The sequence below is a fragment of the Pseudomonas sp. 29 genome (assembly GCF_002754355.1).
GTDB lineage: Bacteria > Pseudomonadota > Gammaproteobacteria > Pseudomonadales > Pseudomonadaceae > Aquipseudomonas > Aquipseudomonas neuropathica.
In genome coordinates this window covers 2,146,552-2,197,500 of sequence record NZ_PEEY01000001.1, presented here as the reverse complement: position 1 = coordinate 2,197,500, position 50,949 = coordinate 2,146,552, and the positions used below count along the sequence as shown (strand labels likewise).

Here is a 50,949-nt window from a genome sequence, read left to right as displayed (position 1 = left end):
AGTGCGGCCATAGTGGGTGATAGCCCTGTACGCGAAAATCTCTTAGTCATGAAATCGAGTAGGACGGAGCACGAGAAACTTTGTCTGAATATGGGGGGACCATCCTCCAAGGCTAAATACTACTGACTGACCGATAGTGAACTAGTACCGTGAGGGAAAGGCGAAAAGAACCCCGGAGAGGGGAGTGAAATAGATCCTGAAACCGTATGCGTACAAGCAGTGGGAGCAGACTTTGTTCTGTGACTGCGTACCTTTTGTATAATGGGTCAGCGACTTATTTTCAGTGGCGAGCTTAACCGAATAGGGGAGGCGTAGCGAAAGCGAGTCTTAATAGGGCGTCTAGTCGCTGGGAATAGACCCGAAACCGGGCGATCTATCCATGGGCAGGTTGAAGGTTGGGTAACACTAACTGGAGGACCGAACCGACTACCGTTGAAAAGTTAGCGGATGACCTGTGGATCGGAGTGAAAGGCTAATCAAGCTCGGAGATAGCTGGTTCTCCTCGAAAGCTATTTAGGTAGCGCCTCATGTATCACTGTAGGGGGTAGAGCACTGTTTCGGCTAGGGGGTCATCCCGACTTACCAAACCGATGCAAACTCCGAATACCTACAAGTGCCGAGCATGGGAGACACACGGCGGGTGCTAACGTCCGTCGTGAAAAGGGAAACAACCCAGACCGTCAGCTAAGGTCCCAAAGTTATGGTTAAGTGGGAAACGATGTGGGAAGGCTTAGACAGCTAGGAGGTTGGCTTAGAAGCAGCCACCCTTTAAAGAAAGCGTAATAGCTCACTAGTCGAGTCGGCCTGCGCGGAAGATGTAACGGGGCTCAAACCATACACCGAAGCTACGGGTATCATCTTCGGATGATGCGGTAGAGGAGCGTTCTGTAAGCCTGTGAAGGTGAGTTGAGAAGCTTGCTGGAGGTATCAGAAGTGCGAATGCTGACATGAGTAACGACAATGGGTGTGAAAAACACCCACGCCGAAAGACCAAGGTTTCCTGCGCAACGTTAATCGACGCAGGGTTAGTCGGTCCCTAAGGCGAGGCTGAAAAGCGTAGTCGATGGAAAACAGGTTAATATTCCTGTACTTCTGGTTATTGCGATGGAGGGACGGAGAAGGCTAGGCCAGCTTGGCGTTGGTTGTCCAAGTTTAAGGTGGTAGGCTGAGATCTTAGGTAAATCCGGGATCTTAAGGCCGAGAGCTGATGACGAGTGTTCTTTTAGAACACGAAGTGGTTGATGCCATGCTTCCAAGAAAAGCTTCTAAGCTTCAGGTAACCAGGAACCGTACCCCAAACCGACACAGGTGGTTGGGTAGAGAATACCAAGGCGCTTGAGAGAACTCGGGTGAAGGAACTAGGCAAAATGGCACCGTAACTTCGGGAGAAGGTGCGCCGGTGAGGGTGAAGGACTTGCTCCGTAAGCTCATGCCGGTCGAAGATACCAGGCCGCTGCGACTGTTTATTAAAAACACAGCACTCTGCAAACACGAAAGTGGACGTATAGGGTGTGACGCCTGCCCGGTGCCGGAAGGTTAATTGATGGGGTTAGCTAACGCGAAGCTCTTGATCGAAGCCCCGGTAAACGGCGGCCGTAACTATAACGGTCCTAAGGTAGCGAAATTCCTTGTCGGGTAAGTTCCGACCTGCACGAATGGCGTAACGATGGCGGCGCTGTCTCCACCCGAGACTCAGTGAAATTGAAATCGCTGTGAAGATGCAGTGTATCCGCGGCTAGACGGAAAGACCCCGTGAACCTTTACTATAGCTTTGCACTGGACTTTGAATTTGCTTGTGTAGGATAGGTGGGAGGCTTTGAAGCGTGGACGCCAGTTCGCGTGGAGCCATCCTTGAAATACCACCCTGGCAACTTTGAGGTTCTAACTCAGGTCCGTTATCCGGATCGAGGACAGTGTATGGTGGGTAGTTTGACTGGGGCGGTCTCCTCCTAAAGAGTAACGGAGGAGTACGAAGGTGCGCTCAGACCGGTCGGAAATCGGTCGTAGAGTATAAAGGCAAAAGCGCGCTTGACTGCGAGACAGACACGTCGAGCAGGTACGAAAGTAGGTCTTAGTGATCCGGTGGTTCTGTATGGAAGGGCCATCGCTCAACGGATAAAAGGTACTCCGGGGATAACAGGCTGATACCGCCCAAGAGTTCATATCGACGGCGGTGTTTGGCACCTCGATGTCGGCTCATCACATCCTGGGGCTGAAGCCGGTCCCAAGGGTATGGCTGTTCGCCATTTAAAGTGGTACGCGAGCTGGGTTTAGAACGTCGTGAGACAGTTCGGTCCCTATCTGCCGTGGACGTTTGAGATTTGAGAGGGGCTGCTCCTAGTACGAGAGGACCGGAGTGGACGAACCTCTGGTGTTCCGGTTGTCACGCCAGTGGCATTGCCGGGTAGCTATGTTCGGGAAAGATAACCGCTGAAAGCATCTAAGCGGGAAACTTGCCTCAAGATGAGATCTCACTGGAACCTTGAGTTCCCTGAAGGGCCGTCGAAGACTACGACGTTGATAGGTTGGGTGTGTAAGCGCTGTGAGGCGTTGAGCTAACCAATACTAATTGCCCGTGAGGCTTGACCATATAACACCCAAGCAATTTGCGTCGAAGAGACCAGATTGCGGTGTGTGAAGACGAAACGAACCGAAAGTTCGATGTTCACAAAACACCGAAAGCTGTCACATACCCAATTTGCTGAAGCGAGACCACAAGGTCACGAGTCAGTACCCGAATTTCTTGACGACCATAGAGCGTTGGAACCACCTGATCCCATCCCGAACTCAGCAGTGAAACGATGCATCGCCGATGGTAGTGTGGGGTTTCCCCATGTGAGAGTAGGTCATCGTCAAGATTAAATTCCGAAACCCCAATTGCGAAAGCAGTTGGGGTTTTGTTTTGCCCGCAGGAAAAGCATCTGCTTGATTTCTATGCAACAGCCCGGGTCATGGATATTATTCGGGCCTCATTGTGAGGGCGAGACCTGCATGTTGACGTTGTTGAACCTCCTGAAAGATGGCCGATTCCATTCTGGTCAGGATCTTGGCGCCGCCTTGGGAATAAGTCGAAGTGCGGTATGGAAACAGCTTCAGCATCTTGAGGCTGAGCTTGGCTTGTCCATTCATAAAGTGCGAGGACGAGGCTATCAATTGGCTGTTCCATTGACGCTACTCGACTCTCGGGCAATATCAGCAATGGCGCCAGATTGGCCGGTGATGGTCTTGGATTCGGTCGACTCGACAAACGCTGAGGCCTTGCGGGCGATTGGCCAAGGTAGTTTGGCGCCCTTTTTGGTGCTCGCGGAACGCCAAGTCTCTGGTCGTGGGCGAAGAGGTCGCAAGTGGGTAAGTCCCTTTGCAGAGAATCTTTATTACAGCCTTGTCCTGCGTATTGATGGTGGAATGCGCCAGCTCGAGGGCTTAAGTCTTGTTGTTGGGTTGGCTGTCTTGCAGGCTCTGAGAAATTTTGGAGTGCCAGGTGCGGGATTGAAGTGGCCCAACGATGTCTTGGTGGGTAACAAGAAGATTGCCGGCATTCTCCTTGAACTCGTTGGTGATCCGGCAGATGTTTGCCATGTGGTGCTGGGTATTGGTGTAAATGTGAACATGCAAGTGGCTGATGAAGTTGGCCAGCAATGGACTTCGATTCGGCTTGAGTCAGGTAGGAGTACTGACCGTAACTCCCTGGTGGCAGAACTTAGTAAGCAGTTAAGTGTTTATATCCGGCGCCATCAAGTGGATGGTTTTTCGGCTCTCCAGGCGGAATGGGAGGCGAACCATTTGTGGCAGGATCGCTCTGTGTCATTGATTGCGGGTTCCAGTCAGATAGATGGTGTTGTGCTCGGAATCGATAGTCAGGGTGCGCTGCGCCTGAAGGTGGATGGTGTGGAAAAAGTCTTTAGTGGTGGTGAGCTCAGCCTGAGGTTGCGTGATGATTCTTGAGCTCGACTGTGGGAACAGCTTCATTAAGTGGCGAGTACTGAAGGCTGCACTTGGCGCTGTCTTTTCCGAAGGGGTTGTCGACTCTGATCTCGCATTGCTAGACAGTTTGAAAGCTCTCAATGGGCTTGAGCTTCGTAAGTGCCGCGTGGTCAGTGTCAGGACTGCGGAGGAGACTGATGCCTTGATCGCTATTATCGAGCGTGAGTTTGGTATTTCGGTGGTGTGCGCGAAGCCCGCACGTGAAATGTCCGGTGTCAAAAACGGTTATGAAGAGTACGAGCGTCTAGGGCTGGATCGATGGCTGGCCATGCTTGGCGGGTTTCATCTCGCATTAGGCGGCGCTTGCCTGGTGCTTGATTTCGGTACGGCAGTGACTGCAGATTTTATTGCTGCGGGTGGTGAGCATCTTGGTGGTTTTATTTGCCCCGGAATGCCTTTGATGCGAAATCAGTTGCGTACGCATACCCGTAAGATTCGCTATGGAGATCTGGCGGCTGAGCGCGCGCTGTCAAGCAATGCGCCTGGGCGGACCACTGCTGAGGCGGTGGAGCGCGGGTGTTCATTGATGTTGCGAGGTTTCGTATTGACACAGTTGGAACTGGCGCGCTCTTACTGGAGAGAAGACTTCGCAGTCTTTATAACTGGGGGGGATGCTGAATTGGTTGCAGCTGTCGCCCCTGAGGCCCGAGTCGTTCCTGACCTGGTGTTTGTGGGGCTGGCTATGGCGTGTCCTTTTTCCTGAGGTTTATATGCGTTGGTTGTTCCTCCTGCTTCTTGTTCTTAATGTTTTCTATTATGTCTGGCATCAGCAGGAGGCGCCCTTGCGGGCGAAGGATGTAACGCCTCTTAGTTTGTATCGAGGTTCCCAGCAAGACATTCGCTTGCTCAGTGAAACGACGAGCAATGTTCGAGAGGGGCAGGGAGGGCGTCGGCAAGAGTGTCTGTTCCTTGGTGGTTTTTCTCGACAGGAGTCGATTACGGCGCTCCAGCAGCGTTTGGCTGAAATGGGAGTCGATGTAAAATCTTCGTCGAGGGATTCTTCTGGGGCTGGTTATTGGTTGTCTGTTTCGCCTCAGGGCCAGCGTTTGCTGGGGGATGCCCAGCTCCAAAACCTTTCCAACGAATTCAATGAGTTAAAACATAAAATAATGCTGTGTGAGGGGGTTGCACCTACTGAATAGTTTGCATAGAATGGCGCCCGCTCCACAGCGAAGACCTAAGTAGGGATTCAAAATGAAGCGATGTCAACGCAGCTAACCTCAGGTTTTTAAATGAGAAAATGCTTGACAGGGGTTTGGCATAGTATAGAATGCCGGCCTGATTAGGAGGGGTTCCCGAGCGGCCAAAGGGATCAGACTGTAAATCTGACGTCTACGACTTCGAAGGTTCGAATCCTTCTCCCTCCACCAGATTTAAGCGTGAGCTGCAGGCTCCGCGGGTATAGTTTAGTGGTAGAACCTCAGCCTTCCAAGCTGATGATGCGGGTTCGATTCCCGCTACCCGCTCCAAGTTTGCAGGTTGTGCAAAGTGTTTTGCTCTTGTAGCTCAGTTGGTAGAGCACACCCTTGGTAAGGGTGAGGTCAGCGGTTCAAATCCGCTCAAGAGCTCCATATAACAAGGCAGATATGAAAATATCTGCCTTTGTTTTAATGGCTGATATTGTTTGTCTAATTTCTTCTGTTGAGGGTGATATCGATGGCTAAGGAAAAATTTGATCGTTCCCTGCCCCACGTCAACGTTGGGACCATTGGTCACGTTGACCACGGTAAAACCACTCTGACTGCTGCTCTGACTCGCGTTTGCTCGGAAGTTTTCGGTTCCGCAATCGTTGACTTCGACAAGATCGACAGCGCACCAGAAGAAAAAGCTCGCGGTATCACCATCAACACCGCACACGTTGAGTACAACTCGAAGATCCGTCACTACGCTCACGTTGACTGCCCAGGTCACGCTGACTATGTGAAGAACATGATCACCGGTGCTGCTCAAATGGACGGCGCTATTCTGGTTTGCTCGGCCGCTGATGGTCCGATGCCGCAAACCCGTGAGCACATCCTGCTGTCCCGTCAGGTAGGCGTTCCGTACATCGTGGTTTTCCTGAACAAGGCTGACCTGGTAGACGACGCAGAGCTGCTGGAACTGGTTGAGATGGAAGTTCGTGACCTGCTGTCCACCTACGACTTCCCGGGCGATGACACTCCAATCATCATCGGTTCGGCTCGTATGGCTCTGGAAGGCAAAGACGACAACGAGATGGGCACCACTGCCGTCAAGAAACTGGTTGAGACTCTGGATGCTTACATCCCAGAACCAGTTCGTATGATCGACAAGCCATTCCTGATGCCAATCGAAGACGTATTCTCGATCTCGGGTCGCGGTACTGTTGTGACTGGTCGTATCGAGCGCGGTATCGTTCGCGTTCAGGATCCGCTGGAAATCGTTGGTCTGCGTGACACCACTGTTACTACTTGCACCGGTGTTGAAATGTTCCGCAAGCTGCTCGACGAAGGTCGTGCTGGCGAGAACTGCGGCGTTCTGCTGCGTGGTACCAAGCGTGACGACGTTGAACGTGGTCAGGTTCTGGTTAAGCCGGGTTCGGTTAAGCCGCACACCAAGTTCACTGCAGAAGTTTACGTTCTGAGCAAGGAGGAAGGCGGTCGTCACACTCCGTTCTTCAAGGGCTACCGTCCACAGTTCTACTTCCGTACTACTGACGTGACTGGTAACTGCGAGCTGCCAGAAGGCGTTGAAATGGTAATGCCAGGTGACAACATTCAGATGACTGTTACCCTGATCAAAACCATCGCGATGGAAGACGGTCTGCGTTTCGCTATCCGTGAAGGCGGTCGTACCGTCGGCGCTGGCGTCGTGGCTAAAATCATCGAGTAAGTAGTTGTAATGTATTTTTCGGGCCGGCATAATGGTCGGCCTGATTTTGTTTTAGGTCAGTAGCTCAATTGGCAGAGCGACGGTCTCCAAAACCGTAGGTTGGGGGTTCGATTCCCTCCTGACCTGCCAGATTCACTTGGTGTGTCTGGCTTTCTTTTCACAGGATCTTCATAGATGACTCCTAAAGCTGAAGCTCAAGGCTCTCGCTTCGATCTGCTCAAGTGGCTTGTAGTTGTCGCTTTGGTGGTTGTTGGCGTTGTTGGCAATCAGTATTACTCTGCTTCGCCGATCCTGTACCGTGTACTCGCTTTGCTTGCCATTGCTGCTGTAGCTGCCTTTGTAGGCCTGCAGACTGCTAAGGGCAAGTCTTTCTTTGTACTCGTTAAGGAAGCTCGCACCGAGATTCGTAAAGTCGTGTGGCCAACTCGCCAAGAAACTACGCAGACCACCCTAATTGTGGTGGCTGTTGTTCTGGTTATGGCGTTGCTGTTGTGGGGGCTTGATTCCCTGCTCGGCTGGCTTGTTTCCTTGATTGTCGGCTAAGGGTGTCCCGTGGCTAAGCGTTGGTATGTTGTGCATGCTTACTCGGGTTACGAGAAGCATGTGATGCGCTCGCTGATCGAGCGCGTAAAGCTGGCTGGCATGGAAGATGGCTTCGGCGAGATTCTGGTTCCCACTGAAGAAGTGGTTGAAATGCGCAATGGCCAGAAGCGCAAAAGCGAACGTAAGTTCTTTCCAGGCTATGTGCTGGTTCAGATGGATATGAACGAGGGTACTTGGCACTTGGTCAAGGATACTCCTCGGGTGATGGGTTTCATCGGCGGTACCGCTGATAAGCCTGCGCCGATCACCGATAAAGAGGCGGAAGCAATTCTGCGTCGCGTCGCTGATGGTAGCGACAAGCCTAAGCCGAAGACTCTCTTCGAGCCAGGTGAAACGGTGCGAGTCAATGACGGTCCATTTGCTGATTTCAATGGCGTTGTTGAAGAAGTTAACTACGAAAAGAGCCGGATCCAAGTGGCAGTGCTCATTTTCGGTCGCTCTACCCCGGTAGAGTTGGAGTTCAGTCAGGTCGAAAAGGTCTAACTGGACAAGCATCCCAACCCCGCAGCCCTAGGCTGTGGGGTTTTGTCGTCACTGGGATAAACGCGCAAGTAACCGGGGAGCCTTCCGAGGCGTTCGAACCCGTAATTGGAGTGCCTCATGGCCAAGAAAATTACCGCTTACATCAAGCTGCAAGTGAAGGCCGCTCAGGCTAACCCAAGCCCACCTGTTGGTCCTGCTCTGGGTCAGCACGGCGTGAACATCATGGAATTCTGCAAGGCTTTCAACGCCCGTACTCAGGGTATTGAAGCAGGTCTGCCGACTCCAGTGATCATCACTGTCTACAGCGACCGTAGTTTCACTTTTGAAACCAAATCCACCCCTGCTTCGGTTCTGCTGAAGAAGGCGGCCGGTCTGACCAGCGGTTCCGCTCGTCCGAACACCGTTAAGGTTGGCACTGTTACCCGTGCTCAGCTGGAAGAAATCGCGAAAACCAAAAACGCGGATCTGACTGCAGCTGATATGGATGCAGCCGTGCGTACTATCGCCGGTTCTGCTCGTAGCATGGGCCTTAACGTGGAGGGTGTGTAATGGCTAAGCTGACCAAGCGTCAAAAGGCTATCGCCGGCAAAATCGAAGCAGGCAAGGCCTACAACATTGTAGACGCCGCTGCTCTGCTGGCTGAGCTGTCGACTGTCAAGTTCAGCGAGTCGTTCGACGTTGCTGTAAACCTGGGTGTAGACCCGCGTAAATCCGACCAGGTTGTTCGTAGCGCTACTGTGCTGCCACACGGCACTGGCAAGACCGTTCGCGTTGCTGTGTTCACCCAGGGTCCAGCTGCTGAGGCCGCTCTGGCTGCCGGCGCTGACCGTGTAGGTATGGACGACCTGGCTGCCGAAATGAAAGGCGGCGACCTGAACTATGACGTAGTGATCGCATCCCCGGATGCAATGCGCGTTGTAGGTCAACTGGGTCAGATCCTCGGTCCACGTGGTCTGATGCCTAACCCTAAGGTTGGTACCGTAACTCCAGACGTAGCTACCGCGGTTAAAAACGCTAAAGCTGGTCAGGTTCGTTATCGCACCGACAAAAACGGCATCATTCACACCTCCGTTGGCAAGATGGGCTTCGACGCCGTCAAGCTGAAGGAAAACGTTGAAGCCCTGATCGCTGATCTGAAGCGTATCAAGCCAGCTTCTTCGAAAGGTATTTACGTCAAGCGCGTTACCCTGAGCACCACTATGGGCCCAGGTCTGGTTATCGACCAGAGCTCGCTCGACGCGTAAGACAAAGGTTGGCGCGATGGTTCGTGCCAATTGAAAGATTGGGGTCCCTGCCTGGCGGGGGCTATCCAAGACCGTAGGCGACGCAAGTCTTAAACCATAAGCCTACGCAGATGGTGCTCCCGGTTCCTTACCGAATCAGACACCAAAACGACATTCGGTTTCGATCGAATGAAACGGTAACAAGCAGGAGTTAAACCCGTGGCAATTAATCTCGAAGACAAGAAGGCCATCGTCGCTGAAGTCAACGAGGCTGCCAAAGTCGCTCTGTCCGCTGTCGTGGTTGATGCACGTGGCGTAACAGTAGGCGCAATGACCGGACTCCGTAAAGAGGCTCGTGAAGCTGGCGTTTACGTACGTGTTGTACGTAACACCCTGCTCAAGCGCGCTGTTGCTGACACTCAATACAGTGTCCTCAACGACGTGTTCACCGGCCCGACCCTGATTGCATTCTCGAACGAACATCCGGGCGCTGCTGCCCGTATCTTCAAAGAGTTTGCCAAGGGTCAGGACAAGTTCGAGATCAAGGCAGCTGCGTTCGAGGGCAAGTTCCTCGCAGCTAATCAGATCGACGTACTGGCAACCTTGCCGACCCGTGACGAAGCAATTTCTCAGCTGATGAGCGTGATTCAAGGCGCTACCAGCAAATTGGCTCGTACTCTGGCGGCAATTCGCGACCAGAAAGAAGCTGCCGCAGCCTAAGGCTCGTCAACTTCTCGCGTTTTTTGTTTATTTCGATGGTCGCGTAGGCCGTCCCCCAATTCAGGAATTGAGTCATGTCTCTGACTAACGAACAAATCATCGAAGCAATCGGCCAGAAATCCGTAGTGGAAATCGTTGAGCTGATCAAAGCGATGGAAGAAACCTTCGGTGTTACCGCTGCTGCTGCTTCGGCTGGTCCAGCTGCTGCTGCCGCTGTTGTTGAAGAGCAAACCGAGTTCAACGTTGTTCTGCTGGAAGCTGGCGAGAAGAAGGTTAACGTGATCAAGGCAGTTCGTGAACTGACTGGTCTGGGCCTGAAAGAAGCCAAAGAGAAAGTAGACGGCGCTCCTCAGGTTGTAGCTGAAGGCGTTTCGAAAGAAGCTGCTGAAGACGCCAAGAAGAAGTTGGAAGAAGCAGGCGCTAAAGTCGAGCTGAAATAAGTATCGACTTTGCTCCTCCAGCCCGAGCGTCAAGCGACAGGCTGATGGCTGGTGGCTCTTGCCACCGGCCTTTTTCCGTTATTGGCAGCCGACTGGGTCGGTGCTGATAAGGGCGCTGTAACCACCCGATGCGGTGGAGCAAACCATGGGGTTTGCACGATTTTCTGGCTGCTCCCGTCGGGAGGGGCCAAACAAGCAGGTGACCAAGCTGGGGAACGCTGATGGCTTACTCATATACTGAGAAAAAACGTATCCGCAAGGACTTTAGCAAGTTGCCGGACGTCATGGATGTGCCTTACCTCCTGGCCATCCAGCTGGATTCGTATCGTGAATTCTTGCAAGCGGGAGCGACTAAAGATCAGTTCCGCGACGTGGGCCTGCATGCGGCCTTCAAATCCGTTTTCCCGATCATCAGCTACTCCGGCAATGCTGCGCTGGAGTACGTCGGTTATCGCCTGGGCGAACCGGCATTTGATGTCAAAGAATGCGTATTGCGCGGTGTAACTTTCGCCGTACCTTTGCGGGTAAAAGTGCGCCTGATCATTTTCGACAAAGAATCGTCGAACAAAGCGATCAAGGACATCAAAGAGCAAGAAGTCTACATGGGTGAAATCCCCCTGATGACTGAGAACGGTACCTTCGTAATCAATGGTACCGAGCGTGTAATCGTTTCCCAGCTGCACCGTTCCCCGGGCGTGTTCTTCGACCACGACCGCGGCAAGACGCATAGCTCCGGCAAACTGCTGTACTCCGCGCGCATCATTCCTTACCGCGGTTCGTGGCTGGACTTCGAGTTCGATCCGAAAGACTGCGTGTTCGTGCGTATCGACCGTCGTCGCAAGCTGCCGGCATCGGTACTGCTGCGCGCGCTCGGCTATACCACTGAAGAAGTGCTGGACGCTTTCTACACCACCAACGTTTTCCACCTGAGCGGCGAAACCCTCAGCCTGGAGCTGATTGCTTCGCGTCTGCGTGGTGAAATTGCGGTTCTGGACATTCAGGACGAGAAGGGCAAGGTCATTGTTGAAGCGGGCCGCCGTATTACCGCGCGCCACATCAACCAGATCGAAAAAGCCGGCATCAAGACTCTGGAAGTACCTCTGGACTATGTCCTGGGCCGTACTACCGCCAAGGTCATCGTGCACCCGGCTACCGGCGAAATCCTGGCAGAGTGCAACACCGAGCTGAACACTGAAGTCCTGGCAAAAATTGCCAAGGCTGGTGTTGTTCGCATCGAAACGCTGTACACCAACGATATCGACTGCGGTCCGTTCGTCTCCGACACGCTGAAGATCGACTCCACCAGCAACCAATTGGAAGCGCTGGTCGAGATCTATCGCATGATGCGTCCAGGCGAGCCGCCAACCAAAGACGCTGCCGAAACCCTGTTCAACAACCTGTTCTTCAGCCCTGAGCGTTATGACCTGTCTGCGGTCGGCCGGATGAAGTTCAACCGTCGTATCGGTCGTACCGAGATCGAAGGTTCGGGCGTGCTGTGCAAGGAAGACATCGTCGCGGTATTGAAGACTCTGGTCGACATCCGTAACGGTAAAGGCATCGTCGATGACATCGACCACCTGGGTAACCGTCGTGTTCGCTGCGTAGGCGAAATGGCCGAGAACCAGTTCCGCGTTGGCCTGGTACGTGTTGAGCGTGCGGTCAAAGAGCGTCTGTCGATGGCTGAAAGCGAAGGCCTGATGCCGCAGGACCTGATCAACGCCAAGCCAGTGGCTGCAGCGGTGAAAGAGTTCTTCGGCTCCAGCCAGCTCTCGCAGTTCATGGACCAGAACAACCCGCTGTCCGAGATCACCCACAAGCGTCGTGTCTCTGCACTCGGCCCTGGCGGTCTGACTCGTGAGCGCGCAGGCTTTGAAGTCCGTGACGTACACCCGACTCACTACGGTCGTGTATGCCCGATTGAAACGCCGGAAGGTCCGAACATCGGTCTGATCAACTCCTTGGCTGCTTACGCTCGCACCAACCAGTACGGCTTCCTGGAAAGCCCGTACCGCGTGGTGAAAGAGGGTGTGGTCACCGACGAGATCGTGTTCCTGTCCGCTATTGAAGAAGCCGATCACGTGATCGCGCAGGCTTCGGCGACCATGAACGACCAGAAAGTCCTGATCGACGAACTGGTAGCCGTACGTCACCTGAACGAATTCACCGTTAAGGCGCCTGAAGAAGTCACCTTGATGGACGTTTCGCCGAAGCAAGTAGTTTCGGTTGCAGCGTCGCTGATCCCGTTCCTCGAGCACGACGACGCCAACCGTGCGTTGATGGGTTCGAACATGCAGCGTCAAGCTGTACCAACCCTGCGCGCTGACAAGCCGCTGGTAGGTACCGGCATGGAGCGTAACGTAGCCCGTGACTCCGGCGTTTGCGTCGTGGCTCGTCGTGGCGGCGTAATCGATTCCGTCGATGCCAGCCGTATCGTGGTTCGTGTTGCTGATGATGAAGTTGAAACCGGCGAAGCTGGTGTCGACATCTACAACCTGACCAAATACACCCGCTCGAACCAGAACACCTGCATCAACCAGCGTCCGCTGGTGAGCAAGGGTGATCGCGTTCAGCGTAGCGACATCATGGCCGACGGCCCGTCCACCGACATGGGTGAACTGGCACTGGGTCAGAACATGCGCATCGCGTTCATGGCATGGAACGGCTTCAACTTCGAAGACTCCATCTGCCTGTCCGAGCGTGTTGTTCAGGAAGACCGTTTCACCACGATCCACATTCAGGAACTGACCTGTGTGGCCCGTGACACCAAGCTTGGCCCAGAGGAAATCACTGCGGACATCCCGAACGTGGGTGAAGCTGCACTGAACAAGCTGGACGAAGCCGGTATCGTTTACGTAGGTGCTGAAGTAGGCGCAGGCGACATCCTGGTGGGCAAGGTCACTCCGAAAGGCGAGACCCAGCTGACTCCGGAAGAAAAACTGCTGCGTGCGATCTTCGGTGAAAAAGCCAGCGACGTTAAAGACACCTCCCTGCGCGTGCCAACCGGTACCAAAGGTACTGTCATCGACGTACAGGTCTTCACCCGTGACGGCGTTGAGCGTGATGCTCGTGCACTGTCGATCGAGAAGTCCCAGCTGGACGAGATCCGCAAGGATCTGAACGAAGAGTTCCGTATCGTTGAAGGCGCGACCTTCGAACGTCTGCGCTCCGCTCTGGTGGGCCACAAGGCTGAAGGCGGCGCCGGTCTGAAGAAGGGTCAGGACATCACCGACGAAGTACTCGACGGTCTTGAGCATGGTCAGTGGTTCAAACTGCGCATGGCTGAAGATGCTCTGAACGAGCAGCTCGAGAAGGCTCAGGCCTACATCGTTGATCGCCGCCGTCTGCTCGACGACAAGTTCGAAGACAAGAAGCGCAAACTGCAGCAGGGCGATGACCTGGCTCCAGGCGTGCTGAAAATCGTCAAGGTTTACCTGGCAATCCGTCGTCGCATCCAGCCGGGCGACAAGATGGCCGGTCGTCACGGTAACAAAGGTGTGGTCTCCGTGATCATGCCGGTTGAAGATATGCCGCACGATGCCAATGGCACCCCGGTCGACGTCGTCCTCAACCCGCTGGGCGTACCTTCGCGTATGAACGTTGGTCAGATCCTTGAAACCCACCTGGGCCTCGCGGCCAAAGGTCTGGGCGAGAAGATCAACCGGATGGTCGAAGAGCAGCGTAAAGTCGCTGAACTGCGCACCTTCCTGGACGAGATCTACAACCAGATCGGCGGTCGTAACGAAGATCTGGACAGCTTCTCCGATCAGGAAATCCTGGATCTGGCGAAGAACCTGCGTGGCGGTGTTCCAATGGCCACTCCAGTGTTCGACGGCGCCAAGGAAAGCGAAATCAAGGCCATGCTGAAACTGGCAGACCTGCCGGAAAGCGGCCAGATGCAGCTGACTGATGGCCGTACCGGCAACAAGTTCGAGCGTCCAGTTACCGTTGGCTACATGTACATGCTGAAGCTGAACCACTTGGTAGACGACAAGATGCACGCGCGTTCTACCGGTTCGTACAGCCTGGTTACCCAGCAGCCGCTGGGTGGTAAGGCGCAGTTCGGTGGTCAGCGTTTCGGGGAGATGGAGGTCTGGGCACTGGAAGCATACGGTGCTGCTTACACTCTGCAAGAAATGCTCACAGTGAAGTCGGACGATGTGAACGGCCGTACCAAGATGTACAAAAACATCGTGGATGGCGATCACCGTATGGAGCCGGGCATGCCCGAGTCCTTCAACGTGTTGATCAAGGAAATTCGTTCCCTCGGCATCGATATCGATCTGGAAACCGAATAACACGTGACGCGAATCGAGAGCGGGGCAGGATTGCCCGCTCTCTGCTCCGCCAGGAGGAAAGGCCTTGAAAGACCTACTGAATTTGCTGAAAAACCAGGGTCAAGTCGAAGAGTTCGACGCCATCCGTATCGGATTGGCCTCGCCTGAGATGATCCGCTCATGGTCGTTCGGTGAAGTTAAAAAGCCGGAAACCATCAACTACCGTACGTTCAAACCTGAGCGTGACGGCCTGTTCTGCGCCAAGATCTTTGGCCCGGTAAAGGATTACGAGTGCCTGTGCGGTAAGTACAAGCGCTTGAAGCACCGTGGTGTGATCTGCGAGAAGTGCGGCGTTGAAGTTGCGCTGGCCAAGGTTCGTCGTGAGCGCATGGCGCACATCGAACTGGCTTCGCCGGTTGCCCACATCTGGTTCCTGAAATCGCTGCCGTCCCGTATCGGCCTGCTGATGGACATGACCCTGCGTGATATCGAACGCGTTCTCTACTTCGAGAGCTATGTCGTTATCGATCCAGGCATGACCACTCTTGAAAAAGGTCAGCTGCTGAACGACGAGCAGTACTTCGAAGCGCTGGAAGAGTTCGGTGATGACTTCGACGCCCGCATGGGTGCTGAAGCTGTCCGTGAACTGTTGCACGCTATCGACCTGGAACACGAGATTGGCCGTCTGCGTGAAGAAATTCCGCAAACCAACTCCGAAACCAAGATCAAGAAGCTGTCCAAGCGTCTGAAGTTGATGGAAGCCTTCCAGGGTTCCGGCAACCTGCCAGAGTGGATGGTGCTGACCGTTCTGCCGGTTCTGCCGCCAGATCTGCGTCCACTGGTCCCACTGGATGGCGGTCGCTTCGCGACTTCCGACCTCAACGATCTGTATCGTCGAGTGATCAACCGTAACAACCGTTTGAAGCGCCTGCTGGATCTGTCCGCTCCGGACATCATCGTGCGCAACGAAAAGCGTATGTTGCAGGAAGCTGTCGATGCTCTGCTCGACAACGGTCGTCGTGGCCGCGCTATCACCGGTTCGAACAAGCGTCCTCTGAAATCCCTGGCTGACATGATCAAGGGTAAGCAAGGTCGTTTCCGTCAGAACTTGCTCGGTAAGCGTGTTGACTACTCCGGTCGTTCGGTAATTACCGTAGGCCCGACCCTGCGTCTGCACCAGTGCGGTCTGCCGAAGAAGATGGCTCTCGAGCTGTTCAAGCCGTTCATTTTCGGCAAGCTGGAAATGCGTGGTCTCGCGACCACCATCAAAGCGGCCAAGAAAATGGTCGAGCGCGAACTGCCAGAGGTTTGGGACGTTCTCGCTGAAGTGATTCGCGAACACCCGGTTCTTCTCAACCGTGCACCGACCCTTCACCGTCTGGGTATCCAGGCGTTTGAACCGGTACTGATCGAAGGTAAGGCTATCCAGCTGCACCCTCTGGTCTGCGCCGCGTACAACGCCGACTTCGACGGCGACCAAATGGCCGTGCACGTACCGCTGACGCTGGAAGCCCAGCTCGAAGCGCGTGCGTTGATGATGTCGACCAACAACATTCTGTCGCCAGCCAACGGTGAGCCAATCATCGTTCCGTCGCAGGACGTTGTATTGGGTCTGTACTACATGACTCGTGAAGCGATCAACGCCAAGGGCGAAGGTCGTGTATTTGCGGATTTGCAGGAAGTTGACCGTGTGTTCCGTGCCGGCGAAGCCGCACTGCACGCCAAGGTTAAGGTTCGTATCAACGAAACCGTCAACGACCGTGACGGCAACAGCGTAAGCGGCACCCGTATCGTCGACACCACTGTCGGCCGTGCACTGCTGTTCCAGGTTGTGCCAAAAGGTCTGTCGTACGACGTCGTCAACCTGCCGATGAAGAAAAAGGCGATCTCCAAGCTGATCAACCAGTGCTACCGCGTGGTTGGTCTGAAAGAGACCGTGATCTTCGCTGACCAGTTGATGTACACCGGTTTCGCTTACTCGACCATCTCCGGCGTTTCCATCGGTGTTAACGACTTCGTTATCCCTGACGAGAAAGCCCGCATCATCGGTGCTGCCACCGACGAAGTGAAAGAGATCGAGAGCCAGTACGCCTCCGGCCTGGTAACCCAGGGCGAGAAGTACAACAAAGTGATCGACCTTTGGTCGAAGGCGAACGACGAAGTTTCCAAGGCAATGATGGCCAACCTCTCGAAAGAGAAGGTTATCGACCGTCACGGCGTTGAAGTCGATCAAGAGTCTTTCAACTCGATGTACATGATGGCCGACTCGGGTGCGCGGGGTTCCGCAGCACAGATTCGTCAGCTGGCCGGTATGCGTGGTCTGATGGCCAAGCCGGACGGTTCCATCATCGAAACGCCGATTACTGCGAACTTCCGTGAAGGTTTGAGCGTACTTCAGTACTTCATCTCCACTCACGGTGCTCGTAAAGGTCTGGCGGATACCGCGTTGAAAACTGCGAACTCCGGTTACCTGACTCGTCGTCTGGTAGACGTGGCGCAGGATCTGGTTGTAACCGAGATCGATTGCGGCACCGAACACGGTCTGCTGATGACTCCGCACATTGAAGGCGGTGACGTTGTAGAGCCGTTGGGTGAGCGCGTATTGGGTCGTGTTATTGCCCGTGACGTATTCAAGCCAGGTACCGAGGACGTTATCGTTCCGGCCGGTACTCTGGTAGACGAGAAGTGGGTCGAGTTCATCGAGCTGAACAGCATCGACGAAGTGATCGTGCGTTCGCCGATCAGCTGCGAAACCCGCTATGGCATTTGCGCCAAGTGCTACGGCCGTGATCTGGCTCGTGGTCACCAGGTGAACATCGGTGAAGCGGTCGGCGTTATCGCTGCCCAGTCCATCGGTGAGCCGGGTACCCAGCTGACGATGCGTACGTTCCACATCGGTGGTGCGGCTAGCCGTACTTCCGCAGCTGACAGCGTTCAGGTGAAGAATGGCGGTACCGTCCGTCTGCACAACCTGAAGCATGTTGAGCGAGTGGATGGTCACCTGGTTGCTGTGTCCCGTTCCGGTGAGCTGGCGATCGCTGATGACTTCGGTCGTGAGCGTGAGCGTTACAAGCTGCCGTACGGTGCTGTGATTTCGGTTAAAGAAGGTGACAAGGTCGACGCTGGCGCAATCGTGGCCAAGTGGGATCCGCACACTCACCCGATCGTTACCGAAATGAAAGGTACCGTGACCTACGTGGGCATGGAAGAAGGCATCACGATCAAGCGTCAAACTGACGAATTGACCGGTATGACCAACATTGAAGTACTCGACGCGAAAGATCGTCCAGCTGCCGGTAAGGAAATCCGTCCAGCAGTGAAGATGGTCGACGACAACGGCAAGGATCTGTTGCTGCCAGGCACTGACGTTATCGCTCAGTACTTCCTGCCAGCCAACGCCCTGGTCGGTGTGGCTGACGGTGCGAAGATTGCGATCGGTGATGTTATCGCTCGTATCCCGCAAGAAACTTCGAAGACCCGTGACATCACCGGTGGTCTGCCGCGTGTTGCCGACTTGTTCGAAGCTCGTCGTCCGAAAGAAGCGTCGATTCTGGCTGAGGTCAGCGGCACCATCGCGTTCGGTAAAGAGACCAAAGGCAAGCGCCGTCTGGTTATTACCCCGAACGACGGTAGCGATCCGTACGAAGAGCTGATTCCGAAGTGGCGTCACCTGAACGTGTTCGAAGGCGAACAGGTAAACCGCGGCGAAGTTATCTCCGACGGCCCAAGCGATCCGCACGACATCCTGCGTCTGTTGGGTGTGAGCGCGCTGGCCAAGTACATCGTTAACGAGATTCAGGACGTTTACCGTCTGCAAGGCGTGAAGATCAACGATAAGCACATCGAGACCATCCTGCGTCAGATGCTGCGTAAAGTTGAAATCGCTGAATCCGGCGATTCGAGTTTCATCAAGGGCGACCAGATGGAACTGACTCACGTACTGGTAGAAAACGAGCGTTTGGGCGGCGAAGACAAGTTCGTCTCCAAGTACACTCGCGTTCTGTTGGGTATCACCAAGGCGTCGTTGTCCACCGAATCGTTCATCTCGGCAGCTTCCTTCCAGGAAACTACCCGCGTACTGACCGAAGCGGCAGTCACCGGCAAGCGCGATTACCTGCGTGGCCTGAAAGAAAACGTAGTCGTGGGTCGTCTGATCCCGGCCGGTACCGGTCTGGCATATCACAGCGAGCGCAAGCGTCGCCGTGATGCTGACAAGCCGTTGCGCGTAAGCGCCAGTGAAGTGGAAGCTGCACTGACCGAAGCGCTGAACTCGAGCGGTAACTGAGTTCTGCGGTAAATGAGCGTAAGGCCCTGATCGCTCCGTTCATCGAATCGAGACATTTTGTCGAGGTTCGAAGGGCGGGGAGGTCGGGGCCTTGCCTTGACTGGGGGCAAGATCCTCTTTAGACTCTTGATCCCCTAAATTTGGCGGGAATTCGTTCCTGCCATTTTGCTTTTCTTGCAAGACAATAGCGTCGCAAGACAACAGTGGAGCTAGTAGATGGCAACTATCAACCAGCTGGTACGTCAGCCGCGTAAGCGTATCGTCGAGAAATCCGACGTACCTGCGCTGCAGAACTGCCCGCAACGTCGTGGCGTGTGCACCCGTGTGTACACCACTACGCCGAAAAAACCTAACTCGGCACTGCGTAAAGTATGCCGTGTGCGCCTGACCAACGGTTTCGAGGTTTCCTCGTACATCGGTGGTGAAGGTCACAACCTGCAAGAGCACAGCGTGGTACTGATCCGCGGCGGTCGTGTAAAAGACTTGCCAGGTGTTCGTTACCACACCGTTCGCGGCTCCTTGGATACTTCCGGCGTTAAAGGCCGTAACCAGGGTCGTTCGAAGTACGGTACCAAGCGTCCGAAGTAATCGGGCGTTTTGCAGATTTTCATTTTATTGAGTCGATAAGAGTAAGGTCGGGCACGCATCCATTGGATCTGTCCCGAGCTAACCTGAAGACCGCTTGAGGGCTTATCATGCCAAGACGTCGCGTAGCAGCAAAGCGTGAGATTCTGGACGATCCGAAATACGGAAGCCAGATCCTCGCCAAATTCATGAACCACGTTATGGAAAGCGGCAAGAAAGCCGTTGCCGAGCGTATCGTTTATGGTGCCCTGGAAACCGTTGCGACCCGTAAGGCTGGCACCGATCCCCTGGAACTCTTCGAAAAAGCACTCGACGCCATCGCTCCGCTGGTCGAAGTGAAGTCGCGCCGCGTTGGTGGTGCTACTTACCAGGTTCCGGTCGAGGTTCGTCCTTCCCGTCGTAACGCTCTGGCAATGCGCTGGTTGGTAGACTTCGCCCGTAAGCGTGGCGAGAAGTCTATGGCTCTGCGTTTGGCTGGCGAACTGCTGGATGCTGCTGAAGGTAAAGGTGCTGCTGTTAAGAAGCGTGAAGACGTGCACCGTATGGCTGAAGCCAACAAAGCTTTCTCGCACTACCGCTTCTAATTTTAGCTTCACTAATTTTGCGAGGGCTTTATGGCTCGTACTACTCCGATTAGCCGCTACCGTAACATCGGTATCGTCGCTCACGTGGATGCTGGTAAAACCACCACCACCGAGCGCGTCCTTTTTTACACCGGCAAAAGTCACAAAATGGGCGAGGTGCATGATGGCGCCGCGACCACAGACTGGATGGTGCAGGAGCAGGAGCGTGGTATTACCATTACTTCTGCTGCCATCACCGCTTTCTGGAAAGGTTCCGAGAAGCAGTACAAGGACGAGCACCGCTTCAACGTAATCGATACCCCGGGCCACGTTGACTTCACTATTGAAGTTGAGCGTTCCCTGCGCGTACTCGACGGCGCTGTCGTTGTGTTCTGCGGTACTTCGGGTGTTGAGCCTCAGTCGGAAACCGTATGGCGTCAAGCCAACAAATACGGCGTTCCACGTCTTGTTTACGTAAACAAGATGGACCGTGCTGGTGCCAACTTCCTGCGCGTGATCGGTCAGATCAAGCAGCGTCTGGGTCACACTCCGGTGCCGATCCAGTTGGCCATCGGTTCCGAAGACAACTTCCAGGGTCAGATCGATCTGATCAACATGCAAGCTGTCTACTGGAATGACTCTGACAAAGGTATGGTTCCTGTTCGCAAGGACATTCCTGCTGAGCTCCAAGAGCTGGCTGAAGAGTGGCGCAACAACATGGTTGAAGCTGCTGCTGAAGCCAACGAAGAGCTGATGAACAAGTACCTGGAAGGCGAAGAGCTGTCGATCGAAGAGATCAAAGCTGCTTTGCGTCAGCGTACTATCGCCGGCGAAATCGTTTTGGCCGTTTGCGGTTCTTCCTTCAAGAACAAGGGTGTTCCCCTGGTTCTCGACGCCGTTATCGACTTCCTGCCTGCACCGACCGACATTCCTGCGATCAAGGGTACTGACCCTGATAACGAGGAAATCGAGCTGGAGCGTCATGCAGACGATGCGGAGCCGTTCTCGGCTCTGGCGTTCAAGATCGCTACCGACCCATTCGTGGGTACCTTGACCTTCGTCCGTGTTTACTCGGGCGTGTTGAACTCCGGCGACGGCGTGATCAACTCGGTTAAAGGTAAAAAAGAGCGCGTGGGTCGTATGGTGCAAATGCACGCAAACGCCCGTGAAGAGATCAAGGAAGTACGCGCTGGTGACATCGCGGCCCTGATCGGCATGAAGGACGTCACCACTGGTGAGACCCTCTGCAACGCTGACAAGCCAATCATCCTGGTTCGCATGGACTTCCCGGAGCCGGTTATTTCGGTTGCCGTAGAGCCTAAGACCAAGGATGACCAGGAAAAAATGGGCATCGCTCTGGGCAAGCTTGCTCAGGAAGACCCGTCTTTCCGCGTTAAAACTGATGAAGAGACTGGTCAAACGATCATCTCCGGCATGGGCGAGCTGCACCTGGACATCCTGGTTGACCGGATGCGCCGTGAGTTCAACGTCGAAGCCAACATCGGCAAGCCTCAGGTTTCGTATCGTGAGCGCATCACGAAGAACTGTGAAATCGAAGGCAAGTTCGTTCGCCAGTCCGGCGGTCGTGGTCAGTTCGGCCACTGCTGGATCCGTTTTGCTCCTGCTGACGAAGGTCAGGAAGGTCTGCAATTCGTGAACGAAGTTGTAGGTGGTGTGGTTCCTAAGGAATACATCCCGGCTATCCAGAAGGGTATCGAAGAGCAGATGAAGAACGGCGTTGTTGCCGGCTATCCGCTGATCGGCCTGAAGGCTACCGTGTTCGATGGTTCTTACCACGACGTCGACTCCAACGAGATGGCGTTTAAAGTGGCTGCCTCCATGGCGACCAAGCAACTGGCCCAGAAGGGCGGTGGTGAGTTGCTTGAGCCGATCATGGCTGTAGAGGTTGTTACGCCTGAAGACTATATGGGTGATGTAATGGGCGACCTTAACCGTCGTCGCGGCATGATCCAGGGTATGGAAGACACAGTGTCCGGCAAGGTTATCCGTGCCGAAGTTCCACTGGGTGAGATGTTCGGTTATGCGACCGACGTTCGTTCCATGTCCCAGGGTCGCGCAAGCTACTCTATGGAATTCAAAAAATACGATACGGCTCCGTCGCACATCGTCGAATCCGTAACCAAAAAACAAGGCTGATTCAGCCCCTTTAGGCTAGGAGTTAATTGTCGTGGCTAAAGAAAAATTTGATCGTTCCCTACCGCACGTCAACGTTGGCACCATCGGTCACGTTGACCACGGTAAAACCACTCTGACTGCTGCTCTGACTCGCGTTTGCTCGGAAGTTTTCGGTTCCGCAATCGTTGACTTCGACAAGATCGACAGCGCACCAGAAGAAAAAGCTCGCGGTATCACCATCAACACCGCACACGTTGAGTACAACTCGAAGATCCGTCACTACGCTCACGTTGACTGCCCAGGTCACGCTGACTATGTGAAGAACATGATCACCGGTGCTGCTCAAATGGACGGCGCTATTCTGGTTTGCTCGGCCGCTGATGGTCCGATGCCGCAAACCCGTGAGCACATCCTGCTGTCCCGTCAGGTAGGCGTTCCGTACATCGTGGTTTTCCTGAACAAGGCTGACCTGGTAGACGACGCAGAGCTGCTGGAACTGGTTGAGATGGAAGTTCGTGACCTGCTGTCCACCTACGACTTCCCGGGCGATGACACTCCAATCATCATCGGTTCGGCTCGTATGGCTCTGGAAGGCAAAGACGACAACGAGATGGGCACCACTGCCGTCAAGAAACTGGTTGAGACTCTGGATGCTTACATCCCAGAACCAGTTCGTATGATCGACAAGCCATTCCTGATGCCAATCGAAGACGTATTCTCGATCTCGGGTCGCGGTACTGTTGTGACTGGTCGTATCGAGCGCGGTATCGTTCGCGTTCAGGATCCGCTGGAAATCGTTGGTCTGCGTGACACCACTGTTACTACTTGTACCGGTGTTGAAATGTTCCGCAAGCTGCTCGACGAAGGTCGTGCTGGCGAGAACTGCGGCGTTCTGCTGCGTGGTACCAAGCGTGACGACGTTGAGCGTGGTCAGGTTCTGGTTAAGCCGGGTTCGGTTAAGCCGCACACCAAGTTCACCGCAGAAGTTTACGTTCTGAGCAAGGAAGAAGGCGGTCGTCACACTCCGTTCTTCAAAGGCTACCGTCCACAGTTCTACTTCCGTACTACTGACGTGACTGGTAACTGCGAGCTGCCAGAAGGCGTTGAAATGGTAATGCCAGGTGACAACATTCAGATGACTGTTACCCTGATCAAAACCATCGCGATGGAAGACGGTCTGCGTTTCGCTATCCGTGAAGGCGGTCGTACCGTCGGCGCTGGCGTCGTAGCCAAAATCATCGAGTAATTCTCTTTTTTAGAGTTTGCTTGATGCTTTGAAAAAAGCCCCCGCTCAGCGGGGGTTTTTTTATTGGGTTGACACCCATCTGGGGCGTCTATAGAATTGCGCCTCCTTTTAACGGGCGTATTGCGCTCGGTGGGAATAGCAGCCGGAGTCTGAAATCCAATGCAAAATCAGCAAATCCGTATCAGGTTGAAGGCTTTCGACCATCGCCTGATCGACCAATCAACCCAGGAAATCGTGGAAACCGCGAAACGTACTGGTGCTCAAGTGCGTGGTCCAATTCCACTGCCTACCCGTAAAGAGCGGTTCACCGTTCTGGTTTCTCCGCACGTCAACAAAGACGCGCGCGACCAGTACGAAATCCGCACTCATAAGCGCGTTCTGGACATTGTCCAGCCAACGGATAAAACCGTTGATGCTCTTATGAAGCTTGATCTTGCGGCCGGTGTGGAAGTGCAGATCAGCCTCGGCTAAGACTCGGTCTTAGTCGTGTAACGCTCTGAAATGGGCGGCCATAGCGGGTGAAAGCCCCGTACACTCATGAGGTTTACAACATGACTATTGGTGTAGTCGGTCGTAAATGCGGTATGACCCGTATTTTCACCGAAGAAGGTGTCTCCATTCCGGTCACGGTCATTGAGATCGAGCCGAATCGCGTCACCCAGTTCAAAACTGAAGAGACCGATGGCTATCGTGCAGTGCAAGTCACTGTCGGCGAGCGTCGTGCTTCGCGTGTAACAGCAGCTCAGGCTGGCCACTTCGCTAAAGCGAACGTTGCCGCTGGTCGCACTACCATGGAATTCCGTCTTGAAGAAGGCGAGTACCAGGCTGGCGATCTGATCAACGCTGAAATCTTCGCCGCTGGTCAACTGGTTGATGTAACCGGTCAGTCCAAGGGTAAAGGCTTCCAGGGTACGATCAAGCGTTGGAATTTCCGCGGGCAAGATAACACCCACGGTAACTCCGTATCCCACCGCGTCCCAGGCTCTATCGGCCAGTGCCAGACTCCTGGTCGTGTATTCAAGGGCAAGAAAATGTCCGGTCATATGGGCGCTGAGCGCGTGACCGTGCAGTCCCTGGAAGTAGTGCGCGTGGACGCTGAACGCAATCTGTTGTTGGTCAAGGGTGCTGTTCCTGGCGCTACTGGCGGCAACCTGGTTGTACGTCCAGCAGCCAAGGCTCGCGGTTAAGGGGAAGCTGACATGCAATTAAATGTAAATGACGCTCAAGCGATCGAAGTTTCCGAACTGACATTTGGCGGCGAATTCAACGAGACGCTGGTTCACCAAGCAGTCGTGGCCTACATGGCCGGCGGCCGTCAAGGTACCAAGCAGCAGAAGACCCGTTCCGACGTTCGTGGTGGCGGTAAGCGCCCATGGCGTCAGAAAGGTACTGGCCGTGCTCGTGCCGGTACTATCCGTAGCCCAATCTGGCGTGGCGGCGGTACCACTTTTGCAGCACGTCCACAGGATCACTCCCAGAAGCTGAACAAGAAGATGTATCGCGCAGCAATGCGTTCCATCCTTGCTGAGCTGGTGCGTACTGATCGTCTGGTCGTGGTTCAGGATTTCGCTGTTGAAACTCCGAAAACCAAAGATCTGCTGGGCAAGCTGAACAACATGAGCCTGACCGACGTTTTGATCGTGTCGGACGCTGTTGATCAGAACCTGTACCTGGCTGCTCGTAACCTGCCGCACGTAGATGTACGTGACGTTCAAGGTTCCGATCCAGTTAGTCTGATCGCATACGACAAGGTGTTGATCACCGTGTCGGCCGTGAAGAAATTCGAGGAGCTGCTGGGATGAACCAGGAACGCGTATTTAAAGTTCTGCTTGGCCCGCACGTTTCCGAGAAGGCTACGGTTCTGGCAGACAAGAAAGGCCAGTTCGTTTTCAAGGTTGCTACTGACGCAACCAAGCTGGAAATCAAGAAGGCCGTCGAAAGCCTGTTCAGCGTGAAAGTAGAGCGCGTCACTACCCTGAATGTTCTGGGTAAGAGCAAGCGCACTGCTCGCGGTCTGGGCAAGCGTAATGACTGGAAGAAGGCAGTTATCTCCCTTCAGCCAGGCCAAGATCTCGATTTCAGCAGCAGTGCTGAGTAAGGAAGGGGTGCATCATGGCAATCGTTAAATGCAAACCGACTTCCCCTGGCCGCCGTTTTGTGGTCAAGGTGGTCAACCAGGAGCTGCATAAAGGCGCTCCTCACGCACCGCTGCTCGAGAAAAAATCGAAGACTGGTGGTCGTAACAACAATGGCCGTATTACCACGCGTCACATCGGTGGTGGTCATAAGCAGCATTATCGTATGGTCGATTTCCGTCGCAACGACAAAGATGGCATCGTCGCCACTGTCGAGCGTATCGAATACGATCCAAACCGTACTGCTCACATCGCACTGCTCTGCTACGCAGACGGCGAGCGCCGCTACATCATCGCCCCTAAAGGCGTGAGTGCTGGCGACCAGCTGATCGCAGGCGCTCTGGCTCCAATCAAGCCAGGCAACGCTCTGCAACTGCGCAACATTCCAGTCGGTTCTACCGTACACGGCATCGAACTGAAGCCAGGTAAAGGCGCGCAGATCGCTCGTTCCGCTGGTGCTTCGGCTCAGCTGATCGCTCGTGAAGGCGTTTACGTTACCCTGCGTCTGCGTTCCGGTGAAATGCGTAAAGTCCTGGCTGAATGCCGTGCGACCCTGGGCGAAGTCTCGAACTCCGAGCACAGCCTGCGTTCGTTGGGTAAAGCTGGTGCCAAGCGCTGGCGTGGCGTTCGCCCAACCGTTCGTGGTGTTGCCATGAACCCGGTTGACCACCCACATGGTGGTGGTGAAGGTCGTACCTCTGGTGGTCGTCATCCGGTATCGCCATGGGGCTTCCCGACTAAGGGCGCGAAGACTCGTGGTAATAAGCGTACCGACAAAATGATCGTCCGTCGTCGCAAGTAAATAGAGGGATACGACAGTGCCACGTTCTCTGAAAAAAGGTCCTTTTATTGATCTTCACCTACTGAAGAAGATCGAAGTGGCGGCGGAAAAGAACGATCGCAAACCAATTAAGACTTGGTCGCGTCGTTCGATGATCCTGCCACAAATGGTCGGTCTGACCATCGCAGTACACAACGGTCGTCAGCACGTCCCAGTTCTCGTTAACGAAGACATGGTCGGCCACAAACTGGGCGAGTTCGCCGGTACCCGCAACTATCGCGGGCACGTGGCTGACAAGAAAGCCAAGCGTTAAGGGGTTAGGAAATGGAAGTAGCCGCTAAGTTGTCGGGCGCTCGAATCTCCGCCCAGAAAGCCCGCTTGGTCGCCGACCAGATCCGCGGGAAGAAGGTGGGCGAAGCGCTCAACTTGTTGGCTTTCAGCAGTAAGAAAGCCGCCGAGATCATGAAGAAAGTGCTGGAGTCGGCCGTAGCCAACGCCGAGCATAACGAAGGCGCAGACGTTGATGACCTGAAGGTCAGCACCGTTTTCGTCAACGAAGGGCGTTCGCTGAAGCGCATCATGCCACGTGCCAAAGGCCGTGCTGATCGCATCGTCAAGCGGTCTTGCCATATCACTGTCAAGGTTGCTGACAAGTAACGGAGTCGAAGAGATGGGTCAGAAAGTACATCCCATTGGCATTCGCCTGGGAATCGTCAAGGAGCACACCTCCGTCTGGTACGCAGACGGTCGGACTTATGCGGACTACTTGTTCGCAGATCTGAAAGTGCGTGAGTATCTCCAAGACAAACTAAAAAGCGCGTCCGTAAGCCGTATCGATATCCATCGTCCGGCCCAAACTGCACGTATCACCATCCACACCGCTCGTCCAGGTATCGTTATCGGGAAGAAAGGTGAAGATGTTGAGAAACTGCGTCAGGACCTGACCAAGCAAATGGGTGTGCCTGTGCACATCAATATCGAAGAGATCCGCAAGCCGGAGCTCGACGGTATGCTGGTTGCGCAGAGCGTAGCTCAGCAGCTGGAGCGTCGTGTAATGTTCCGTCGCGCTATGAAGCGCGCAGTACAGAACGCCATGCGCATTGGTGCCAAGGGCATCAAAATCCAAGTGAGCGGTCGTCTCGGCGGTGCTGAAATCGCACGTACTGAATGGTATCGCGAAGGTCGTGTGCCATTGCACACCCTGCGTGCCGACATCGACTATGCCAACTACGAAGCTCACACCACTTACGGTGTGATCGGTGTAAAGGTTTGGATCTTCAAAGGCGAAGTAATTGGTGGTCGCCAAGAAGAGCTGAAACCACAAGCACCAGCGCCTCGTAAAAAAGCTGCTAAGTAAGGGGTACGCCAAATGTTGCAACCTAAGCGTACGAAGTTCCGCAAGCAGATGACAGGCCACAACCGTGGTCTGGCTCAGCGCGGTAGCAAAGTCAGCTTCGGCGAGTTCGCGCTGAAGTCTGTAGCTCGTGGTCGTCTCACCGCTCGTCAGATCGAGTCAGCGCGTCGTGCTCTGACCCGTCACGTTAAACGTGGCGGCAAGATCTGGATCCGTGTATTCCCGGACAAGCCTATTTCCAAAAAGCCCCTCGAAGTTCGTATGGGTAAAGGTAAGGGTAGTGTGGAGTACTGGGTTGCCCAGATTCAGCCAGGCAAAGTCCTGTATGAAATCGAGGGTGTTTCTGAAGAGCTGGCGCGTGAGGCTTTTGCCCTGGCTGCTGCAAAGCTGCCGCTCGCCACCGCCTTTGTTAAACGGACGGTGATGTGATGAAAGCGAATGAACTTCGTGAAAAATCCGCACAGCAGCTGAACGAGCAACTGCTCGGCTTGCTGCGCGACCAGTTCAATCTGCGTATGCAGAAAGCAACTGGCCAGTTGGGGCAGTCTCATCTGCTCTCGCAAGTTAAACGTGACATCGCTCGCGTGAAGACTGTGCTCAACCAGCAGGCAGGTAAGTGATCATGGCTGAAGCCGAAAAAACTGTCCGTACGCTGACTGGCCGTGTTGTCAGCGACAAGATGGACAAAACCATCACCGTACTGATCGAGCGTCGCGTAAAGCACCCGATCTACGGTAAATACGTTAAGCGTTCGACTAAGCTGCACGCGCACGACGAAACCAACCAGTGCCACATCGGCGACAAAGTCACTATTCGTGAAACTCGTCCTATGGCCAAGACCAAGTCTTGGGCGCTGGTTGATGTTCTCGAACGCGCTGTGGAAGTCTAAGGACTAGGGGTCGGAGAAATTATATGATTCAGACTCAATCCATGCTCGATGTGGCCGATAACAGCGGCGCTCGCCGTGTTATGTGCATCAAGGTGCTGGGTGGCTCCCATCGTCGTTACGCTGGTATCGGTGACATCATCAAAGTTACCGTGAAGGAAGCAATTCCTCGCGGTAAAGTGAAAAAAGGCCAAGTGATGACTGCTGTTGTAGTCCGCACTCGTCACGGCGTACGTCGTGCTGATGGCTCCATTATCCGCTTTGATGGCAACGCTGCTGTTCTTCTGAACAACAAGCAAGAGCCGATCGGCACCCGTATCTTTGGGCCAGTGACCCGTGAACTTCGTACTGAGAAGTTCATGAAGATCGTCTCGCTCGCCCCAGAAGTGCTGTAAGGAGATCCGACATGCAAAAGATTCGTCGTGACGACGAGATCATCGTGATCGCCGGCAAAGACAAAGGTAAGCGCGGTAAGGTGCTCAAGGTTCTTGCTAATAACCGTCTGGTTATCAGCGGTCTGAACCTGGTAAAGCGTCATACCAAGCCTAACCCGATGTCGGGCGTGCAAGGCGGTATCGTCGAAAAAGAAGCTCCACTGGACGCTTCTAACGTCGCCATTTTCAACGGCGAAACCAACAAGGCTGACCGCGTTGGTTTCAAAGTAGAAGACGGCAAGAAAATTCGTGTCTTCAAGTCGACCCAAAAAGCGGTTGATGCTTGAACACTGCTAGGTAGAAGACCATGGCACGACTAAAAGAGATTTACTGGAAGGAAATCGCACCGAAGCTTAAGGAAGAACTTAAGCTTTCGAACGTGATGGAAGTTCCACGCGTTACAAAAATCACCCTGAACATGGGTCTGGGCGAAGCTGTTGGTGACAAAAAAGTCATCGAGCACGCTGTTGCTGACCTGGAAAAGATCACCGGCCAAAAAGTCGTTGTGACCTACGCTCGTAAATCCATCGCTGGCTTTAAAGTCCGTGAAGGATGGCCGATCGGCGTCAAGGTGACTCTGCGCCGTGAGCGTATGTACGAGTTCCTGGATCGTCTGCTGTCGATCTCCCTGCCTCGGGTTCGCGACTTCCGCGGCCTGAATGCCAAGTCCTTCGATGGTCGTGGCAACTACAGCATGGGCGTGAAAGAGCAGATCATTTTCCCGGAAATCGACTACGACAAGATCGATGCTCTCCGCGGTCTGGACATTACCCTGACCACCACTGCCAAGAACGATGATGAAGGCCGCGCTCTGCTGCGTGCTTTCAAATTCCCGTTCCGCAACTGATTGGAGTAGGAAAATGGCCAAGAAGAGCATGAAAAACCGTGAGCTGAAGCGTCAGCTCACCGTTGCCAAGTACGCCACCAAGCGTGCAGCGCTGAAAGCTATCATCGTTGATCTGAACGCAAGTCCAGAAGCGCGTTGGGAAGCTACCGTAGCTCTGCAGAAGCAACCACGTGACGCAAGCGCTTCGCGCATGCGTAACCGTTGCCGCCTGACTGGTCGTCCGCACGGCGTTTACCGCAAGTTCGGCCTTGGCCGTAACAAGCTGCGTGAAGCTGCAATGCGTGGTGACGTGCCAGGTCTGGTTAAAGCCAGCTGGTAATTGCTGTCAAAGTCTCGATGTTCGGGTTCGCAAGAACCTGACCATCGGTGGCCTTGAATCTGAATCAAGCCCCTTTTGGGGCTTGATTCATTTCTGGGGTGTGTCTAGAATGACCGGCTCGCCTGAGCCCGTGTTTTTCATGCCCGGAAGTTCTCGGCGACAAGTAGTAGCCGCAAGGCTAATTTTTCTGTATTAGGAGCGTCTAGCCCATGAGTATGCAGGACCCGTTAGCGGACATGCTAACTCGAATCCGTAATGCCCAGATGGCTGAAAAGTCTGTCGTAAGCATGCCGTCTTCCACGCTGAAGGTGGCTGTAGCAAAAGTCCTGAAGGACGAAGGTTACATCGCGGATTTTCAGATCACCACCGACGCTAAGCCGTCGTTGTCCATCGAGCTGAAGTACTTCGAAGGCCGTCCGGTTATCGAAGAAGTGAAGCGCGTTAGTCGTCCAGGCCTGCGTCAGTACAAGTCCGTTGAAGATCTGCCGAAAGTTCGTGGCGGTCTTGGCGTGTCTATCGTCTCCACCAACAAAGGTGTGATGACGGATCGTGCTGCGCGCGCTGCCGGTGTCGGCGGCGAAGTTCTTTGCACTGTGTTCTAAGGGGGGATAAGCATGTCTCGCGTCGCTAAGAACCCCGTTAAGCTGCCAGCCGGTGTCGAAGTAAAATTCGCAGGCCAACAGCTTTCGGTGAAGGGTGCCAAGGGTACTCTTGAACTGAACATCCATTCGTCCGTTGAGATCGTTGAAGAAGCTGGTGAGCTGCGTTTCGCTGCTCGCAATGGCGATCAACAAACTCGCGCAATGGCCGGTACCACGCGTGCGTTGGTAAACAACATGGTCCAAGGCGTAAGCCAAGGCTTCGAGCGCAAGCTCCAGCTGGTCGGTGTTGGTTACAAGGCGCAAGCAAAAGGCACGGTTTTGAACCTGGCCCTTGGCTTCTCGCACCCAGTGGATTACGAACTGCCGGAAGGCATCACCGCTGAGACTCCTAGCCAGACCGATATCCTGATCAAGGGCATCGACAAGCAGCTGGTAGGTCAAGTGGCCGCTGAGATCCGCGACTTCCGTCCACCAGAGCCGTACAAAGGCAAAGGTGTGCGCTACGCGGACGAAGTCGTCCGTCGTAAAGAAGCCAAGAAGAAGTAGGGCATAGCAAATGACCGACAAAAAAGTTACTCGACTGCGTCGCGCTCGCAAAGCACGCCTGAAAATGCACGAACTCGAAGTCGTGCGTCTCTGCGTGTTCCGCTCGTCGCAGCACATCTACGCCCAGGTCATCTCGGCCGACGGCAACAAAGTCCTGGCAAGTGCCTCGACTTTGGATAAAGAACTGCGTGATGGCGCCACTGGCAACATCGACGCGGCCACAAAGGTTGGCCAGCTGGTCGCTACGCGTGCTAAGGCCGCTGGCGTCTCGCAAGTGGCTTTCGACCGCTCTGGCTTCAAGTACCACGGCCGCGTTAAAGCGCTGGCTGATGCTGCTCGTGAAGCTGGGCTGGAGTTCTAAGTTATGTCAAATAACGACCAAAAGCGCGACGAAGGCTACATTGAGAAGCTGGTTCAAGTTAACCGCGTAGCCAAAACCGTTAAAGGCGGCCGTATCTTCACTTTCACTGCGTTGACCGTGGTGGGTGATGGTAAAGGGCGTGTTGGCTTCGGCCGTGGCAAGTCGCGTGAAGTGCCTGCTGCGATCCAGAAGGCAATGGAAGCTGCTCGCCGCAACATGATCCAAGTTGATCTGAACGGCACCACTCTGCAGTACGCAATGAAGTCCGCTCACGGCGCTTCGAAGGTGTACATGCAGCCTGCTTCTGAAGGTACCGGTATCATCGCTGGCGGCGCTATGCGTGCTGTCCTCGAAGTTGCTGGCGTTCAGAACGTTCTGGCCAAGTGCTACGGCTCGACTAACCCGGTAAACGTGGTTCACGCCACTTTCAAAGGTTTGAAAGCTATGCAGTCTCCTGAATCCATTGCCGCCAAGCGTGGCAAAAGCGTCAAGGAGATCTTCTGATCATGGCTACCGTTAAAGTAACGCTGATCAAAAGCATGACCGGCCGCATCCCTAACCACAAACTGTGCGTTAAGGGTCTGGGTCTGCGTCGCATCGGTCACACTGTAGAAGTCCAGGATACTCCCGAGAATCGCGGGATGATCAACAAGGCTTACTACATGCTGCGTGTCGAGGGTTAATCGATGAAACTCAATGATCTGAGTCCAGCGCCGGGTTCCCGTCGCGAAAAGCATCGTCCGGGCCGTGGTATCGGTAGCGGTTTGGGTAAGACTGGTGGCCGTGGTCACAAAGGTCAGACCTCCCGTTCCGGTGGCACCATTGCTCCAGGCTTTGAAGGCGGTCAACAGCCGCTGCATCGTCGCCTGCCGAAGTTCGGTTTCGTTTCCCTGAAAGCCATGGACCGCGCAGAAGTGCGTCTGTCCGAGCTGGCTAAAGTGGAAGGCGACATCGTCACCGTGCAGTCCCTGAAAGATGCCAACGTGATCAACGTCAACGTACAGCGTGTGAAAATCATGCTGTCCGGTGAAGTGACTCGCGCTGTCACTATCGGCAAGGGAATCGGCGCCACCAAAGGTGCGCGTGCGGCTATCGAAGCAGCTGGCGGCAAGTTCGAGGAATAAATGGCTAAGCAAGGTGCTCTCTCTGCGCTCGGCAAAGGCGGTATGTCTGAACTCTGGGCTCGTCTGCGTTTTCTGTTCCTGGCGATTATCGTCTACCGAATAGGCGCACACATCCCGGTTCCAGGTATCAACCCGGACCGACTCGCAGACCTGTTTCGACAGAATGAGGGGACCATTCTTAGCTTGTTCAACATGTTCTCCGGCGGCGCGCTGGAACGGATGAGCATCTTTGCATTGGGGATCATGCCGTACATTTCGGCATCGATCATCATGCAACTGATGACCGCCGTCAGTCCGCAGCTGGAGCAGTTGAAGAAGGAAGGTGAAGCTGGCCGTCGCAAGATCAGCCAGTACACCCGCTACGGCACCGTCGTCCTCGCTCTCGTTCAGGCTATTGGCATGTCCATTGGTCTGGCGGGGCAGGGCGTTGCGTTCACTGGTGACTTTGGCTTCCATTTCGTCGCGGTATCCACTTTTGTGGCTGGTGCGATGTTCATGATGTGGCTGGGTGAGCAGATTACTGAGCGTGGTGTAGGTAACGGTATCTCGATGTTGATTTTTTCGGGTATCGTCGCCGGTCTTCCGAGAGCAATCGGGCAGTCTTTCGAGTCTGCGCGTCAGGGTGATATCAACATCTTCGCCTTGGTTGCCATCGGTTTGCTGGCAGTAGCGATTATCGGTTTCGTGGTGTTCATTGAGCGTGGTCAGCGTCGTATCGCTGTTCACTACGCCAAGCGTCAGCAGGGCCGCAAGGTTTTTGCTGCGCAGACTAGCCACCTGCCGTTGAAGGTGAACATGGCCGGTGTTATTCCGGCTATTTTCGCGAGCAGCATTTTGCTGTTCCCGGCTTCGTTGGGTGCCTGGTTCGGTCAGTCTGAAGGTATGGGCTGGTTGCAGGACATCTCGCAGTCGATCGCTCCTGGTCAGCCGTTGAATATTCTGCTGTTTAGTGCAGGGATTATTTTCTTCTGCTTCTTCTATACGGCGTTGATGTTCAATCCGAAAGACGTAGCGGAAAACCTGAAGAAGTCCGGTGCCTTTATTCCGGGCATCCGTCCAGGTGAGCAGTCGGCGCGCTACATTGATGGCGTTCTGACCCGCTTGACCATGTTCGGTGCTCTTTACATGACGGCCGTGTGTCTGTTGCCCCAGTTCCTTGTGGTTGCAGCAAACGTTCCGTTCTACCTTGGCGGGACCTCGTTGCTGATCGTGGTCGTGGTTGTGATGGACTTCATGTCCCAAGTACAATCGCACCTCGTTTCGCACCAGTACGAATCCCTGATGAAGAAAGCCAACCTGAAGGGTTACGGCAGCGGCATGTTGCGCTGAGTACCCATAAGGTTCGAGGAGTTGGTGATGAAAGTTCGTGCATCGGTGAAAAAGCTGTGCCGTAACTGCAAGATTATTCGCCGCGAAGGTGTTGTTCGAGTAATTTGCAGCGCGGAACCGCGTCACAAACAGCGCCAAGGCTGAGTGTGATTGTGCTTCAAGCCCGGTAGCTAGTGCGCTACCGGGTTGATTATTTGTTATTACAGCGATATTATCTCGCGCCCTATTTCTTGGCTTCCGGGGCGTAGGTAGCTGTCAATTGGAGTCCCACTGAATGGCCCGTATTGCAGGCGTTAACATTCCAGATAACAAGCATACTGTTATCTCGCTGACCTACATCTATGGTGTTGGTCGCACTACTGCGCAGAAGATCTGTGCAGTGACTGGGGTAAACCCAGCAGCAAAGATCAAAGATCTGAGCGACGAGCAAATTGAACAGCTGCGTGGCGAAGTGGCGAAGTTCACCACTGAAGGTGACCTGCGTCGCGAAATCAACATGAAAATCAAGCGCTTGATGGACCTCGGTTGCTATCGCGGTCTGCGTCATCGTCGTGGTCTGCCAGTACGCGGTCAGCGTACCAAGACCAACGCGCGTACCCGTAAAGGTCCGCGTAAGCCGATCCGCAAGTAATCGCCCCAGCGAATCGACAGGAATTTAATCATGGCAAAACCTGCTGCTCGTCCTCGTAAAAAAGTTAAAAAGACAGTGGTTGATGGCATCGCCCACATCCATGCATCTTTTAACAACACCATCGTGACCATTACCGACCGTCAAGGTAACGCTCTTTCCTGGGCTACCTCCGGTGGTTCGGGTTTCCGCGGTTCCCGCAAGTCCACCCCGTTTGCTGCTCAAGTAGCTGCTGAACGTGCTGGTCAAGCTGCGCTGGAATACGGCCTGAAAAACCTCGACGTTAACGTCAAGGGCCCAGGTCCAGGTCGTGAATCCGCAGTCCGCGCTTTGAACGGCTGTGGCTACAAGATCGCCAGCATCACCGACGTGACGCCAATCCCGCACAACGGGTGCCGTCCGCCGAAGAAGCGCCGCGTGTAATCCAGGAGATTGTAAAGAATGGCTCGTTACATTGGTCCAAAATGCAAACTCGCTCGTCGCGAAGGCACCGATCTCTTCCTGAAGAGCGGCGTGCGCGCGATCGAATCGAAGTGCAACATTGAAGCAGCACCTGGTATCCACGGCCAACGCCGCGGTCGCCAGTCCGATTACGGCACCCAACTGCGTGAAAAGCAGAAGGTCCGTCGTATCTACGGCGTTCTCGAGCGTCAGTTCAGCGGCTACTACAAAGAAGCTGCTGGCAAGAAAGGTGCAACCGGTGAAAACCTGCTGCAACTGCTCGAATGCCGTCTGGACAACGTTGTATACCGTATGGGCTTTGGTTCGACTCGTGCCGAATCCCGTCAGCTGGTATCGCACAAGTCGATCAGCGTTAACGGTCAGACCGTAAACGTTCCGTCGTATCAGGTTCGTGCTGGTGACGTGGTTGCAGTTCGCGAGAAAGCAAAAAACCAACTTCGCATTGTCCAAGCTCTCGATCTGTGTGCCCAACGTGGCCGCGTAGAATGGGTAGAAGTAGACACTGAGAAGAAGTCGGGCGTTTTCAAGAACGTTCCTGCTCGCAGTGATCTGTCCGCCGACATCAACGAAAGCCTGATTGTCGAGCTCTACTCCAAGTAAGGGCTAGAAAATAGGTGCATCCATGCAGATTTCGGTAAATGAGTTCCTGACACCCCGCCACATTGATGTGCAGGTTGTCAGTCCAACCCGCGCCAAGATCACTCTCGAGCCTCTCGAGCGTGGTTTTGGCCACACCCTGGGCAACGCGCTGCGACGCATCCTGTTGTCCTCAATGCCCGGCTGCGCAGTAGTCGAGGCCGAGATTGACGGTGTGCTCCACGAGTACAGCGCCATCGAAGGTGTACAGGAAGACGTAATTGAAATCCTGTTGAACCTTAAAGGTCTGGCCATCAAGCTGCACGGTCGTGACGAAGTTACGCTGACCTTGTCGAAGAAGGGTTCGGGGGTGGTTACCGCTGCCGATATTCAGCTGGATCATGATGTCGAGATCGTTAATCCCGATCACGTAATCGCTAACCTGGCGTCTAACGGCGCCCTGAACATGAAGCTCACCGTAGCTCGTGGTCGTGGTTATGAACCAGCCGACTCGCGTCAGAGCGATGAAGACGAAAGCCGCAGCATCGGTCGCTTGCAGCTTGACTCTTCGTTCAGCCCGGTTCGCCGTATCGCATACGTGGTGGAAAACGCCCGTGTCGAGCAGCGTACCAACCTGGACAAGCTGGTTATTGATCTGGAAACCAACGGTACCCTGGATCCTGAAGAGGCTATCCGCCGCGCTGCAACCATCCTGCAACAGCAGTTGGCTGCGTTCGTCGACCTCAAAGGTGACAGTGAGCCAGTGGTTGTCGAGCAGGAAGACGAGATCGATCCGATCCTGCTTCGCCCGGTTGACGATCTGGAACTGACTGTACGTTCGGCTAACTGCCTTAAGGCGGAAAACATCTACTACATCGGTGACCTGATTCAGCGTACCGAAGTAGAGCTGTTGAAGACTCCGAACCTGGGCAAGAAATCCTTGACTGAAATCAAGGACGTTCTGGCCTCCCGCGGTCTGTCCCTCGGCATGCGCCTCGACAACTGGCCGCCTGCAAGTCTTAAGAAGGACGACAAGGCGACTGCCTGATCGTCGTAATCACCGAACGTAGTGTTTGGTAAGGAATGAACCATGCGTCATCGTAAAAGTGGTCGTCACCTGAGCCGCACCAGCTCGCACCGCAAGGCCATGTTCCAAAACATGGCGGTGTCGCTGTTCGAGCACGAGCTGATCAAAACTACTCTGCCAAAAGCCAAAGAACTGCGTCGCGTTGCTGAGCCGCTGATCACTCTGGCCAAGACAGATAGCCTGGCTAACCGCCGTCTGGCTTTCGACCGTACTCGTTCGAAAGCTATCGTTGGTAAGCTCTTCAACGACCTGGGCAAGCGTTACGCTACCCGTGAGGGTGGCTACCTGCGCATCCTCAAGTGCGGTTTCCGCGCTGGCGACAACGCGCCTATGGCGTACGTCGAGTTGGTTGATCGTGCTACTGCCGGCGAAGCTGTATCCGCCGAGTAAGACGTCAGTCTGAAACAAAAAACCGGGCCTAGTGCCCGGTTTTTTGTGTCCGCAAGAAAATGCGCTGTTCATACAAGCTTCTGACATGTCTCTGTTGTCACTATGTGCCGGGAAACATAATTAGTAATTATCTATCGAAGCTTGCGAGTTAATGAATTTGTAGGTGTCACATGGATGATCGATACTTCCCAGCAAGCCGATTAGCCGGCAGTTTCAAGACTGACAGAGGAAGAAGACCGTATGAGCCAGATCAAAACGCTTACGACCGCCAGTGGCGCACCTGTCGCTGACAACCAGAATTCTCGCTCCGCTGGCCCACGTGGCCCGCTGCTGCTCGACGACTTTCACCTGATCGAGAAGCTCGCCCACTTCAACCGTGAAAACATTCCTGAACGTCGCGTTCATGCCAAAGGCTCGGGAGCTTACGGCACATTCACCGTTACCCGCGATATCACGGATTACACCAGCGCCAAGCTGTTTGAAGCTGTTGGCAAGCAAACCCCGACGTTCCTGCGTTTCTCGACGGTAGGCGGCGAACGGGGTTCTGCCGACACCGAGCGCGATCCACGGGGTTTCGCGTTGAAGTTCTACACCGAAGAAGGTAACTGGGACATCGTGGGTAACAACACGCCAGTGTTCTTCATTCGTGATCCCCTGAAATTCCCAGACTTCATTCACACCCAGAAACGCCTTCCGCAAAGCAACCTGAAAAGCGCGCAGATGATGTGGGACTTCTGGTCGCATTCGCCTGAAGCCCTGCACCAGGTCACCATTCTGTTCTCTGATCGCGGTATTCCTGACGGCTACCGTCACATGCACGGCTTCGGCAGCCACACTTACAGCCTGATTAGCGCCCAAGGCGAGCGTCACTGGGTGAAGTGGCACTATAAGACCAAACAAGGCATCAAGAATCTGGCACCGGCCGATGCCGCACGGTTGGCGGGCACTGATCCAGACTACGCCCAGCGCGACCTGTTCGAAGCCATCGAGCGCGGTGACTTCCCGAAATGGCGCGTGTGCATTCAGATCATGACTGAGGCCCAGGCTGCGGCACACTATGAGAACCCTTTCGACGTCACCAAAACCTGGTCGCAGAAAGAATTTCCGCTGATCGAAGTGGGTGAACTGGAACTGAATCGCAACCCGCAAAACTACTTTGCTGAAGTCGAGCAAGCGGCGTTCGGCCCGAGCAATATGGTGCCGGGGGTTGGTCTGTCGCCAGATCGGATGCTGCAGGGGCGCGTATTTGCGTACGCTGATGCTCACCGCTACCGCGTGGGTACCAATCACCAGCAACTGCCGGTAAACGCGCCACGCAGCCCGGTTAACACATACCAGCGTGATGGCTCGATGGCATTCGGCAGTAACGGTGGTGCAGCACCTAACTACGAGCCGAACAGCTACACCGAAGCACCGAAACAAGCTCCGCGTTACGCAGAACCAGCGCTGGCCTTGAGCGGTGCTGCCGATCGCTACGATCACCGCGAAGATACCGATTACTACAGCCACGCCGGTGCGCTGTTCCGCCTGATGAGCGACGATCAGAGAGCATTGCTGGTCAGCAATATCGCCGGTGCCATGGCGGGCGTTTCCACTGATATCGTCGATCGCCAGTTGCAGCACTTCTACAAGGCCGATCCGGCGTATGGAGAAGCAATCGCAAAGCTGCTCAACGTACAGCTTAACGAAGTCTAAACGAGAAGCAGAACCGCCCTCATCTGGGCGGTTTTTGCGTTATTTAGGCTGCTTTTCTAAGAATATCTTCGCTTTTATTGCGCGAATCGGGTGACCTTCCGGTCAGCTTGGTTCAAACTACAGACTTTCAAGTAGGGAGATGTAGGGCGATGCAAGGCCACCCAGACGTAATCGATTACCTCAACACGTTGCTGACCGGCGAACTGGCCGCGCGTGATCAATATTTCGTTCATTCGCGGATGTATGAGGACTGGGGGTTCACCAAGCTCTACGAGCGAATCAACCATGAGATGGAAGAGGAAGCCGGTCACGCTGATGCGTTGATGCGCCGAATTCTGATGCTCGAAGGCACGCCGCGTATGCGTCCGGATGATCTGGATGTCGGCACCACTGTGCCGGAGATGCTCGAAGCGGATCTGCGTCTTGAATACAAAGTTCGCGCAGCGCTGTGCAAAGGCATCGAGTTGTGCGAGCAACACAAGGATTACGTCAGCCGTGAGATCCTTCGGATTCAGCTCAACGACACTGAAGAAGATCACACCTACTGGCTGGAAAAGCAGTTGGGCCTGATCAAGTTGATCGGTCTTGAGAACTACCTGCAATCCCACACGTCCTGATTGCAATCGATACAAAAAGCCCCTGTCACTGATGAAGTGACAGGGGCTTTTTCATGCCTGGCGTTTAAGCCCGATCGCGGATCAGCAGCGGCTTGAGGTAATGACCGGTATGAGATTGCTTCATCTCGGCCACATCCTCAGGCGTGCCGGTGGCAATGATCTGCCCACCTTTGGAGCCGCCCTCCGGCCCGAGATCGATCAGCCAGTCAGCCGTCTTGATCACGTCGAGGTTGTGTTCGATGACTACCACAGTGTTGCCGTGGTCGCGCAGGCGATGCAGCACGTCGAGCAATTGCTGGATGTCCGCGAAGTGCAAACCGGTGGTCGGCTCATCGAGGATGTACAGTGTTTTGCCGGTGTCACGCTTGGACAACTCGCGAGACAGTTTCACTCGCTGCGCCTCACCACCCGACAACGTGGTCGCCGACTGCCCGAGCTTGATGTACGACAGGCCGACATCCATCAATGTCTGTAGCTTGCGCGCCAGTGCTGGCACCGCGTCAAAGAACTCCCGGGCCTCTTCGATGGTCATCTCGAGAGTTTCGTGGATGCTCTTGCCCTTGTATTTGATCTCAAGGGTTTCGCGGTTGTAGCGCTTGCTCTTGCACACATCGCATGGCACGTAGATGTCTGGCAGGAAGTGCATTTCCACTTTGATCAGGCCGTCGCCCTGGCACGCTTCGCAGCGGCCACCCTTGACGTTGAACGAGAAACGCCCCGGGCCGTAACCACGGGAGCGTGACTCGGGTACGCCGGCGAACAGCTCGCGGATCGGGGTGAACAGGCCGGTATAGGTAGCAGGGTTGGAGCGCGGTGTACGGCCGATCGGGCTCTGGTCGATATCGACCACTTTGTCGAGATGCTCCAGGCCCTTGATGCTGTCGTGTGCTGCCGCTTCCAGCGTGGTCGCGCCGTTGAGGGCCGTGGCGCTCAGCGGGAACAAGGTATTGTTGATCAGCGTCGATTTGCCCGAGCCGGACACGCCGGTCACGCACGTCAGCAGACCAATCGGGATGTCCAGATCGACATTGCGCAGGTTGTTGCCGCGCGCCCCTTTGAGCGACAGATTGAGCTTTTTATTGCGTGGCGTGCGTTTGGCCGGCACTTCAATCTTCACGCGGCCCGAGAGGTATTTACCGGTCAGGGAATCCGGGTGCGCCATGACTTCCGCCGGCGTGCCCTCAGCCACGATCTGCCCACCATGCACACCAGCCCCCGGGCCGATATCCACAACGTAATCGGCCAGACGAATCGCGTCTTCGTCGTGTTCGACCACGATCACAGTGTTGCCAATATCACGCAGGTGCTTGAGCGTGCCGAGCAAGCGGTCGTTATCACGCTGGTGCAAACCAATGGACGGTTCGTCAAGGATGTACAGAACACCGACGAGACCGGCACCGATCTGGCTGGCCAGACGAATACGTTGTGCTTCGCCACCGGACAGCGTATCGGCACTGCGGTCCAGCGACAGGTAGTCGAGACCGACGTTGACGAGGAACTGCAGACGCTCGCGAATTTCCTTGAGAATCTTGTCGGCGATTTCGCCGCGACGGCCAGTCATCTTCAGCTCGCCAAAGTACTCGCAAGCGTCGCCGATCGGCAGGTTGGTCACCGCTGGCAGCGTTTTCTCGCCAACCCACACATGCCGCGCTTCGCGACGCAGACGGGTACCACGACAATCCGGGCACGATTGGGTGCTGAGAAACTTGGCCAGCTCTTCGCGCACGCTTGCCGACTCGGTCTCGCGGTAGCGACGCTCCAGGTTCGGCACGATGCCTTCGAACGGGTGCGAACGTTTGACGATATCGCCACGGTCGTTCAGGTATTTGAAGTCGACGTTCTGCGAGCCGCTGCCATGCAGGATGAATTTCTGCTGATCGGCCGGCAGTTCGTTGAACGGTACTTCCAGGCTGAAACCATAGTGTGAAGCGAGTGAGCCGAGCATCTGGAAGTAATAGACGTTACGCCGGTCCCAGCCGCGAATCGCACCTTCGGCCAAGGTCAGATCGCCATTGACCAGCCGTTTGATATCGAAGAACTGCTTCACCCCCAGGCCGTCACAGGTCGGGCAAGCGCCGGCCGGGTTGTTGAAGGAGAACAGCTTCGGTTCCAGTTCGCTGATCGCGTGGCCGCAGATCGGGCAGGCGAAGCGCGCGGAGAAAATCATCTCTTCGCCCGGTTCGTCGTCCATCGGTGCGACAAGTGCAATGCCATCCGCCAGTTTCAACGCGGTCTCGAAAGATTCGGCCAGACGTTGCTGCAGATCGGCGCGAACCTTGAAGCGGTCGACGATCACATCGATCGAGTGCTTTTTCTGTTTATCCAGTTTGGGCAGTTCGTCCAGTTCGCAGATCCGCCCGTTGACCCGGGCGCGAACGAAACCTTGGGCGCGCAGCTCTTCGAAGACCGAAAGGTGTTCACCTTTGCGCTCGCGAATAACCGGTGCCAGCAACATCAGTTTGCTGCCTTCCGGCTGCGCCAGCACCAGGTCGACCATCTGGCTGACGGTCTGCGCTTCCAGCGGAATGTCATGATCCGGACAGCGTGGCGTACCGACGCGTGCATAAAGCAGGCGCAGGTAGTCGTAGATTTCGGTGATGGTGCCGACCGTAGAGCGCGGGTTGTGCGAGGTCGACTTTTGTTCGATGGAGATCGCTGGCGACAGGCCTTCGATGGTGTCGACGTCGGGTTTTTCCATCATCGACAGAAACTGTCGGGCGTAGGCCGACAGCGATTCGACATAGCGGCGCTGACCTTCGGCGTAAAGCGTATCGAAGGCCAGGGACGACTTGCCGGATCCGGACAGGCCGGTGATGACGATCAGCTTGTCCCGTGGCAGGGTCAGGTCGATGTTCTTCAGGTTGTGGGTACGGGCCCCACGTATCAGGATCTTGTCCAAAGTGGCCTCGCTCGGCGGGCGTCGAAAACGTAGGAGTATACGGGCAAATACTGGATGGATGCACACTATCAAGCGAAGGGTTTTTACCTTACATGAAGAGAGTTTCATCTATACGCGTCATAGCGTCGCGATATACCCCGTCTTTCGATGGGACTGGTAGAATCGCCGCCGGTTCACACGAGGTTTTTCCATGCACGATCCCCACAGCGAACGCATGAGTGGTAGCGAGACTCGCGCAGCGAGCGGTCTGGCCCTGGTGTTCGCCTTCCGTATGCTTGGCATGTTCATGGTGTTGCCGGTATTGGCAACCTACGGCATGGACCTGGCAGGAGCGACCCCGGCCCTGATCGGGCTGGCTATTGGCGCTTACGGTCTGACCCAGGCGATTTTCCAGATTCCGTTCGGGATCATTTCCGACCGCATTGGCCGCCGTCCGGTGATTTACCTCGGGCTGATCGTTTTTGCCCTCGGCAGCGTGCTGGCGTCTCAGGCAGACTCGATCTGGGGCGTGATCGCCGGGCGGATCCTGCAGGGCGCCGGGGCGATTTCAGCGGCGGTGATGGCGCTACTCTCCGACCTGACCCGCGAACAGCACCGCACCAAGGCAATGGCGATGATCGGCATGACCATCGGTTTGTCGTTTGCCGTGGCCATGGTCGTCGGGCCTTTGCTGACCCGCGCTTTCGGTCTGTCCGGACTGTTCCTCGCCACCGGTGCCATGGCACTGGTCGGTATCGCCATCATCATGTTCATGGTGCCGCGCTCCACCGGGCCATTGCAGCATCGGGAGTCCGGGGTGGCGCGTCAGGCCTTGATGCCGACGCTCAAGCATCCGGATCTGCTGCGCCTCGATCTGGGCATCTTTGTGTTACATGCCATGTTGATGTCGAGCTTCGTTGCGTTGCCGTTGGCGCTGGTGGAAAAAGCCGGTTTGCCCAAGGAACAGCACTGGTGGGTCTACCTCACCGCGCTGCTGATTTCGTTCTTCGCCATGATCCCGTTCATCATCTACGGCGAGAAGAAACGCAAAATGAAACGAGTTTTGCTCGGCGCCGTCATGACGCTGATGCTGACTGAGCTATTCTTCTGGCAGTTCGGTGACAGCCTGCGGGCTCTGGTGATCGGTACGGTGGTGTTCTTCACCGCGTTCAATCTGCTGGAGGCTTCATTGCCGTCGCTGATCAGCAAGGTTTCACCGGCGGGCGGGAAGGGCACGGCCATGGGCGTGTATTCCACCAGTCAGTTCCTCGGTTCAGCACTCGGCGGGATACTCGGCGGCTGGCTGTTTCAGCATGGCGGTCTGTCGGTTGTGTTCCTCGGATGCGCGGGTCTGGCTGCCATCTGGCTGGCCTTTGCTGTTACCATGCGTGAACCTCCCTACGTGACGAGCCTGCGCTTGCCGTTGTCGCCCGAGGCGATCCGCGAAGCGGGTCTGGTCGAGCGCCTCAAGGCCCTCGTAGGGGTAACCGATGCAGTGATAGTTGCTGATGAAGCGGCTGTTTACATCAAACTGGACAAAGAATTAGTGGATCGCGACACCCTCGAACGCCTGGTGAACAACCCGGCCGGGGCTGCTTGCGAAGCCTAGGAGAACGTTATGGCCCGTGGGGTTAACAAAGTCATATTGGTCGGCACTTGCGGCCAGGATCCCGAAGTTCGCTACCTGCCTAACGGTAACGCCGTGACCAACCTGAGTCTGGCCACCAGCGAACAATGGACCGACAAGCAAACCGGTCAGAAGGTCGAGAAGACCGAGTGGCACCGTGTTTCGATGTTCGGCAAGGTTGCGGAAATCGCCGGCGAATACCTGCGTAAAGGTTCGCAGGTCTACATCGAAGGCAAGCTGCAGACCCGCGAGTGGGAAAAAGACGGTATCAAGCGTTACACCACTGAAATCGTGGTCGACATGCAAGGCACCATGCAACTGCTCGGCGGCCGTCCACAACAGGGCGACCAACAAGGCGGTGGCAACAACTACCAGCAGTCGGCTCCGGCTCCACGCCAGCAGGCTCCGCGTCCGCAGCAGTCGGCTCCACAGCAGCGTTCGGCCCCGGCTCCTCAGCAGGCCGCACCGCAACCTGCTCCGGATTTCGATAGCTTTGATGACGATATTCCGTTTTGATTTTTCCCTGAGCCGACATCTGGTTTAGGTTCAAAGCCCCCGCATTGCGGGGGCTTTGTCGTTTTGGCGAAACATAAAACCAATCTTCGCGTCTCCACGTGAGTCGGTAAAGTTTGCCGAAGGCTCTTGAACGCCATCGCAAGCCATTCCATGATCGGCGCCGGCGGCTGGAGTACCGGCCGATCTTCTCCAGAACAGTTTGCGCGACGATCAGTGCCTGTTCATTCACAAAAACAAGAGAAACCGATGAGCAGCACTAAAAACAAGGAAATTGAGTTTCTGCGAGGGGTGGCCATTCTCATGACCATCTTTGCCCATCTCCCTCAGTTGCTGCCGTTCTTCGGTCTGTACCTGTTGAAGGTGTTCAATGTGTATGCGCCATGGACCGGCGTTGATCTGTTCTTCTGTATCTCCGGTTTCGTCGTCAGCAAGGCCTATCTCGATTACTTCGATAAGAACCGCGAGCAGAACCGCTTTGGCCTTGCGGCAACGTCTTTCTGGATCCGGCGGGCTTACCGTCTGTTGCCGACAGCCTGGCTGTGGGTGTTGATACCGCTGGCGTTCTCGATCTTTTTCAACCAGTCGAATGCGTTCCAGTCCTGGTATGAAAACTTGCGCAGTTTCACCGCGGTGGCGACGTTTTCCGGCAACCTGGCGAATCAGTACGGTGTGTTGCTGGGGCCGAACTCCGTGTATTGGAGCCTGGCGCTGGAGGAGCAGTTCTACTTCATCTTTCCGTTGTTTCTGTTGCTGGTGACGTCGACCCGCTGGCGCGTGCTGATTCTGATTTTGCTGATTGCGGCGCAATTTCCGTTCAATCGCGATACTTTCGCAGCCCCTCCCGCGCCGATGCTTTTCTCGTTCCGCCTGGACGCGATGATGTGGGGGATTCTGCTTTGCCTGTTTACCCGCACCTCGTTATACAAGGATATTGAGCCTGTCGGGCTTGGCGGCAGCAGGTTCAAGCGTTTGGCCGTCACGTTGTTCCTTTTGTACATGATGGGCGCCATCGCCGGTCAGATGATCATGGCGCCGATTGCCGTCGGTCTGATCGCGATCACGGCGTTGATCATTGTCTGGCTCGCCAGTTATCAGAAGGGCTACATCTACTGCCCGGCGCTGCTCAATGGTCTTTTCCAGTGGCTCGGTTCGCGCTCTTACGCGTTATACGTGGTGCACATCTTTGCCTACCATCTGAGCACCGAGATCTGGACGCGCGTTGCCGCCAGCAGAGACATGGAGCTGGGGGCTGCCTTCACGGTTGAGCTGCTGCTGACCTCGCTGGTGATCATGGTCGTATGCAGTGAACTCAATTTCCGCTTTGTCGAAACGCCGTTGCGGCGCCGTGGCGCAGAGATTGCCCGGCGCAGAATGGCCGGCGTTAGCGCGACCGAAACGGCCAGAGAAAAACCATCTGTGGAAAAGCCTGCCCGCTCGGTGGATATTGCCTGACCCGGCACAGCAACGAAAAAACCCGCAGCGCGCAAACGCTGCGGGGTTTTTTAGTGTCGGGCAGACCTCTGCCGCGCAAGTCAGTCGAGGATCAGGTGTGGCAGAAACCGGCTCGAATCCTTGGTGATCAAACTGTTGTCTTCCCGCACCCCAATCCCTGCGGCCTGATCGCCAACTACCCACGAACCGATCAGCGTGTAGCTGTCGCCAAACTTCGGCAACGGCGCAAACTCCTGCAGGATAAATGGCGCATCCGTGTAGGGTCCGTCCTCTTTGACGATCAGACCATCCGTCGTTTGCAGCTCAATGTTGGCGCCTTCCCGAGAAAAATACGGCTTGCGTACCCAGCCCTTGGGCACGGCGCTGGCCGGGTTAGGGTCGAGATGCGCCGCCAGCAGATTCGGATGCCCTTTGTGCAGTTCCCACAGTAATGGCAGTGCACCCTTGTTCGACAGAATCGCCTTCCACGCCGGTTCGAAAAACTGCGTATCGCACTCGGCAATCGCCGCGCCGAAGGGCTCGTGGAAGATGAATTCCCAGGCATGCAGTTTGAACAGGTGCGGGATCCAGCGATCTTCCAGGTCGACGAAGCGCCCTTCAGCCGTCAAACCGATGTCTTCGATATCGATGTGCCGCGACTCGATGCCGACTTTCTCGGCGATCAGCCGCAGATAATCCGTTGTGCCCTTGTCCTCGACCGAGTCTTTCATCGAGGCAAAGTAGAACGGCCGCTTCAGTTGTAATTCGGCGAAGGCCTGATGCAGATGGGTGTCGATGCTGTTGAACTGGTCGGCATGACGCGGCAGCGTGCCGCGCTCGATGCATTGTTCCAGCCAGCCCCACTGGAACGCCGCCGCTTCATAAAGACTGGTCGGCGTGTCGTAGTTGAGCTCCAGCAGCTTCGCCGGGCCGTTGCCGCTGTAGGAAAAGTCCATGCGTCCATACAGATGCGGATGACCTTCCCGCCAGGACGTGCGGATCATGTCGTAGTACGCCGCCGGGATGCTCAGGCGATCTAGCAACTCTTCGCTGTTAACTACACGGTCGACCAGATCCATGCACATCTCGTGCAGTTCGGTGGTCGGGTCCTCAAGATCGTTTTCGATTTGCGCGAGCGTGAACTGGTAGTACGCGCTTTCGTCCCAGTACGGCTCATCGTCGATGGTGTGAAACATGAAACCGAGGCTCTCGGCGGTCTGTTTCCAGTCGGGGCGCTCGGCGCAGAGGATCTTCTTCATCGTCAGCTGCTCGAACGACCAGAACCAGAACTGCTGCCCCAACCACCCCAGCCGCTACGGGCACTGGACTGGCTGCCGAAGCCGCCGCGTGAGGTCGAAGAAGCCACGTTGACCGGTTTGCTTTTGCTGCTTTCGTAATCCGTTTGGCTGCGCGTCGTGGTTTCGGCTCTGCGGTACTGCGTCGAGGTGTTGTACGGCTGGCGCGTTTCGCGATCGCGGTAAACCGTGCGTTCGGCGTTGTTGCTCATCGCGTTGCCGATCAGCCAGCCGGTCAGCCAACCGTTGCCACCGCCACTGGAGGTGTGCGAAGTGTTTTGCACACTCTGCACAGCCGCCGCATCACCCGCAGGCATTTGCGCGCCGGCGATGGCGTCAAGATTCTGCGCCGGCTCACCGTCTTTCGGCACTTTGAAGCCGCCGAGTCTCGGCACGAAGCGGCCGTCAGAATTCTTCTGGCACCAGTCAGCGGCAAAGTCCGCGTCGCACTTGGCCTTGTTGTCGTACGCCGGGGCAATGCGCCGATGTTCGGTCAGGGCGGCGACGTAAGCGTTGGAGCAGACATCAGCGGCCACTTCGGCGTCGACGCACTGTTCCACATTCTGGAAACTGCGTGGTTGATCTGCGGCTGTCGCCTGGCCGGAAATGGCCATCGCCACCGAGGCGGCGAGGGACAACTGAACGTATTTGCTGCGTTTCATCTAAGGCTTCCTGCCGATCAGTTGGACGGTGTCATGCACGCGGCGTTGAGCATGCCGACGCTGATCGCGACCGCAGCGACATAGATACCCGAAGCCACTTCGCCGTTGGCGATGCGCTGGGATGTGCCTTTGAGCACCAGGCCCGTGGCGAGGAATGCCAGCAGTTGCACCACCGCGGCAATCACCGCCCAGAGCACGAAGTCGAGGACGTTGACCGAAAACGCAATCACGTTACTGGCCGGAATCGCGAAGCCGATGATCGCGCCGGACAGGGCGATGGCGGCGGCAACGTTGCCGGAGCGGATCAGGTCGAACTCTTTGTGCGGCGTGATGCGGGTATAGACAAATTGAAACAGCATGAACAGCAGCACGGCGCCGATGAGGTAGACGACGAAACCGACCAGCGCGGTTTTGTTCAGGGAAACGGCCAGCACTTCCAGCATGAAAAACTTCCTTTTTAAATGGTGCTCAGATCTGTCGTGTACAGCGAAATGCCGAGCGAGGTGCTCAGGCTGACGGTGCCTTCTTCGTCCTGTTCGACGGAGAACAGCAGCAATTCGCGGCGATCGGTCAGGCCGGTCTCGCGCGCATAAAGCATGGAGTGGTGTTCGATGGTGTAGCTCTCGTCCGGATTGACCACTTGTTCGGTCATCGGTACGAGTTCGGTCTGGCCTTGTTCGGTGCCCCACTCGCGGGTGTATTCGACACCGTCGTGGCTGTAGGCGGGCAGACCGATCGAGCTGTTGGGGCCGGCCAGGCGTTGCAGTTCGGCGTCACTGTTGACGGTCACGTAACTGAGGTAGTTGAACAGGGTGACCGATTCGATCTGGTCGTCACCGGTGACGTGGATCTGCAGCCAGAAATCCTCGTCGTTCATGTAATAGCGGTGCAGTTTGTTGGACTGGCCGAGGTCGACCCAGCCATGGCTCCAGATCGCCTGATCGAAGGGCACCCGCACCGTGGTCGAGCCATCGAGCAGCAGCGCCAGGGTTGTATCGAACCTGACGGCCTTGCCTTGCGCCATGCCGAGTGGGCCACTGGCAACGGTCGGTGTTGGCGCAGCGGTCTGCCAGTTGCTGGTGCCCAGCAAGTCTTTAAACCATCCCATGGGTACGTTCCTTGAAGCGGGTGGAGGTGTTCGTCGGCGAAAAAAGCGTGGCTAGTGTACCGGGCTGAGCGATCAACGACACGCCACAAACCATGTGGGAGCGAGCCTGCTCGCGAAAGCGTCATGTCAGCTGACTCATATGCCGACTGATACTCCGTCTTCGCGAGCAGGCTCGCTCCCACAGGTTTCGTGCAAATGCTTACTGCGAGGACTTCTGCTTCAGACGCTCAAGAATCGCATTGGCGCTGCCTTCGTTCGGCGTGATGCCGGCGTCGCGCAGTTTGCGTTCCAGATCGTTGCCGGTCGAGGCGTCAGCCAGTTCGTCCGCCGCGCTCAGCTCGGCAGCACGTTGCTGCTGCTTGGCCTGCAGACGGTTCAACGTACCGACGGCAGTTTCCAGTTTGCCATTGGCGCCGCCGCTGGCGATGGAAGCGCTGACCTGAGCTTTCTGCACGCTTTCACGGGCCTTGGCCATGTCCACTTGCTGGCGCAGGCTCTTGATCCGCGACTCGGCTTTGCTGATGTCTTTGCGCATGTTTTCGGCGTAAGTACCGAATTCGTCGCTCTGCTTTTTCTCAACATCCAGCTCGTTGGTCAGGGTCGAAATCGCTTCGGCCACTTCCAGTGCCAGGTCTTCACGGCCAGCGTTCAGCGCCGAGACGGCTTTGGCCTCCAGATCCTTGATCTTGGCGTCGTACTCGCTTACGCGGTCGGCGGCCAGTTTGTGTTTAGCCATGATGGTGACCAGTTCGCGACGGGCGTTCGACAGCGCGCTGTCGGCATCGCGGATTTCCTGATCGAGGATGCGCAGGGCCTGTTGGTCCGCGATCGCTTCGCCGACTTCATTGGCGCCGCCGCGCAGTGCGGTGAACAACTTGCTCCAGATGGACTGAGTCATTGGATATTCCCTGTTGATTACTTGAAGAAGTGTTCGAAGGCTTCGCTCGCGCGCTGCACGTTGTCGACCAGGGTTTTCACCTCGGTAACAACGTTGGTCAGGCTCGAGTCGGCGCTGAGGGCGCCAAACATGTTGTAAACGGTCTGCCCGTTCGGCATCGACTCGATCCCGATCGACGACAGCGGGAACATTTCCCGGCTGCGCAACACGGCATCGTTGAAGGCGCGCACGTCGCTGATCGAATCGATGTCCACCAGCACGGTGTCGACGATGATCTGCTGGCCGGCCAGGGCGATGTGAATCGGCAGACCGCCGAATTCGTTCATTTCCAGCTTGATGCTGGGTTCGGAGCTCTGGATCAGCGACAGCGTGATTTCTTGCGAAGCCACCTCGTCGAGGGCCTTGAGGGCGTTGAAGAGGCTATCGATGGTCCAGTTGTTGCCTGCGCTCATGTAATTCTCCGACATGAAAGAGCCAGCCAGAATCGGTTGGCGTAGCTGTTGCTCCATTTGCTTGAGCAAGCTTCGGTTTTCGGGAAGCACCCAAGTTTCGTGTTTCACATAACCCGCTGCGGCCAGGCCTGCGCGCATCTGCTTCATATAGAAACTCGAAGGTTTTTTCGCAGACGGTTTCGCGCGCTCCCCCTTGGGACTCTCTGATTTCGCGGTGGGGGAACGGCTTTTCATGGCAATGGCTCGGTTATGGACATCTCACGCGTGAGCCACACTACAACCAATTCAAAGTGCCATCAATGGCTCACGCGTGAGATTTTTATGACAGACGAAAAAAGGCCCGCTACGAGGCGGGCACAGGTTTTTCGCAGAATGACTCAATGTTTGGCAGCGAGGTATTCGTCAGTAGATACCACGCTGGCGTAGGCGAAACCGAGCGCCGACATGAACGCGGCATGGACGTGTGCCGCCGGCACCGTCAGACCATTGAACGCCAGGTCACGGCTGGCGCAGGCGT

The 50,949-nt window shown here is 55.4% G+C and carries 57 protein-coding genes, 4 tRNA genes and 2 rRNA genes (2 of these 63 cut by a window edge); 55 read left to right on the top strand and 8 right to left on the bottom strand.

What is annotated here, in order from left to right; genetic code table 11:
* From CLU80_RS10290 to bfr, 52 genes are all read left to right on the top strand, one after another.
* Positions 1-2,590 (top strand): 23S ribosomal RNA (locus tag CLU80_RS10290) (it extends 304 nt beyond the left edge of the window).
* Positions 2,591-2,742: 152 nt separating this feature from the next.
* Positions 2,743-2,858 (top strand): 5S ribosomal RNA (gene rrf / locus CLU80_RS10285).
* A 133-nt stretch (positions 2,859-2,991) separates the two neighbouring features.
* Positions 2,992-3,945, top strand: coding sequence for a bifunctional biotin--[acetyl-CoA-carboxylase] ligase/biotin operon repressor BirA (birA, locus tag CLU80_RS10280; protein ID WP_093434950.1), 954 nt, complete (start codon positions 2,992-2,994; stop codon positions 3,943-3,945).
* Positions 3,935-4,687: a pantothenate kinase gene (locus tag CLU80_RS10275; RefSeq protein WP_099757310.1), complete on the top strand. Its 753-nt coding sequence runs from the start codon at positions 3,935-3,937 to the stop codon at positions 4,685-4,687. The genes birA and CLU80_RS10275 overlap by 11 nt, the downstream gene beginning before the upstream one ends.
* A 7-nt stretch (positions 4,688-4,694) precedes the next feature.
* Positions 4,695-5,126, top strand: a complete 432-nt coding sequence (locus tag CLU80_RS10270) for a hypothetical protein (protein WP_093434400.1) — start codon at positions 4,695-4,697, stop codon at positions 5,124-5,126.
* Between the two features lie 143 nt (positions 5,127-5,269).
* Positions 5,270-5,354 (top strand) — tRNA-Tyr (locus tag CLU80_RS10265).
* A 25-nt stretch (positions 5,355-5,379) separates the two neighbouring features.
* A tRNA-Gly gene (locus CLU80_RS10260) sits at positions 5,380-5,453 on the top strand.
* Positions 5,454-5,479: 26 nt separating this feature from the next.
* Positions 5,480-5,555: transfer RNA gene (locus CLU80_RS10255), tRNA-Thr, on the top strand.
* Positions 5,556-5,640: 85 nt separating this feature from the next.
* Positions 5,641-6,834, top strand: a complete 1,194-nt coding sequence (tuf, locus tag CLU80_RS10250; protein ID WP_064361246.1) for an elongation factor Tu — start codon at positions 5,641-5,643, stop codon at positions 6,832-6,834.
* A gap of 53 nt (positions 6,835-6,887) precedes the next feature.
* Positions 6,888-6,963: transfer RNA gene (locus CLU80_RS10245), tRNA-Trp, on the top strand.
* Between the two features lie 45 nt (positions 6,964-7,008).
* Positions 7,009-7,377 carry a preprotein translocase subunit SecE gene (gene secE / locus CLU80_RS10240; protein ID WP_009045851.1) on the top strand — a complete coding sequence of 123 codons (369 nt, stop codon included), beginning with the start codon at positions 7,009-7,011 and terminating at the stop codon, positions 7,375-7,377.
* A 9-nt stretch (positions 7,378-7,386) separates the two neighbouring features.
* The gene (gene nusG, locus CLU80_RS10235; protein ID WP_007957598.1) at positions 7,387-7,920 is read left to right on the top strand and encodes a transcription termination/antitermination protein NusG; all 534 of its coding nucleotides are present in this window, start codon (positions 7,387-7,389) and stop codon (positions 7,918-7,920) included.
* A 117-nt stretch (positions 7,921-8,037) separates the two neighbouring features.
* A complete protein-coding gene (gene rplK / locus CLU80_RS10230; RefSeq protein WP_042561349.1) occupies positions 8,038-8,469 on the top strand; it encodes a 50S ribosomal protein L11 in 432 nt (143 codons plus the stop codon).
* Complete coding sequence (rplA, locus tag CLU80_RS10225) at positions 8,469-9,164, top strand: 50S ribosomal protein L1 (RefSeq protein ID WP_007916481.1); 696 nt, start codon at positions 8,469-8,471, stop codon at positions 9,162-9,164. Before rplK ends, rplA begins: the two co-directional genes overlap by 1 nt.
* A 198-nt stretch (positions 9,165-9,362) precedes the next feature.
* Positions 9,363-9,863 carry a 50S ribosomal protein L10 gene (rplJ, locus tag CLU80_RS10220; RefSeq protein ID WP_008081912.1) on the top strand — a complete coding sequence of 167 codons (501 nt, stop codon included), beginning with the start codon at positions 9,363-9,365 and terminating at the stop codon, positions 9,861-9,863.
* Between the two features lie 74 nt (positions 9,864-9,937).
* Complete coding sequence (gene rplL / locus CLU80_RS10215) at positions 9,938-10,303, top strand: 50S ribosomal protein L7/L12 (RefSeq protein WP_003228750.1); 366 nt, start codon at positions 9,938-9,940, stop codon at positions 10,301-10,303.
* Positions 10,304-10,524: 221 nt separating this feature from the next.
* Positions 10,525-14,598 (top strand): DNA-directed RNA polymerase subunit beta, encoded by a 4,074-nt coding sequence (rpoB, locus tag CLU80_RS10210; RefSeq protein WP_093442653.1) that lies wholly within the window; start codon positions 10,525-10,527, stop codon positions 14,596-14,598.
* A gap of 64 nt (positions 14,599-14,662) precedes the next feature.
* Positions 14,663-18,862, top strand: a complete 4,200-nt coding sequence (gene rpoC, locus CLU80_RS10205) for a DNA-directed RNA polymerase subunit beta' (RefSeq protein ID WP_034156498.1) — start codon at positions 14,663-14,665, stop codon at positions 18,860-18,862.
* Positions 18,863-19,078: 216 nt separating this feature from the next.
* Positions 19,079-19,450, top strand: a complete 372-nt coding sequence (gene rpsL / locus CLU80_RS10200) for a 30S ribosomal protein S12 (protein ID WP_003186084.1) — start codon at positions 19,079-19,081, stop codon at positions 19,448-19,450.
* A gap of 107 nt (positions 19,451-19,557) precedes the next feature.
* Entirely contained in the window at positions 19,558-20,031 is a 474-nt protein-coding gene (gene rpsG, locus CLU80_RS10195) for a 30S ribosomal protein S7 (RefSeq protein WP_007916467.1), read from the top strand.
* Positions 20,032-20,061: 30 nt separating this feature from the next.
* Positions 20,062-22,167 carry an elongation factor G gene (gene fusA, locus CLU80_RS10190; RefSeq protein ID WP_016984188.1) on the top strand — a complete coding sequence of 702 codons (2,106 nt, stop codon included), beginning with the start codon at positions 20,062-20,064 and terminating at the stop codon, positions 22,165-22,167.
* 31 nt (positions 22,168-22,198) lie between these two features.
* On the top strand, positions 22,199-23,392 hold the full coding sequence (tuf, locus tag CLU80_RS10185) for an elongation factor Tu (RefSeq protein WP_064361246.1): 1,194 nt from the start codon (positions 22,199-22,201) through the stop codon (positions 23,390-23,392).
* Between the two features lie 159 nt (positions 23,393-23,551).
* Positions 23,552-23,863: a 30S ribosomal protein S10 gene (gene rpsJ, locus CLU80_RS10180; protein ID WP_003186070.1), complete on the top strand. Its 312-nt coding sequence runs from the start codon at positions 23,552-23,554 to the stop codon at positions 23,861-23,863.
* An 80-nt stretch (positions 23,864-23,943) separates the two neighbouring features.
* Positions 23,944-24,579, top strand: coding sequence for a 50S ribosomal protein L3 (rplC, locus tag CLU80_RS10175; RefSeq protein ID WP_003228738.1), 636 nt, complete (start codon positions 23,944-23,946; stop codon positions 24,577-24,579).
* A 12-nt stretch (positions 24,580-24,591) separates the two neighbouring features.
* Positions 24,592-25,194, top strand: coding sequence for a 50S ribosomal protein L4 (rplD, locus tag CLU80_RS10170; protein WP_007918468.1), 603 nt, complete (start codon positions 24,592-24,594; stop codon positions 25,192-25,194).
* The gene (gene rplW / locus CLU80_RS10165; protein ID WP_002555488.1) at positions 25,191-25,490 is read left to right on the top strand and encodes a 50S ribosomal protein L23; all 300 of its coding nucleotides are present in this window, start codon (positions 25,191-25,193) and stop codon (positions 25,488-25,490) included. Before rplD ends, rplW begins: the two co-directional genes overlap by 4 nt.
* A gap of 14 nt (positions 25,491-25,504) precedes the next feature.
* Entirely contained in the window at positions 25,505-26,329 is an 825-nt protein-coding gene (gene rplB, locus CLU80_RS10160) for a 50S ribosomal protein L2 (RefSeq protein ID WP_003228734.1), read from the top strand.
* Between the two features lie 16 nt (positions 26,330-26,345).
* Positions 26,346-26,621: a 30S ribosomal protein S19 gene (rpsS, locus tag CLU80_RS10155; protein ID WP_011336172.1), complete on the top strand. Its 276-nt coding sequence runs from the start codon at positions 26,346-26,348 to the stop codon at positions 26,619-26,621.
* Positions 26,622-26,632: 11 nt separating this feature from the next.
* Complete coding sequence (rplV, locus tag CLU80_RS10150; protein WP_003103908.1) at positions 26,633-26,965, top strand: 50S ribosomal protein L22; 333 nt, start codon at positions 26,633-26,635, stop codon at positions 26,963-26,965.
* Between the two features lie 13 nt (positions 26,966-26,978).
* A complete protein-coding gene (rpsC, locus tag CLU80_RS10145) occupies positions 26,979-27,665 on the top strand; it encodes a 30S ribosomal protein S3 (protein ID WP_003176422.1) in 687 nt (228 codons plus the stop codon).
* A gap of 12 nt (positions 27,666-27,677) precedes the next feature.
* On the top strand, positions 27,678-28,091 hold the full coding sequence (gene rplP, locus CLU80_RS10140) for a 50S ribosomal protein L16 (RefSeq protein WP_007896757.1): 414 nt from the start codon (positions 27,678-27,680) through the stop codon (positions 28,089-28,091).
* Positions 28,091-28,282 carry a 50S ribosomal protein L29 gene (gene rpmC / locus CLU80_RS10135; RefSeq protein WP_002555481.1) on the top strand — a complete coding sequence of 64 codons (192 nt, stop codon included), beginning with the start codon at positions 28,091-28,093 and terminating at the stop codon, positions 28,280-28,282. Before rplP ends, rpmC begins: the two co-directional genes overlap by 1 nt.
* A 2-nt stretch (positions 28,283-28,284) precedes the next feature.
* A complete protein-coding gene (gene rpsQ / locus CLU80_RS10130; protein WP_003194644.1) occupies positions 28,285-28,551 on the top strand; it encodes a 30S ribosomal protein S17 in 267 nt (88 codons plus the stop codon).
* Between the two features lie 23 nt (positions 28,552-28,574).
* Complete coding sequence (gene rplN, locus CLU80_RS10125) at positions 28,575-28,943, top strand: 50S ribosomal protein L14 (protein WP_002555479.1); 369 nt, start codon at positions 28,575-28,577, stop codon at positions 28,941-28,943.
* Between the two features lie 11 nt (positions 28,944-28,954).
* Positions 28,955-29,269: a 50S ribosomal protein L24 gene (gene rplX / locus CLU80_RS10120; RefSeq protein ID WP_008081905.1), complete on the top strand. Its 315-nt coding sequence runs from the start codon at positions 28,955-28,957 to the stop codon at positions 29,267-29,269.
* Between the two features lie 20 nt (positions 29,270-29,289).
* Positions 29,290-29,829: a 50S ribosomal protein L5 gene (gene rplE, locus CLU80_RS10115; protein WP_003176415.1), complete on the top strand. Its 540-nt coding sequence runs from the start codon at positions 29,290-29,292 to the stop codon at positions 29,827-29,829.
* A gap of 13 nt (positions 29,830-29,842) precedes the next feature.
* Positions 29,843-30,148: a 30S ribosomal protein S14 gene (gene rpsN / locus CLU80_RS10110; RefSeq protein ID WP_003228726.1), complete on the top strand. Its 306-nt coding sequence runs from the start codon at positions 29,843-29,845 to the stop codon at positions 30,146-30,148.
* 209 nt (positions 30,149-30,357) lie between these two features.
* Entirely contained in the window at positions 30,358-30,750 is a 393-nt protein-coding gene (gene rpsH / locus CLU80_RS10105) for a 30S ribosomal protein S8 (protein ID WP_007918458.1), read from the top strand.
* A 12-nt stretch (positions 30,751-30,762) separates the two neighbouring features.
* Positions 30,763-31,296, top strand: coding sequence for a 50S ribosomal protein L6 (gene rplF, locus CLU80_RS10100; RefSeq protein WP_003176412.1), 534 nt, complete (start codon positions 30,763-30,765; stop codon positions 31,294-31,296).
* A gap of 10 nt (positions 31,297-31,306) precedes the next feature.
* Entirely contained in the window at positions 31,307-31,657 is a 351-nt protein-coding gene (rplR, locus tag CLU80_RS10095; RefSeq protein WP_003186037.1) for a 50S ribosomal protein L18, read from the top strand.
* 3 nt (positions 31,658-31,660) lie between these two features.
* Positions 31,661-32,161 (top strand): 30S ribosomal protein S5, encoded by a 501-nt coding sequence (gene rpsE / locus CLU80_RS10090; protein ID WP_003186035.1) that lies wholly within the window; start codon positions 31,661-31,663, stop codon positions 32,159-32,161.
* A gap of 2 nt (positions 32,162-32,163) precedes the next feature.
* A complete protein-coding gene (gene rpmD / locus CLU80_RS10085) occupies positions 32,164-32,340 on the top strand; it encodes a 50S ribosomal protein L30 (protein WP_003176408.1) in 177 nt (58 codons plus the stop codon).
* A gap of 3 nt (positions 32,341-32,343) precedes the next feature.
* Complete coding sequence (gene rplO / locus CLU80_RS10080; RefSeq protein WP_003228720.1) at positions 32,344-32,781, top strand: 50S ribosomal protein L15; 438 nt, start codon at positions 32,344-32,346, stop codon at positions 32,779-32,781.
* Positions 32,782-34,110, top strand: a complete 1,329-nt coding sequence (gene secY, locus CLU80_RS10075; protein WP_003228718.1) for a preprotein translocase subunit SecY — start codon at positions 32,782-32,784, stop codon at positions 34,108-34,110. It begins immediately after the preceding gene.
* A 27-nt stretch (positions 34,111-34,137) separates the two neighbouring features.
* Positions 34,138-34,254, top strand: coding sequence for a 50S ribosomal protein L36 (gene rpmJ / locus CLU80_RS10070; RefSeq protein WP_002555468.1), 117 nt, complete (start codon positions 34,138-34,140; stop codon positions 34,252-34,254).
* Positions 34,255-34,384: 130 nt separating this feature from the next.
* Complete coding sequence (gene rpsM / locus CLU80_RS10065; protein WP_003186020.1) at positions 34,385-34,741, top strand: 30S ribosomal protein S13; 357 nt, start codon at positions 34,385-34,387, stop codon at positions 34,739-34,741.
* Between the two features lie 30 nt (positions 34,742-34,771).
* Entirely contained in the window at positions 34,772-35,161 is a 390-nt protein-coding gene (gene rpsK / locus CLU80_RS10060; RefSeq protein WP_002555466.1) for a 30S ribosomal protein S11, read from the top strand.
* Positions 35,162-35,179: 18 nt separating this feature from the next.
* Positions 35,180-35,800, top strand: coding sequence for a 30S ribosomal protein S4 (gene rpsD, locus CLU80_RS10055; RefSeq protein WP_003176404.1), 621 nt, complete (start codon positions 35,180-35,182; stop codon positions 35,798-35,800).
* Positions 35,801-35,822: 22 nt separating this feature from the next.
* Positions 35,823-36,824, top strand: a complete 1,002-nt coding sequence (locus CLU80_RS10050) for a DNA-directed RNA polymerase subunit alpha (RefSeq protein WP_003186012.1) — start codon at positions 35,823-35,825, stop codon at positions 36,822-36,824.
* Positions 36,825-36,866: 42 nt separating this feature from the next.
* A complete protein-coding gene (gene rplQ, locus CLU80_RS10045) occupies positions 36,867-37,253 on the top strand; it encodes a 50S ribosomal protein L17 (RefSeq protein WP_003176402.1) in 387 nt (128 codons plus the stop codon).
* A gap of 240 nt (positions 37,254-37,493) precedes the next feature.
* Positions 37,494-38,948: a catalase gene (locus tag CLU80_RS10040; protein ID WP_093434406.1), complete on the top strand. Its 1,455-nt coding sequence runs from the start codon at positions 37,494-37,496 to the stop codon at positions 38,946-38,948.
* Between the two features lie 149 nt (positions 38,949-39,097).
* Positions 39,098-39,565 carry a bacterioferritin gene (gene bfr, locus CLU80_RS10035; RefSeq protein ID WP_047303712.1) on the top strand — a complete coding sequence of 156 codons (468 nt, stop codon included), beginning with the start codon at positions 39,098-39,100 and terminating at the stop codon, positions 39,563-39,565.
* Positions 39,566-39,629: 64 nt separating this feature from the next.
* Here the strand turns inward: bfr and uvrA are convergent, their stop codons facing one another.
* Positions 39,630-42,464 carry an excinuclease ABC subunit UvrA gene (gene uvrA / locus CLU80_RS10030; RefSeq protein ID WP_099757309.1) on the bottom strand — a complete coding sequence of 945 codons (2,835 nt, stop codon included), beginning with the start codon at positions 42,462-42,464 and terminating at the stop codon, positions 39,630-39,632.
* 190 nt (positions 42,465-42,654) lie between these two features.
* Here uvrA and CLU80_RS10025 point away from each other — a divergent pair, with 190 nt between their 5' ends.
* The 3 genes from CLU80_RS10025 (at position 42,655) to CLU80_RS10015 (ending at position 46,038) form a co-directional block, all read left to right on the top strand.
* Positions 42,655-44,052 (top strand): MFS transporter, encoded by a 1,398-nt coding sequence (locus tag CLU80_RS10025; RefSeq protein WP_093434412.1) that lies wholly within the window; start codon positions 42,655-42,657, stop codon positions 44,050-44,052.
* A gap of 9 nt (positions 44,053-44,061) precedes the next feature.
* Positions 44,062-44,586: a single-stranded DNA-binding protein gene (locus CLU80_RS10020; RefSeq protein WP_008081898.1), complete on the top strand. Its 525-nt coding sequence runs from the start codon at positions 44,062-44,064 to the stop codon at positions 44,584-44,586.
* A gap of 126 nt (positions 44,587-44,712) precedes the next feature.
* Positions 44,713-46,038: an acyltransferase family protein gene (locus CLU80_RS10015; RefSeq protein ID WP_286079721.1), complete on the top strand. Its 1,326-nt coding sequence runs from the start codon at positions 44,713-44,715 to the stop codon at positions 46,036-46,038.
* A gap of 80 nt (positions 46,039-46,118) precedes the next feature.
* Here CLU80_RS10015 and CLU80_RS10010 read toward each other — a convergent pair whose 3' ends face one another.
* The 7 genes from CLU80_RS10010 to CLU80_RS09980 all read right to left on the bottom strand — a co-directional run.
* Entirely contained in the window at positions 46,119-47,276 is a 1,158-nt protein-coding gene (locus tag CLU80_RS10010; RefSeq protein WP_099757307.1) for a glutathionylspermidine synthase family protein, read from the bottom strand.
* A 2-nt stretch (positions 47,277-47,278) separates the two neighbouring features.
* Entirely contained in the window at positions 47,279-47,974 is a 696-nt protein-coding gene (locus CLU80_RS10005) for a DUF1190 domain-containing protein (RefSeq protein ID WP_099757306.1), read from the bottom strand.
* 17 nt (positions 47,975-47,991) lie between these two features.
* A complete protein-coding gene (locus CLU80_RS10000) occupies positions 47,992-48,417 on the bottom strand; it encodes a DUF350 domain-containing protein (RefSeq protein WP_099757305.1) in 426 nt (141 codons plus the stop codon).
* 14 nt (positions 48,418-48,431) lie between these two features.
* Positions 48,432-49,082, bottom strand: coding sequence for a DUF2491 family protein (locus CLU80_RS09995; RefSeq protein WP_093434420.1), 651 nt, complete (start codon positions 49,080-49,082; stop codon positions 48,432-48,434).
* A 199-nt stretch (positions 49,083-49,281) separates the two neighbouring features.
* Complete coding sequence (locus CLU80_RS09990) at positions 49,282-49,980, bottom strand: PspA/IM30 family protein (protein WP_016983574.1); 699 nt, start codon at positions 49,978-49,980, stop codon at positions 49,282-49,284.
* A gap of 17 nt (positions 49,981-49,997) precedes the next feature.
* A complete protein-coding gene (locus CLU80_RS09985; RefSeq protein WP_093434422.1) occupies positions 49,998-50,666 on the bottom strand; it encodes a YjfI family protein in 669 nt (222 codons plus the stop codon).
* 143 nt (positions 50,667-50,809) lie between these two features.
* A protein-coding gene (locus CLU80_RS09980; protein ID WP_099757304.1) for a cysteine hydrolase family protein crosses the window boundary here: on the bottom strand, positions 50,810-50,949 show its 3' end. Its footprint extends 415 nt past the window's final position; 140 of the gene's 555 nt are visible here — the last part of the coding sequence; its start codon lies off the right edge, out of view; its stop codon occupies positions 50,810-50,812.

Coding starts and splice junctions, on each gene's coding strand:
- bfr (WP_047303712.1), top strand. CDS start 39,098: ATGCAAGGCCACCCAGACGTAATCGATTACCTCAACACGTTGCTGACC.
- CLU80_RS10050 (WP_003186012.1), top strand. CDS start 35,823: ATGCAGATTTCGGTAAATGAGTTCCTGACACCCCGCCACATTGATGTG.
- rplP (WP_007896757.1), top strand. CDS start 27,678: ATGTTGCAACCTAAGCGTACGAAGTTCCGCAAGCAGATGACAGGCCAC.
- rpoB (WP_093442653.1), top strand. CDS start 10,525: ATGGCTTACTCATATACTGAGAAAAAACGTATCCGCAAGGACTTTAGC.
- CLU80_RS10010 (WP_099757307.1), bottom strand. CDS start 47,276: ATGAAGAAGATCCTCTGCGCCGAGCGCCCCGACTGGAAACAGACCGCC.
- CLU80_RS10020 (WP_008081898.1), top strand. CDS start 44,062: ATGGCCCGTGGGGTTAACAAAGTCATATTGGTCGGCACTTGCGGCCAG.
- CLU80_RS10005 (WP_099757306.1), bottom strand. CDS start 47,974: ATGAAACGCAGCAAATACGTTCAGTTGTCCCTCGCCGCCTCGGTGGCG.
- tuf (WP_064361246.1), top strand. CDS start 5,641: ATGGCTAAGGAAAAATTTGATCGTTCCCTGCCCCACGTCAACGTTGGG.
- rplX (WP_008081905.1), top strand. CDS start 28,955: ATGCAAAAGATTCGTCGTGACGACGAGATCATCGTGATCGCCGGCAAA.
- rplR (WP_003186037.1), top strand. CDS start 31,307: ATGACCGACAAAAAAGTTACTCGACTGCGTCGCGCTCGCAAAGCACGC.
- CLU80_RS10000 (WP_099757305.1), bottom strand. CDS start 48,417: ATGCTGGAAGTGCTGGCCGTTTCCCTGAACAAAACCGCGCTGGTCGGT.
- CLU80_RS09995 (WP_093434420.1), bottom strand. CDS start 49,082: ATGGGATGGTTTAAAGACTTGCTGGGCACCAGCAACTGGCAGACCGCT.
- rpsK (WP_002555466.1), top strand. CDS start 34,772: ATGGCAAAACCTGCTGCTCGTCCTCGTAAAAAAGTTAAAAAGACAGTG.
- CLU80_RS09990 (WP_016983574.1), bottom strand. CDS start 49,980: ATGACTCAGTCCATCTGGAGCAAGTTGTTCACCGCACTGCGCGGCGGC.
- rpsE (WP_003186035.1), top strand. CDS start 31,661: ATGTCAAATAACGACCAAAAGCGCGACGAAGGCTACATTGAGAAGCTG.
- rplL (WP_003228750.1), top strand. CDS start 9,938: ATGTCTCTGACTAACGAACAAATCATCGAAGCAATCGGCCAGAAATCC.
- rplV (WP_003103908.1), top strand. CDS start 26,633: ATGGAAGTAGCCGCTAAGTTGTCGGGCGCTCGAATCTCCGCCCAGAAA.
- rpmD (WP_003176408.1), top strand. CDS start 32,164: ATGGCTACCGTTAAAGTAACGCTGATCAAAAGCATGACCGGCCGCATC.
- rpsN (WP_003228726.1), top strand. CDS start 29,843: ATGGCCAAGAAGAGCATGAAAAACCGTGAGCTGAAGCGTCAGCTCACC.
- rpsC (WP_003176422.1), top strand. CDS start 26,979: ATGGGTCAGAAAGTACATCCCATTGGCATTCGCCTGGGAATCGTCAAG.
- rplF (WP_003176412.1), top strand. CDS start 30,763: ATGTCTCGCGTCGCTAAGAACCCCGTTAAGCTGCCAGCCGGTGTCGAA.
- rpsH (WP_007918458.1), top strand. CDS start 30,358: ATGAGTATGCAGGACCCGTTAGCGGACATGCTAACTCGAATCCGTAAT.
- rplC (WP_003228738.1), top strand. CDS start 23,944: ATGACTATTGGTGTAGTCGGTCGTAAATGCGGTATGACCCGTATTTTC.
- rplE (WP_003176415.1), top strand. CDS start 29,290: ATGGCACGACTAAAAGAGATTTACTGGAAGGAAATCGCACCGAAGCTT.
- CLU80_RS09985 (WP_093434422.1), bottom strand. CDS start 50,666: ATGAAAAGCCGTTCCCCCACCGCGAAATCAGAGAGTCCCAAGGGGGAG.
- rplN (WP_002555479.1), top strand. CDS start 28,575: ATGATTCAGACTCAATCCATGCTCGATGTGGCCGATAACAGCGGCGCT.
- rplK (WP_042561349.1), top strand. CDS start 8,038: ATGGCCAAGAAAATTACCGCTTACATCAAGCTGCAAGTGAAGGCCGCT.
- CLU80_RS10270 (WP_093434400.1), top strand. CDS start 4,695: ATGCGTTGGTTGTTCCTCCTGCTTCTTGTTCTTAATGTTTTCTATTAT.
- CLU80_RS10040 (WP_093434406.1), top strand. CDS start 37,494: ATGAGCCAGATCAAAACGCTTACGACCGCCAGTGGCGCACCTGTCGCT.
- rplW (WP_002555488.1), top strand. CDS start 25,191: ATGAACCAGGAACGCGTATTTAAAGTTCTGCTTGGCCCGCACGTTTCC.
- rpsQ (WP_003194644.1), top strand. CDS start 28,285: ATGGCTGAAGCCGAAAAAACTGTCCGTACGCTGACTGGCCGTGTTGTC.
- rpsD (WP_003176404.1), top strand. CDS start 35,180: ATGGCTCGTTACATTGGTCCAAAATGCAAACTCGCTCGTCGCGAAGGC.
- rpmC (WP_002555481.1), top strand. CDS start 28,091: ATGAAAGCGAATGAACTTCGTGAAAAATCCGCACAGCAGCTGAACGAG.
- rpsG (WP_007916467.1), top strand. CDS start 19,558: ATGCCAAGACGTCGCGTAGCAGCAAAGCGTGAGATTCTGGACGATCCG.
- secE (WP_009045851.1), top strand. CDS start 7,009: ATGACTCCTAAAGCTGAAGCTCAAGGCTCTCGCTTCGATCTGCTCAAG.
- rplB (WP_003228734.1), top strand. CDS start 25,505: ATGGCAATCGTTAAATGCAAACCGACTTCCCCTGGCCGCCGTTTTGTG.
- rplQ (WP_003176402.1), top strand. CDS start 36,867: ATGCGTCATCGTAAAAGTGGTCGTCACCTGAGCCGCACCAGCTCGCAC.
- rpsJ (WP_003186070.1), top strand. CDS start 23,552: ATGCAAAATCAGCAAATCCGTATCAGGTTGAAGGCTTTCGACCATCGC.
- rpsL (WP_003186084.1), top strand. CDS start 19,079: ATGGCAACTATCAACCAGCTGGTACGTCAGCCGCGTAAGCGTATCGTC.
- rpsM (WP_003186020.1), top strand. CDS start 34,385: ATGGCCCGTATTGCAGGCGTTAACATTCCAGATAACAAGCATACTGTT.
- rplA (WP_007916481.1), top strand. CDS start 8,469: ATGGCTAAGCTGACCAAGCGTCAAAAGGCTATCGCCGGCAAAATCGAA.
- secY (WP_003228718.1), top strand. CDS start 32,782: ATGGCTAAGCAAGGTGCTCTCTCTGCGCTCGGCAAAGGCGGTATGTCT.
- rplD (WP_007918468.1), top strand. CDS start 24,592: ATGCAATTAAATGTAAATGACGCTCAAGCGATCGAAGTTTCCGAACTG.
- CLU80_RS10275 (WP_099757310.1), top strand. CDS start 3,935: ATGATTCTTGAGCTCGACTGTGGGAACAGCTTCATTAAGTGGCGAGTA.
- rpmJ (WP_002555468.1), top strand. CDS start 34,138: ATGAAAGTTCGTGCATCGGTGAAAAAGCTGTGCCGTAACTGCAAGATT.
- birA (WP_093434950.1), top strand. CDS start 2,992: ATGTTGACGTTGTTGAACCTCCTGAAAGATGGCCGATTCCATTCTGGT.
- fusA (WP_016984188.1), top strand. CDS start 20,062: ATGGCTCGTACTACTCCGATTAGCCGCTACCGTAACATCGGTATCGTC.
- CLU80_RS10025 (WP_093434412.1), top strand. CDS start 42,655: ATGCACGATCCCCACAGCGAACGCATGAGTGGTAGCGAGACTCGCGCA.
- rplO (WP_003228720.1), top strand. CDS start 32,344: ATGAAACTCAATGATCTGAGTCCAGCGCCGGGTTCCCGTCGCGAAAAG.